Annotated in this window: 36 protein-coding genes; 22 read left to right on the forward strand and 14 right to left on the reverse strand. The window is 60.6% G+C overall.

Features of this window, described 5'->3' with window-relative positions:
- Nucleotides 1-289, forward strand: a 289-nt coding sequence (locus DBR18_RS15860) for a DUF6124 family protein (protein ID WP_108591021.1), incomplete at its 5' end; no start/stop codon positions are given.
- 85 nt (nt 290-374) lie between these two features.
- On the opposite strand, the gene DBR18_RS15865 is transcribed toward DBR18_RS15860, so the two are convergent.
- The 8 genes from DBR18_RS15865 to DBR18_RS15900 all read right to left on the reverse strand — a co-directional run bounded on the left by DBR18_RS15865 (nt 375) and on the right by DBR18_RS15900 (nt 15,153).
- Nucleotides 375-5,981 carry a membrane-targeted effector domain-containing toxin gene (locus DBR18_RS15865; RefSeq protein ID WP_256588732.1) on the reverse strand — a complete coding sequence of 1,869 codons (5,607 nt, stop codon included), beginning with the start codon at nt 5,979-5,981 and terminating at the stop codon, nt 375-377.
- Between the two features lie 344 nt (nt 5,982-6,325).
- Nucleotides 6,326-8,041: an N-acetylglucosamine-specific PTS transporter subunit IIBC gene (gene nagE / locus DBR18_RS15870; protein WP_108591023.1), complete on the reverse strand. Its 1,716-nt coding sequence runs from the start codon at nt 8,039-8,041 to the stop codon at nt 6,326-6,328.
- A gap of 35 nt (nt 8,042-8,076) precedes the next feature.
- On the reverse strand, nt 8,077-10,590 hold the full coding sequence (gene ptsP, locus DBR18_RS15875; protein WP_108591024.1) for a phosphoenolpyruvate--protein phosphotransferase: 2,514 nt from the start codon (nt 10,588-10,590) through the stop codon (nt 8,077-8,079).
- Nucleotides 10,591-10,848: 258 nt separating this feature from the next.
- A complete protein-coding gene (locus DBR18_RS15880) occupies nt 10,849-11,859 on the reverse strand; it encodes an SIS domain-containing protein (RefSeq protein ID WP_108591025.1) in 1,011 nt (336 codons plus the stop codon).
- Nucleotides 11,852-12,958, reverse strand: a complete 1,107-nt coding sequence (nagA, locus tag DBR18_RS15885; RefSeq protein ID WP_108591026.1) for an N-acetylglucosamine-6-phosphate deacetylase — start codon at nt 12,956-12,958, stop codon at nt 11,852-11,854. The genes DBR18_RS15880 and nagA overlap by 8 nt, the downstream gene beginning before the upstream one ends.
- Nucleotides 12,959-12,988: 30 nt before the next feature.
- Entirely contained in the window at nt 12,989-13,720 is a 732-nt protein-coding gene (locus tag DBR18_RS15890) for a GntR family transcriptional regulator (protein WP_007967809.1), read from the reverse strand.
- A gap of 282 nt (nt 13,721-14,002) precedes the next feature.
- Nucleotides 14,003-14,518, reverse strand: a complete 516-nt coding sequence (locus tag DBR18_RS15895) for a murein L,D-transpeptidase family protein (RefSeq protein WP_027610965.1) — start codon at nt 14,516-14,518, stop codon at nt 14,003-14,005.
- Between the two features lie 83 nt (nt 14,519-14,601).
- Nucleotides 14,602-15,153 carry an NUDIX hydrolase gene (locus DBR18_RS15900; protein WP_108591027.1) on the reverse strand — a complete coding sequence of 184 codons (552 nt, stop codon included), beginning with the start codon at nt 15,151-15,153 and terminating at the stop codon, nt 14,602-14,604.
- Between the two features lie 146 nt (nt 15,154-15,299).
- On the opposite strand from DBR18_RS15900, the gene DBR18_RS15905 reads away from it, so the two are divergent.
- From DBR18_RS15905 to purT, 5 genes are all read left to right on the forward strand, one after another.
- Complete coding sequence (locus tag DBR18_RS15905; protein ID WP_007967803.1) at nt 15,300-15,899, forward strand: CoA pyrophosphatase; 600 nt, start codon at nt 15,300-15,302, stop codon at nt 15,897-15,899.
- A 47-nt stretch (nt 15,900-15,946) separates the two neighbouring features.
- Nucleotides 15,947-16,471: a gamma carbonic anhydrase family protein gene (locus DBR18_RS15910; RefSeq protein ID WP_108591028.1), complete on the forward strand. Its 525-nt coding sequence runs from the start codon at nt 15,947-15,949 to the stop codon at nt 16,469-16,471.
- Nucleotides 16,468-16,683 (forward strand): DUF1289 domain-containing protein, encoded by a 216-nt coding sequence (locus DBR18_RS15915; protein WP_108591029.1) that lies wholly within the window; start codon nt 16,468-16,470, stop codon nt 16,681-16,683. The genes DBR18_RS15910 and DBR18_RS15915 overlap by 4 nt, the downstream gene beginning before the upstream one ends.
- A gap of 136 nt (nt 16,684-16,819) precedes the next feature.
- On the forward strand, nt 16,820-17,287 hold the full coding sequence (locus DBR18_RS15920; protein ID WP_007967799.1) for a VUT family protein: 468 nt from the start codon (nt 16,820-16,822) through the stop codon (nt 17,285-17,287).
- A 100-nt stretch (nt 17,288-17,387) separates the two neighbouring features.
- A complete protein-coding gene (gene purT / locus DBR18_RS15925; protein WP_003221968.1) occupies nt 17,388-18,569 on the forward strand; it encodes a formate-dependent phosphoribosylglycinamide formyltransferase in 1,182 nt (393 codons plus the stop codon).
- 114 nt (nt 18,570-18,683) lie between these two features.
- On the opposite strand, the gene DBR18_RS15930 is transcribed toward purT, so the two are convergent.
- The 3 genes from DBR18_RS15930 to DBR18_RS15940 all read right to left on the reverse strand — a co-directional run bounded on the left by DBR18_RS15930 (nt 18,684) and on the right by DBR18_RS15940 (nt 22,369).
- Nucleotides 18,684-20,000, reverse strand: coding sequence for an MFS transporter (locus tag DBR18_RS15930; protein WP_108591030.1), 1,317 nt, complete (start codon nt 19,998-20,000; stop codon nt 18,684-18,686).
- 302 nt (nt 20,001-20,302) lie between these two features.
- Nucleotides 20,303-21,544 carry an HlyC/CorC family transporter gene (locus DBR18_RS15935; RefSeq protein WP_108591031.1) on the reverse strand — a complete coding sequence of 414 codons (1,242 nt, stop codon included), beginning with the start codon at nt 21,542-21,544 and terminating at the stop codon, nt 20,303-20,305.
- 12 nt (nt 21,545-21,556) lie between these two features.
- A complete protein-coding gene (locus DBR18_RS15940; protein WP_108591032.1) occupies nt 21,557-22,369 on the reverse strand; it encodes an inner membrane protein YpjD in 813 nt (270 codons plus the stop codon).
- Between the two features lie 195 nt (nt 22,370-22,564).
- Here DBR18_RS15940 and ffh point away from each other — a divergent pair, with 195 nt between their 5' ends.
- The 6 genes from ffh (at nt 22,565) to DBR18_RS15970 (ending at nt 26,710) form a co-directional block, all read left to right on the forward strand.
- Entirely contained in the window at nt 22,565-23,941 is a 1,377-nt protein-coding gene (ffh, locus tag DBR18_RS15945; RefSeq protein WP_108591033.1) for a signal recognition particle protein, read from the forward strand.
- A 261-nt stretch (nt 23,942-24,202) separates the two neighbouring features.
- Nucleotides 24,203-24,454 (forward strand): 30S ribosomal protein S16, encoded by a 252-nt coding sequence (gene rpsP, locus DBR18_RS15950; RefSeq protein WP_003185073.1) that lies wholly within the window; start codon nt 24,203-24,205, stop codon nt 24,452-24,454.
- A gap of 5 nt (nt 24,455-24,459) precedes the next feature.
- Nucleotides 24,460-24,996 carry a ribosome maturation factor RimM gene (gene rimM, locus DBR18_RS15955; RefSeq protein ID WP_047292745.1) on the forward strand — a complete coding sequence of 179 codons (537 nt, stop codon included), beginning with the start codon at nt 24,460-24,462 and terminating at the stop codon, nt 24,994-24,996.
- Between the two features lie 3 nt (nt 24,997-24,999).
- The gene (gene trmD, locus DBR18_RS15960; RefSeq protein ID WP_108591034.1) at nt 25,000-25,752 is read left to right on the forward strand and encodes a tRNA (guanosine(37)-N1)-methyltransferase TrmD; all 753 of its coding nucleotides are present in this window, start codon (nt 25,000-25,002) and stop codon (nt 25,750-25,752) included.
- Nucleotides 25,753-25,797: 45 nt separating this feature from the next.
- Complete coding sequence (gene rplS, locus DBR18_RS15965; protein ID WP_003175895.1) at nt 25,798-26,148, forward strand: 50S ribosomal protein L19; 351 nt, start codon at nt 25,798-25,800, stop codon at nt 26,146-26,148.
- Between the two features lie 148 nt (nt 26,149-26,296).
- The gene (locus DBR18_RS15970; protein ID WP_108591035.1) at nt 26,297-26,710 is read left to right on the forward strand and encodes an acyl-CoA thioesterase; all 414 of its coding nucleotides are present in this window, start codon (nt 26,297-26,299) and stop codon (nt 26,708-26,710) included.
- A gap of 116 nt (nt 26,711-26,826) precedes the next feature.
- On the opposite strand, the gene DBR18_RS15975 is transcribed toward DBR18_RS15970, so the two are convergent.
- A complete protein-coding gene (locus DBR18_RS15975; RefSeq protein ID WP_108591036.1) occupies nt 26,827-28,635 on the reverse strand; it encodes a sodium:proton antiporter in 1,809 nt (602 codons plus the stop codon).
- A gap of 108 nt (nt 28,636-28,743) precedes the next feature.
- Between DBR18_RS15975 and xerD the strand changes: the two genes are divergently transcribed.
- The 7 genes from xerD to DBR18_RS16010 all read left to right on the forward strand — a co-directional run bounded on the left by xerD (nt 28,744) and on the right by DBR18_RS16010 (nt 35,984).
- A complete protein-coding gene (xerD, locus tag DBR18_RS15980) occupies nt 28,744-29,640 on the forward strand; it encodes a site-specific tyrosine recombinase XerD (protein WP_108591037.1) in 897 nt (298 codons plus the stop codon).
- 244 nt (nt 29,641-29,884) lie between these two features.
- Nucleotides 29,885-30,616: a bifunctional protein-disulfide isomerase/oxidoreductase DsbC gene (dsbC, locus tag DBR18_RS15985; protein ID WP_007967782.1), complete on the forward strand. Its 732-nt coding sequence runs from the start codon at nt 29,885-29,887 to the stop codon at nt 30,614-30,616.
- A 130-nt stretch (nt 30,617-30,746) separates the two neighbouring features.
- Nucleotides 30,747-32,051 (forward strand): homoserine dehydrogenase, encoded by a 1,305-nt coding sequence (locus tag DBR18_RS15990; protein ID WP_108591038.1) that lies wholly within the window; start codon nt 30,747-30,749, stop codon nt 32,049-32,051.
- 66 nt (nt 32,052-32,117) lie between these two features.
- Nucleotides 32,118-33,527, forward strand: a complete 1,410-nt coding sequence (thrC, locus tag DBR18_RS15995) for a threonine synthase (RefSeq protein ID WP_108591039.1) — start codon at nt 32,118-32,120, stop codon at nt 33,525-33,527.
- 119 nt (nt 33,528-33,646) lie between these two features.
- Nucleotides 33,647-35,014: a transporter substrate-binding domain-containing protein gene (locus DBR18_RS16000; protein WP_108591040.1), complete on the forward strand. Its 1,368-nt coding sequence runs from the start codon at nt 33,647-33,649 to the stop codon at nt 35,012-35,014.
- 117 nt (nt 35,015-35,131) lie between these two features.
- A complete protein-coding gene (locus DBR18_RS16005; protein WP_108591041.1) occupies nt 35,132-35,539 on the forward strand; it encodes a response regulator in 408 nt (135 codons plus the stop codon).
- Nucleotides 35,540-35,702: 163 nt separating this feature from the next.
- The gene (locus DBR18_RS16010; protein ID WP_108591042.1) at nt 35,703-35,984 is read left to right on the forward strand and encodes a DUF3509 domain-containing protein; all 282 of its coding nucleotides are present in this window, start codon (nt 35,703-35,705) and stop codon (nt 35,982-35,984) included.
- Nucleotides 35,985-36,159: 175 nt separating this feature from the next.
- On the opposite strand, the gene DBR18_RS16015 is transcribed toward DBR18_RS16010, so the two are convergent.
- Nucleotides 36,160-37,113, reverse strand: a complete 954-nt coding sequence (locus DBR18_RS16015) for a TIGR02285 family protein (RefSeq protein WP_108591043.1) — start codon at nt 37,111-37,113, stop codon at nt 36,160-36,162.
- On the reverse strand, nt 37,067-38,266 hold the full coding sequence (locus DBR18_RS16020; protein ID WP_108591044.1) for a CaiB/BaiF CoA-transferase family protein: 1,200 nt from the start codon (nt 38,264-38,266) through the stop codon (nt 37,067-37,069). Before DBR18_RS16020 ends, DBR18_RS16015 begins: the two co-directional genes overlap by 47 nt.
- Before the next feature lie 146 nt (nt 38,267-38,412).
- Between DBR18_RS16020 and DBR18_RS16025 the strand changes: the two genes are divergently transcribed.
- The 3 genes from DBR18_RS16025 to DBR18_RS16035 all read left to right on the forward strand — a co-directional run bounded on the left by DBR18_RS16025 (nt 38,413) and on the right by DBR18_RS16035 (nt 42,097).
- Complete coding sequence (locus tag DBR18_RS16025) at nt 38,413-38,955, forward strand: YaeQ family protein (protein WP_108591045.1); 543 nt, start codon at nt 38,413-38,415, stop codon at nt 38,953-38,955.
- Nucleotides 38,956-39,010: 55 nt separating this feature from the next.
- The gene (gene recJ, locus DBR18_RS16030; RefSeq protein ID WP_108591046.1) at nt 39,011-40,720 is read left to right on the forward strand and encodes a single-stranded-DNA-specific exonuclease RecJ; all 1,710 of its coding nucleotides are present in this window, start codon (nt 39,011-39,013) and stop codon (nt 40,718-40,720) included.
- Between the two features lie 270 nt (nt 40,721-40,990).
- Nucleotides 40,991-42,097 carry an NADH:flavin oxidoreductase/NADH oxidase gene (locus tag DBR18_RS16035; RefSeq protein WP_108591047.1) on the forward strand — a complete coding sequence of 369 codons (1,107 nt, stop codon included), beginning with the start codon at nt 40,991-40,993 and terminating at the stop codon, nt 42,095-42,097.
- Nucleotides 42,098-42,144 lie beyond the last annotated feature (47 nt).

Raw genomic sequence — 42,144 nt, forward strand, 5'->3', positions numbered from 1 at the left:
CGTGAAAAACCGCGAAGCGATCAAACGCGCCCTCGATTTTTACCTCAGCCCCGAACCACTGAAACCACGCCAGCCGAGCACGATGTTTTTGGTCAACCCCGGCGTCGACACCGAGTCGCTGCTCGCCCACGCTTACGAATCGTTGGCCTGCGCCAGTGCCATGGCCAGTAACTTCGCCGGTGAACTCGGCAGCCTGCAACGCAGTACCGCTTTGGCGATCCAGCAAATCATCATGCTCGCCGAACTGGCGGTGAACCGGGCGCTTGACCGGGTTGATCCGCAGTCCTGATTGCGCAGGCGATACGCAGTAAAAAACCGCCGGCCCGACAGGGCGGCGGTTTTTTTGTGGAGCGTTGTTAACGCAATGATCAGATTTACTTCACGGGAATCAGTCCGACGTCTCTCACCAGCATCTGGACAAGCTTTTCCATATGGGTGAAGCGTTGATCTTTTTTCTCCCAGCGATCTATGAAAAGCAGGCCAGTGTCATCCACCTGGATCGGTGTCCTGACAATGTCCCCGCTGCGGGAGCGATGCACCAGGCTGGGCAGCGCATTGTCAGTGTGTTCGATGAGGAACTGGCCATTCCCGGTCAGCCTGGCTCGATCAATGGGTACGACGGCTGCTGGTCTTGGGGTGTTCGGCATTTCGACGTCAAGCCTGAAGTCACCGCGTAGCGCGACGGTCTTGGTTTTCAGTCCTTCGCTTATAGGCTCCCAGCTCCCTGGATAAATGCCCCTGCCCAGGCCCGGGGCGACATCTCGCATGTGCAGGCTGACCGCTCCGAGCATCTCCGCCAGGCCTGGCACGCCATGGTTGTAGTTGGTGTGGGTGTTGCCCACGAAAGCGATCCATTTGTGTGGGCCTTCGGCCAATTGGTCGTTCTGGATGACCTTGCTGGCGTGGTAGCTGAACATCCTGAATCGCGATACTTCGTCATCCAGACCTCTGAGGTAATAACTGGCGGCGCAATCGAGCGCCCTGACACGCATGCCATATTTGGCTGCCGTTTGAATGACGGCAGTGTAGGTATTCGCGCCTTCGTAGTTGGGCATCTGACGCACGTCCTGCGTACGAAGGTAATCCCCGAGCCGGTCAGGCATCTGCTGCGTTCGCAGGAAGGTATCCAGTTGTGCCTGGTGCAAATCGGTCAGCAGGTGTTCAACGTACAGGGTCTTGATCCCTGCATTCTTGAAGGCTGCGATTTGATTGATCAGTTCAGCCTTGGCCGATTGCATATTGTGGCTTTCGCCGAACACCACGCCCGACAGTCGGCTATCGGCCGTGGTCTGCAGGAGGTCGTTTGTTGTGGCATTCGCGGGTAGAGTCGGCAGGGACGTGCGGGCCGGCGGTGTGTAATCGGCAAAAAAGGATTTGGCCTCACTGTCGAGGCGTCCGCGAGTTTCCAGGAAAGCTTTATAGGCCGGTTCCCCTGCAGGATTTCCCGGGGCGTAGGTACTGTGCAGGCCTTGAGGGTCTCTGGCCTGGCGAATGATCTCTTCATGCAGCGAGGGCTCAATGTCGAACTCGTTGAAGTGCTGCACGCTGGGGCCTGCCACGGGGGCAGGGTGGACGGTAACGCGAGGTGCCTCGTACGCCGTCGGTAGCGCCAGATAGTAGTCGCCCTTGGCCAATGGCGCGCCGGCAATGGTGCCGGGTGTATCAAGGCGCAGCGTGGCGGATTGTCCCAATGGCACGTCGTCGACACGCAGGGCGATGGCATTGTGCAGGTCGGCCAGTCCCGGGGTGTTGTCGACTGTAACCATGCGCGAGGGCGCAGCGAGCGCGATCCAGCGTTCGTCTGGCGCATCGTCGATATCGGCACTGATGACTTTGTGGGAGTAAAAGTTTCTTGCCTTGTCGGCCCGTGGCAGGGTTGGCGGGACGTCCGCCATGAGCAGCACATCGTCCAGCAGATAGCTGGTGGAGGCATCCAGCGCGCAGACTTTCATGCCCTTGTCCCGAGCGGTCTGCACCAGGTTCACATAAGAGAATTCGCTTTTTTTCCCGTAACCGAAGGCCCGATCAATTTCCTTCAGGTGTTTTTTGATATGGCGCCATGATTCGCCACGGTTGAATTTCGCCAGTTTGAGGTGAAAGACATCTCCGGGCAGGTATTCGATATAGAGGCGTTTGAAACCCTTTTCGACCAGCGCCTGCATGTTTTCGATCAGCACCTGTTTGCTGGCAATGGATGACGGGCGCGCACCGATGACCAGTGGCCTGCTGTCGGCGAGTGCATCACTGCCCAGCAATTTTGCAAATGACAGGTTGGGTTCAATGGCTGGGAGCACGGGCCGAACAGCCGAATGCGACAGCTCGTCGAAGAATGTTGTCGCGTCCTCGGTCAGGCGTCCGGCCAGCTCGAGATGGGTTCGGCGCACTGGTGCGAGGTCCACGATTGTATTGATGAGGGCCGTGTCGCCCCCCAACAGAAAGTCTCGCTCCACGATAACTCTTCGGAAGTCCGGATTCATTGCGGCTTCAAGCCTGTCGCGATACTCGGCGGGGTAACCATAGTCTTTCATCGGGCCGGGCGTTGGCGATACCGGTTCATACTTCGGGCCACCGCCAGTCATCCCGCTGCGAATCCATCCACGCCTGGCATCCCGGTTGACCAGACGGCCGGTGGACAGCAGTTTTCCGGTGTTCGGCTCGCGGCGATACAGCAAGTAACGACCCAGCGCATCCGGGCTGTTCGTCGTCCAGTAAAGCTGTCCCTGGAAACTTACCGCCTGCATGTCCACGGGTGCCGAAACTCGCGGTTCCAGCTGTTCGATCAGTGCCACGGCGCTTTTTTTCGCGGGCTCGGCAATGGCTTTGCGCGGCAGGGGTGGCAACAGTTTGAGTGAGCGCAGCGCCGGTCGAAGGTCGGTAATCAGTGCGCCAGCACTGTTGAACAGGTAACCGGCCAGATGTTCGAGCGCCGCTGCGTTATCGCCCTGACGGTAGGCATGCAGAGCGAGCATGGCATCCTTGAAAGCCAGTAACATGCCGCCCGCCAGGCTCCACACCGGAAACGGGATGGTGGCAATGGCAACCGCCCATTCGACGCAGCTCCAGAGCAGATTGCTGATCATCTGCGCCTGGCTGATGGTGGTGGCGTGGACGTCGTCGATCTTGCGTTGCAGTTTCATGTTGTACAGCGCATAGCGCATGTCAGTGACCACTGGCACCGAGCGAGTCGCGTCATACCGCGGGATGCTGAACGTGGTGCTGTCTATGCTGGCGGGCAACTGCGCGCGTGCGTCTTCCAGGAATCTGCGTATGCGGGTGCGTGACTGAACCGCTACACGGTCGGTGAAATAACCGATCATGCCGTCCTGTTTTTTCAGCAGATGGTTGAACAGTCTTGCTTCGCGAAAACTGACGCCGTCCGGGGCATCGGGGGTGTAGAGCAGAACCGGATTGTGTTTATGGCTGAACAGCCAGGTGTCGATGACCCATTCGCCGTCGATCATCAGGCGATGGATTCTGTAGGTATTACGGGTTGACCCGGAAGTGTCGCCCAGATTTTCCAGGCATTGATCCAGCCACTGCCGGTCAATGCTTGTGATGTGCCCGCGCAACTGGCATTCCAGGGCTGCGTTCTGCATCTGGCGCCGGGTGATGGCCAGCGTCATGTCACGTCGGTAGGTGTAGCCGGGGCTGGTCGCGCTTTGCAACTCGCTTCTGACCATCTCGGTGTAGCGTTCACCGATCCACACGCCGGTGACCGAGCGTGCGACGTTTTGCGCGGTCAGTACACTCACATCGACACCCGGAGGGCCTTCGAAGCGTGCCGAGGTCGAGAATTTTTCGTGGATGAGTCCGATGCCGTCTTCATAACCGTCACGGTACAGCTGTGTGTAGTTGATGGGCGGTGCGGTCCATGAACCGACGATATGGCGTGGCGGGAAGGCCCACACCGTGTCGGGATCGACGTCGTTGGCGGGACGCCCGAGCAGCCTGTTGAGGCTTTTTCGCGCTTGTTCATGCAGGAAGGCGTCGAAGGTCGGCAGACGCTTTTCCGACAATCGGTGGACTTGGTACGTCTGCAACAGGCCTTCGGCTTCTTCGCTCAGGGTTGAAAGCCGCCTGCGATCGGCGGCGCTGGCCGAGCGATACCACAGCGGCGTGCTGTAGTCGTAGTTGTCGACTTGTGTGGCCAGCAGATGCTCGGCCATTTTTTGCAGACAATTGCTGTAGGTGCCGAGGTTCTCGAAGGTGACTTTTTCGTGCTCGCGATCTGCGGGTTTGAAGCTCAGTCCAGAGAGCATTTGCTGCATGCTCTGGTGAAAACGCAGGGGCAGACGGTTGAAAAGATAGTCGCGCATGCCGGCGCCATTGTTGTGGTGCGCTGCGGCAAGAACGTAGGCCTGGCAGTCGGCATCGCTGTTGAAGGCCTGAAACTTTCGATCGCCCGGCGCATCCGGGAGGCAGAGCAGGAGGCGTTCGATGCCACCGGCCCCGTCGGTCTGGCGCAGTACCCACAGGTCCTTGAATTGTGCACCGTGCAGCGACAGGGTAGCGGCTTTGAGAGTCGCGCGGCTGGCAGGCTCGTCCGCTTGCAGTTTTTTGATCAGTTGCAGATCGCTGTCCAGCAAATGACCTTGCAGCTTCGCTGTGCAGGCCAGCAAAAGTATTCGCTGGTCGAACATGTGCTCGATGGCTCGTTTGACGGCGGGTTGCCCGTTCATCTGCTTTTGTACTTGAGCAAATTCAATACGCGGCTGTAAGGTCAGCGCCTGTTCTACCAGCCATGCAAGTGTCACTTCCGGGTGGGTGTCGGCCAGTGGCTTGCCCTGAGAACTGAGGGTGGTATTTTGCAGAAATGACGAGCCCGGTGATTCATCTCCGGTATGCAGGCCCTGCAAGGCCAGATCGATCAGGTTTCGTTCCTGTTCAAAACTGCCGAGGCCGCTGATGGTGAGGCGGGTTGTAAGCAGCACGTTTTGCGGTTCAAGGTCATCGATCTCCAGATCGTCATCAAGCCGATCGAGCCACTGCTGGCGGGCTAGCGTTTGTGGGCTGAGCGCCGGTCCCATGAGCGTCAGCACGTCTTGTTGCGCTTTGTTGTAGCTGTTCAACTGTCGGGCCAGCTCGTCCTGTTGGGGCTGGGTGGCGCTTGTGTACCAGTTTGGGGCGCTCAGGCGCAGAACACGTTCCAGCAGGGTTTGTGCGCGCAGCTCGAGGCGCGGGCTGAGGTCGGGCAGGGCCGCCGCTATGGCGAGGTCCAGGGCCTGGAGCAGTTTTGCGCTGTCTTTGTGCGGGTTGTCGTCGAAATTCAGGACTCGCCCGATATCCATGCTGCGCTTGTTGATCAGTGCATCGCAGGTGTGCTCGAACAGTGGCTTGTCGGCAATGGGCATCAGGTTCAATGGCCAGATTCCCGTCGTGCCGACGCCCTGATAACGCGTCGGCAGCATTTGCAGAAATTCATCGCGTGTAGGGGCGTGACCCATGCCCTGGCGTAGATGGGCATCGAGCGCAGCCAGAGAATCAAACGACTCGATGCCCCGGGATGGCGTGAACAGCAGAACCGATCCGACGCTTTGCCCCGCTTGCAGATCGCTGACCACCGGGCTGTTTTTTTCGGTGACGACAAACGCCCCGGCCAGTTCGACATCCTGCTCCTGATAGGTGAACTGCAAGGCATACAGGCCTGGGCGCAGTTCCGGCCCCAGGCCGATGTTGTCCAGCAATGCACCGTTTTGCGGGTGGAGCAGGCGGTCGCTGACAGCCTGCTGCGCTTCATGGGTAATGGCGAGCAGGCCGGCGTCGTTGATCATGAAGGAGCGGGCGGACTTTTTATCGATCAGTCCGCGATCATCCATGTCCCTCAGCTGTGAATCGAGCGAAACCTTGAGCGTTGCGATCAGGGTTTTGCCGGTATCGCTGTGCAGGTCGCTGTTTTCCAGGGCCTGATAGAGCGCGCGACTTTGCGTCAGATAGGCGTGGCGGTAATTTTTCAGCAGACCGTTCAGGCGATCCAGTTCCACCTGATGCGCTGACGGTTTTTGTTCAGGCACCAGCGGTTTATCGGCCTTGAACAGATGATGGCCGATCTGGTTGAGGTGGTTTTTGAACTCATCGGGTGAGTCAATTGCAGTGGGGTTGCTCATAGGCAGTGTCTCCATGCGGTGGGTATGAGCCTTCAGCATGGGGACAGAGACAAGAGCGATGGTGGTGCATAGTTATTGCGCACGCCCGAAGGTGAGAAATACACCGTTGCAGGGGGGACCTGCGGACTTGCTCGCGAAAGCGGGGGTGTCAGCCAACATTGATGTCACTGACCGAATGTTTTCGCGAGCAAGTCGAGGAGGCCCGTGCAGGCGCCGAAAATTCAAACCCTGGCGCCGACCTCTTTGCGATTGGCCAGCGCCTCGATCGCCCCGCTCAAACTCGCTGCCTTGTCGCCTACCAGCAAATGCCAGATGCCTCCTTCCAACGGGCTCACACCCTGGCAACCCAGCTCTTTCAACTGATGTTCCGAGATGGCTTTGCCGTCGGCCAGTTGCAGACGAATGCGTGTCAGGGCAATGCAGTCCAGTTGCAGCACATTGTCGCTACCGCCCAGTGCGGTCAGCCATTGCTGAGCTTCCGGTGGCGTGACGAGGACGGCTTTTGTGTCCTCGACCGCCGCAGCGGGCGCAGCCACCAGCGTTCGGCCCAACGCCGGCATCGCCAGGCGAATCTCATCAGCAATGCTGTCGGCCATCGGCCCTACGACAACCTGCAAACTGCCACCCTTGCCCGGGCGTACCACGGCCATCGCGCCCAGCGCTTTCAGATCCGCATCCGACGCCAGGCTGCGATCAACCATCTCCAGACGCAGACGCGTGGTACACGCACCGACCGTCAGCAGATTTTCCGCGCCACCGAGTGCCTTGATGTAAGCCGCAGCGCGCTCGTTCTCGGTGAGCACAGCCTTGTCAGCCGTAGCCACATCCTCACGCCCCGGCGTCTTCAGATTGAAGCGGCGAATGCAGAAATCAAACACCGCGTAATACACCACGGCATACGCCAGCCCGACCGGAATCACCAGCCAGCCATTGGTCGAACGCCCCCAACCCAGCACCATGTCGATGAAGCCGCCGGAGAAGGTGAAACCCAGATGAATGTTCAGCGCATTGGTGATCGCCATCGACAGGCCGGTCAGCAGCGCATGCAGCAGATACAACAACGGCGCCAAAAACATGAAGGCGAATTCAATCGGTTCAGTCACCCCGGTCAAAAACGACGTCAGCGCCATCGACAGGAAAATCCCGCCCATCACCTTGCGCCGCTCCGGCAACGCATTGCGGTACATCGCCAGGCACGCAGCAGGCAGGCCGAAGATCATCATCGGGAACATGCCGGTCATGAACTGGCCGCCCTTCGGATCGCCGGCGAAGTAGCGCGACAGGTCGCCGGTGACCAGCGCCCCGGTGGTCGGGTCGGTGAAGTTGCCGAACACGAACCACGCCATGTTGTTGAGGATGTGGTGCAGGCCGGTAACGATCAGCAGGCGGTTGAACACGCCGAACACGAACGCACCGATGCTGCCGCTTTCCATCATCAAGGCGCCGAAGCTGTTGATGCCGTGCTGGATCGGCGGCCAGATATAGCCGAACACCACGCCCAGCGCGACGGCGGCGAAACCGGTGACGATCGGCACGAAACGCCGGCCGCCAAAGAACGCCAGGTACTCCGGCAGCTTGATGTCCTTGAAGCGGTTATACAGTGCACCGGCCATCAGGCCGCTGACGATCCCGGCGAGCATGCCCATGTTGATGCTCGGGTCGAGCACCTTGAGCGTGGAGATCATCACCAGGTAGCCGATCACCCCGGCCAGGCCTGCGGTGCCGTTGTTGTCCTTGGCGAACCCGACGGCGATGCCGATGGCGAAGATCATCGCCAGGTTGGCGAAAATGACTTGGCCGGCATCGTGAATGATCGCGATGTTCAACAGGTCGGTGTCACCCAGACGCAGCAGCAGGCCGGCAATCGGCAGGATCGCGATCGGCAGCATCAGCGCACGGCCGAGGCGTTGCAGGCCTTCGATGAAAAGTTGATACATGGTGGTTCTCCCTGCTCTTTATACAGAGCTTGTTGTTAGTGCAGAGGCCAATGCTGGTGGCAGGCGTGACGTACCGCAGCGGCGCTGTTGAGTTTCAACAGGTCGAGGCTGAGGCGTTGGCATTCGGCCTCGTGCAACTGGCGCACGCGATCCTTGATTTCACCGATCTGTACCGGGCTGACCGACAACTCGGTCACGCCGAGGCCGATCAACACTGGGGTCGCCAGCGGATCGGAAGCGAGGGCACCGCACACGCCGACCCAGCGCTTGTGCACCGCCGCACCTGCGCAGGTCATGGCGATCAATCGCAGCAGCGCCGGGTGCAGGGCATCGACCCGGGCGGCGAGACCGGCGTGATCGCGGTCCATGGCCAGGGTGTATTGCGACAGGTCGTTGGTGCCGATCGACAGGAAGTCGGCGTGCTCGGCCAGTTGTTCGGCTTGCAGCGCGGCGGCGGGGACTTCGATCATCACGCCGATTTCCGGGCGCTGGCTGACGCCCAACTCCAGGCATAGCGCATCGACCCGTTGGCGAATGTGCAGCAGTTCGTCGACTTCAGTGACCATCGGCAGCAGGATCCGGCAACGGCGCAGCGGGCTGACTTGCAGCAGCGCGCGCAGTTGCTGATCGAGGATTTCCGGGCGCGCCTGGGCCAGACGAATGCCGCGCAGGCCCAGCACCGGGTTGGCTTCGGCGGGCAGCGGCAGGTAGTCGAGTTGTTTGTCGCCGCCGACGTCGATGGTGCGGATGATCACCGAGTGCTCGCCCATGGCATCGAGCACGGCTTGATAGGCGGCGCGCTGTTCTTCGATGTCCGGCGCGGTTTGCCGGTCGACGAACAGAAATTCGGTGCGCAGCAGGCCAACGCCATCGGCTCCGTTGGCAAAGGCATCTGCCGCTTCATGGCTGGAAGCGACATTGGCGACCACTTCGATGGCCACGCCATTGCGGGTTTCGGCGGGCAGATGGGCCTTGGCCTGTTGCGCATCGCGGCGTTGCTGACGGTCGATTTGCGCCTGCTGCACTTCGGCCAGGCGTTCGCTGTTCGGCGTCAGTTCGAGGCGGCCGCCATCAGCATCCAGCACCACCGATTGCCCTTGCGGCTGATCGAGCAGAGCGGCGCCCAACGCCACCAGGCACGGCAGGCCTTTGCCCCGCGCCAGAATCGCCACATGCGAGGTCGCGCCGCCTTCGGCCATGCACAACCCGGCGACACCCTGGGCGCTGAGTTGCAGCAGATCTGACGGCGTCAGTTCATGGGCCGCGACGATGGCGCCGGCCGGCACGTCGTAATGCCAGGCCTCGCCGAGCAAGGCGCGCAGCACCCGTTGCTTGAGGTCGCGCAGATCGTTGGCGCGCTCGGCCAACAGCGCGCTGCCGGTGTGTTGCAGCACTTCGCACTGCACATCGATCGACTGGCTCCAGGCGTGAGTCGCCGCTGTGCCTTGCTCGATGGATTGTTGCGCAGCGTCAAGCAGAGCCGGGTCTTCGAGCAGGGCCAGATGCGCAGCGAAGATTGCTTCTTCGTCGCTGTTCCTGTGCTTTTTCGCTTGGGCGAGGGTGGCGTTGATTTCGCCGCGAACCTGCTTCAGCGCCGACTCAAGCACCTGCTGTTGCGCCAGCGGATCATGATTGCCCGCATCTGCCGGCAGGCTGATCGCGTTCAGACGAAACAGCGGCCCGCCGACCAGTCCCGGTGCCGCGCACACACCCTGCAGCACGCCAGCTTCGGCCGGGCGTTTTTGCGGTGCGGCGCGGACCGGAGCAGCAGCGTGATGATCATCGGGAAGGGCGGTCGCCAACGCATTGAGCAACGCCTGAAGCGCGGCGTCGGCATCCGGGCCATGACAGCTGACCTGCACTTCATCCTGCTCGCCGATGGCCAGGCCCATCAGCCCGATCAGGCTGTTGCACGGCGCCGATTTGCCAGCGAAATGCAGCTGCGACTGGCTCTTGAAACCTTGTGCGGTCTGGCGGATCAGTGCGGCAGGGCGCGCATGCAAGCCGCCGCGATGGGCGACCAATACGTGACCCTGAACCTCTGGGCCGCCAACCGCTTCGGCAGTCGCCGCAGAGCTGTTGCGCGCGACGATGTGTAACAATGGCTCGCCGACTTTCACCGCTTTCAGGGTAATCGGGCGCACCTGGAAATCCTGGCTGTTGGTCAGGATCAACAGGCTGACCAGGCTTTTGCATTGCTGGCCGACCTTGTCCAGGTCGTAGCGCAACAAAGGCTGGCCCTTGTCGACCCGGGTGCCTTGCTTGACCAGCATCGAGAAGCCTTCCCCGTTCAGTTCAACGGTGTCCAGACCCAGATGCAGGAGGATTTCCGCGCCGTTGTCGGCGCGCACGGTCAGTGCGTGGCCGGTGCGGGCGACATGGATGATCTCCCCGGCGCAGGGCGAGTACAGAGTGTCGTTCAGCGGGTCGATGGCAATGCCGTCGCCCATGGCGCCGCTGGCGAACACCGCGTCCGGTACTTTGGCGAGCGTGAGCACCGGGCCGCTGAGCGGGGCGCTGAGGGTCAGCTCTTTATTGTTGTTGTGCATGGCTCGGTCTCATCAGTAATTTCGCTGTCCCCTGTACGGGCTGCCGCAGGCTGCGATCTTTTGATCCTGTTTTTTTCAACGTCAAAATCAAAAGATCGCAGCCTGCGGCAGCTCCTACAGAGGTTTGCATCAATCAACGGTTTTCGCGTCCGTCGACGGGGTTGTGTATCAATCAACGGTTTCGCGTCCGTCGACGGGGGTTTGCATCAATCAACGGTTTCGCGTCCGTCGACAGGGTTGTGCATCGTTCAGCTGTGGTCAGTGCGTACGTGTCACTTTGCTCAGGTGGCGCGGCTGATCCGGGTCCATGCCACGGGCAACGGCTAAACCTGCGGCCATCACGTAGAAACTCTGGATCGCCAGAATCGGATCGAGGGCCGGGTGTTCGGCGCGGCTCAGGGTCAGGTCGCGTTCGAGGACGTCGTCCGGCGCGGCCAGCAGCACGCGGGCGCCGCGTTGCCGCATCTCGGTCGCGAGGCTGATCAGACCCGCCTGTTCGGCACCGCGCGGGGCGAATACCAGCAGCGGGTAATGCTCGTCGATCAATGCCATCGGGCCATGGCGGACTTCGGCACTGCTGAAGGCTTCGGCCTGAATCGCCGAGGTTTCCTTGAATTTCAGCGCGGCTTCCTGAGCGATGGCGAAACCGGCGCCACGGCCGATGACCATCAGGCGTTCGCAATCACGCAAGGCGTCGATGGCCGCGCTCCAGTCCTGTTGCGCTGCTTCGCGCAGGCCTTCGGGCAGGGCGTTGTGCGCTTCCAGCAGTTCGCTGTCTTCTTTCCAGTGCGCGATCAATCGCGCGCTGGCGCTGAGGGTGGCGATGAAACTCTTGGTCGCGGCGACGCTGCTTTCGGTGCCGGCCAGCAGCGGCAGGCTGAATTCGCACGCCGCTTCAAGGGGGGAGTCGCTGGCGTTGACCATTGACACACTGAGGGCGCCACGCTTGCGCAGCAGACGCAGGCTGTTGACCAGATCCGGGCTCTGCCCCGATTGCGAAAACGCGAACGCCACCTGACCGCTGACCTTCAGCGGCGCCTGCTGCATGGTCACCACTGACATCGGCAACGACGCCACCGGCACGCCCAGTTGCTGCATGGTCAGGTAGGCGAAGTAGCTCGCTGCATGGTCGGAGCTGCCGCGCGCGACGGTCATCGCGACTTGCGGCGGCTGACGGCGCAAACGTCCGGCGATTTCGATCATTGCCGGGTCGAGCTGTTGCAATTGGGCTTGCACGGCCTCGAACGAGGACAGCGCCTCTTCAAGCATTTTTGAAGTCAATGTCTTCTCCTTCGACCATGACGGCGGTCAGTGTGAGTGAGCGATCCAGCCGCACGCAGTCGGCCCAGGCGCCCGGTGCGAGGCGCCCGCGTTCGGTGATGCCGAGGTAATCGGCGGGGAATTGCGAAAGACGCTGCGAGGCCTCGGCGATGGGCAAACCGATCTTCACCAGATTGCGCAGGGCCTGATCCATGGTCAGGGTGCTGCCGGCCAGCGTGCCGTCGGGCAGGCGTACACCGCCCAGGCATTTGGTCACGGTGTGGCTGCCGAGCTTGTATTCACCGTCGGGCATGCCGGCGGCGGCGGTCGAATCGGTGACGCAATACAGGCACGGGATCGAGCGCAGGGCCACGCGGATCGCGCCGGGGTGCACGTGCAGCAAGTCTGGAATCAGTTCGGCGAATTTGGCATGGGCCAGCGCGGCGCCGACGATCCCCGGTTCGCGGTGATGCAGCGGGCTCATGGCGTTGTACAAATGGGTGAAACTGGTGGCGCCGGCATCCAGGGCGGCAACGCCTTCCTCGTAACTGCCGAGGGTGTGGCCGATCTGCATGCGGATACCCCGGCGGCTCAGGTCACGAATCAAGCCGTCGTGGCCGGCGATTTCCGGTGCGATGGTGATCACCCGGATTGGCGCCAGCGCCAGGTATTCCTCGACTTCGGCCATCAACGCGGTGTGGGCGAAATTCGGTTGCGCGCCGAGTTTGCCGGGGTTGATGTACGGGCCTTCCAGATGCACACCGAGGACGCGGGCGGCGCCGTGCGGACGCTGTTCGCAGAACTCGCCGACCTCTTTCAGCACGCTGGAAATCTCCGCACTCGGCGCGGTCATGGTGGTGGCCAGCAGCGAAGTGGTGCCGAAGCGCACGTGGGTTTTGGTGATGGTTTCGAAGGCGCTGGCGCCTTCCATGATGTCTTTGCCGCCACCGCCGTGAACGTGCAGGTCGATGAAACCCGGCAGCAGATACGGCAGGTCATTGTCGGCCGGATCACAGGGCACGCCTTCGATCGACACGACTTTGCCGTGTTCGTGGATCAGCCGGCCGCGAACCCAGCCGCTGGCGGTGAGGATGTTGTCTTCGGACATTTCGCTTCTCTCGTTTGGCCTGGCTGCTGATCAGCGGCGAAGCTCTGCAACAAAGTCGTAGTAGTCGTTGCGGCAATAGGTGTCGGTGACTTCGATCGGCGTGTTGTCTTCCAGATAGCCGACCCGGGTCATCAGCAGCATGGCGGTGCCGGGGGCGATGCCGACCAGAGCGGCGAACTCGTCCGAGGCGTTGATCGCCTGAATGTGCTGCAGGGCGCGGACGATGGGTTTGCCGATGCCGTCGAGGTATTCGTAGAGCGAATCGCCGACCAGGTGCGGCTTGGGCATGATCGAGGCGGGCAGGGTGCTCATCTCGATGGCCATCACGGTGTCGTCGGCCTTGCGCAGGCGTTTCATGCGCGCCACCTTGTCGTTCGGCGACAGGCTCAGGCGGATCAGTTCTTCGTGAGTCGGCAGGGTGACTTCGCGCTCCAGCCACTTCGAGCTGGGCACGAAACCCTTGAGGCGGAGCATCTCGCTGAAGCCCGAGAGGCGTGACAACGGTTGTTCCAGACGGGGTGTGATGAAGGTGCCGGAACCTTGCAGGCGGCGGATCAAGCCTTGATCGAGCAGGACTTCCAGCGCCTTTCGCGCGGTAACCCGGGAGATGCCGAGTTGCTCGCTGAGGTTGCGTTCGGACGGCATCGCCTGTTCGGCCTTCCACTGCCCGGAGTGGATCGCCGATTCCAGATTGCGCGCCAGCTGCAGGTACAGCGGCGTTGGCTGGGAGTCGTCTGGGCGTAGGGCCTGGAGGTCGTTCATTCAGGTCATTTCCGGCGCGAGAATAGGATTGTTGTGGCTCGCTTGTGGGGCGGAAATTAATACCACTTGAATACCATGTCAACGTGGGGAATTGGCCTATGGCCCAATGAAATGGCGGGTTTCAAGTGTGATGTATTGAAGTGGTATTAGTGGTGGGCTGTAAAAAACAAAAGATCGCAGCCTGCGGCAGCTCCTACAGTGGGAAGTGGTATCAACCCTGTAGGAGCTGCCGCAGGCTGCGATCTTTTGATTTATTTTTTTCAGGTGACCAGCGGTCGCTGGTTAAGGACGGATCTCGATCATCGTCCCGTCAGGCACCAGCCCCCAGACTTCACGCATGTCCATGTTGCGCATGGCGATGCAGCCGTCGGTCCAGTCCAGGGTGTGGAACAGGTCTTCCGGGGTTTCTTCCGAATCCGGTGTGCCGTGGATCATGATCATCCCGCCAGGCTCGACGCCTTCGCGGCGGGCGCGGGCCGAATCACTGATGTTCGGGTAGGAGATGTGCATCGCCAGGTTGAATTTTTCACTGACCTTGCGCCAGTCGATCCAGTAGAAACCTTCCGGCGTGCGTTTGTCGCCTTCAATCAGTTTCGGCCCTTTTTTCGCACCCTTGCCCAGCGAGATGCGATAGGTCTTGATCGGTTTGCCGTCGGCAATCAGCTGCAATTGATGCGCCGATTTGAGCACCAGGATTTTTTCGATCATCGGAGTATTCGACGGCGTCACGGTAGTCACGAATGACGCTTGGGACACGGTGACAAACGACAGGCAAAACAGGGCAAGCAACCAGCGCATTGAAACGATTCCCCAAGAGTGACGCATTGTTAAGTGTAGGAGCTGCCGCAGGCTGCGATCTTTTGATCTTTGAATTTTTTGAGTCAGCTGATGGCAGGCTGGACCAACGGCGGAATCGATTCCGAACGAACCGGATACGCCTCGACCCGTCGATCCGCGAAGAAGCATTCTAAGGTACGCCCCACAGTGCGGAAAGCCAGCTCGTCCCACGGAATGTCGGCTTCGTCGAATAGCTGCACTTCAAGACTTTCGGGGCCGGCAGCAAAGTCCAGATCCGCCAGTTCTGCGCGAAAGAACACATGCACCTGACTGATGTGCGGCACATCGATCAGCGTATAGATGTTCAGGTTGCGCACTCGGGCGCAGGCTTCCTCGGCGGTTTCGCGGATCGCGGCCTGCTCGATGGTTTCGCCGTTTTCCATGAAACCGGCAGGCAGCGTCCAGTAACCGAGGCGTGGCTCGATGGCACGGCGGCAGAGCAACACTTTGCTGCCCCAGGTCGCGACACAACCGGCGACGATATTGGGGTTTTGATAGTGAATGGTCTGACAGCTGTCGCAGACAAATCGCAGCCGCGAGTCGCCTTCGGGAATGCGCTGGGTCACCGGGTTGCCGCACTGGCTGCAAAATTTCATGCTGGGATTCCTGAATGCTGCGCCTATCTTGGCGTGCAGCGGTGTCGGTCGGCAAGTTGTCGTTTCGCGACATGGCCCGGCGAGGGGGTTGGGCGGCTGCAATGATTGGTGCATGATGCAGGGTAAGGCACAGATCGAGAACACTCATGCTGGACGAGCTACTGCATAGGGTAAGCAACCACACACCGCGCACGCTGGAGACCGACAAACGTTTCCCCGAGGCCGCTGTTCTGGTGCCGATTACCCGCAGTGACGAACCCGAGCTGGTGCTGACCCTGCGCGCCAGCGGCCTCTCGACCCATGGCGGCGAAGTGGCTTTCCCCGGCGGACGCCGCGATCCGGAAGACCCCGACCTGATTTTCACCGCCCTGCGCGAAGCCGAGGAAGAAATCGGCCTGCCACCGGGGCTGGTCGAGGTCATCGGGCCGCTCAGCCCGCTGATCTCCCTGCATGGCATCAAGGTCACGCCATATGTCGGGGTGATCCCGGACTTTGTCGAGTACCAGGCCAACGATGCCGAGATCGCAGCGGTATTCAACGTGCCGCTGGAGTTCTTCCGCAAGGATCCGCGCGAACATACGCACCGCATCGACTACCAAGGCCGCAGTTGGTACGTGCCGAGTTATCGCTACGGTGAGTTCAAGATCTGGGGGTTGACCGCTATCATGATTGTCGAGCTGATCAACCTGCTCTATGACGAGCAGATCAGCCTGCACCATCCGCCCAAAAGCTATATCAATACCTGAAGCCATCGTTCGAATGGCCTGTCATCGTGAGCCCTGAGGAAAACAAGATGAAATACCGCCTGGGCGACGCCCGCGTCGAAACCCACCCACACAGCTGGGTTGCGCCCAATGCCGTGCTGGTGGGCAAGGTCAGACTCGAAGAGGGCGCCAACGTCTGGTTCAACGCCGTGCTGCGCGGCGACAACGAACTGATCCTGATCGGCAAGAACAGCAACGTCCAGGACGGCACGGTAATGCATACCGACATGGGCTACCCGTTGACCATCGGCACCGGTGTGACCATCGGCCACAACGCCATGCTCCACGGCTGCACGGTCGGCGACTACAGCCTGATCGGCATCAACGCGGTGATCCTCAACGGCGCGAAAATCGGCAAGAACTGCATCATCGGCGCCAATTCGCTGATCGGCGAAGGCAAGGAAATCCCTGACGGCTCGCTGGTGATGGGGTCGCCGGGCAAGGTCGTGCGTGAGCTGACCGAACCGCAGAAGAAGATGCTCGAAGCCAGCGCCGCGCACTATGTGCATAACTCGCAGCGTTACGCCCGTGATCTGGTTGAGCAGGAAGAATGAGCACGCCCGAGAGACCCGTTGCCTCACCGTGCGTGAATATCTGTGCACTGGATGAGGACGATATTTGTACCGGTTGCCAGCGCACGGTCGCGGAGATCACGCGCTGGGGTCGCATGACCAATGACGAGCGGCGGGTGGTGCTGGGGTTGTGTCATGAGCGGGCGAAGGCCAGCGGGTTGGTGTGGATGATCCCGGCGACCCCAAACAAGTAGCGAAGATCAAAAGATCGCAGCCTTCGGCAGCTCCTACAGGAAGATCGCATTCCCATGTAGGAACTGCCGCAGGCTGCGATCTTTTGCTTCTGCGTTGCCTGAAGTAACCTGTGCGCCAATTTCCCAGGTCGCCACCATGATTTTCCTCATCGCCTACATCAGCAGCGTCGTGCTGATCAACTTCGCTTTCTCCACTGCACCGCACCTGGACATCATCTGGTCGGCCTGGGGCGGGTTGGTGTTCGTGTTGCGCGACATGGTGCAAACCCGCTTCGGCCACGGTGCACTGGTGGCGATGCTGGCGGCGCTGGTGCTGTCTTACGTCACTTCCGATCCGTCCATCGCCCTGGCCAGCGCCACGGCGTTCGCGGTGTCGGAAATCATCGACTGGCTGGTGTTCAGCGTCACCAAACGGCCGTTGCGCGACCGCCTGTGGATCAGTTCGGCACTGAGCATTCCCCTCGATACTTTTATCTTTTTCGGCATGATCGACCTGATGACGCCACCGGTGATCATCACCGCGCTGGTCTCCAAGTTCGCCGGCGTCACTGCCGTTTGGCTGATCATGGCCTGGCGCGAGCGCAAACAGGCTGTCGCCAGCTGAAGCCAAACCCTCGGGTTCATGTAAAATGCCGCGCTTTCTCCCCATGGAAAGCGCGTCTGGCGTTGCTTTCCTCGATGATCCGCTTCTTTGAGGACCTGAGATGACCCGTATCGGAACTCCATTGTCGCCAACCGCGACCCGCGTATTGCTGTGTGGCTGTGGTGAGTTGGGCAAGGAAGTGGTGATCGAGCTGCAACGCCTGGGCGTTGAAGTGATTGCCGTCGACCGTTACGCCAACGCGCCGGCCATGCAGGTTGCGCACCGCAGCCACGTGATCAACATGCTCGACGGCGCCGCGCTGCGTGCGGTCATCGAAGCCGAGAAACCGCATTTCATCGTGCCGGAAATCGAAGCCATCGCCACCGCCACGCTGGTCGAGCTGGAAGCCGAAGGCTTCACCGTGATCCCGACCGCCCGCGCCGCGCAACTGACCATGAACCGCGAAGGCATCCGTCGTCTGGCCGCTGAAGAGCTGGACCTGCCAACCTCGCCGTACCACTTTGCCGACACCTTCGAGGATTACAGCAAAGCCGTTCAGGACCTGGGCTTCCCGTGCGTGGTCAAACCGGTCATGAGTTCGTCGGGCAAAGGCCAGAGCCTGCTGCGCAGCGCCGATGACGTGCAGAAAGCCTGGGATTACGCGCAAGAGGGCGGTCGCGCCGGCAAAGGTCGGGTGATCATCGAGGGCTTCATCGATTTCGACTACGAAATCACCCTGCTGACCGTGCGCCACATTGGCGGCACCACGTTCTGCGCACCGGTTGGTCACCGTCAGGAGAAGGGCGACTATCAGGAATCCTGGCAGCCGCAGGCCATGAGCCCGATTGCCCTGGCCGAATCCGAGCGCGTGGCCAAAGCCGTGACCGAAGCGCTGGGTGGTCGTGGTCTGTTCGGCGTCGAGCTGTTCATCAAGGGCGATCAGGTGTGGTTCAGCGAAGTTTCACCGCGCCCGCATGACACCGGTCTGGTGACCCTGATTTCCCAGGACCTGTCGCAGTTCGCCCTGCACGCCCGCGCCATTCTCGGCCTGCCGGTGCCGCTGATCCGTCAGTTCGGCCCGTCGGCTTCGGCGGTGATTCTGGTGGAAGGGCAGTCGACCCAGACCGCGTTCGCCAATCTGGGCGCTGCGCTGAGCGAGCCGGATACGGCACTGCGTCTGTTCGGTAAACCTGAAGTCAATGGTCAGCGCCGGATGGGCGTGGCGTTGGCGCGGGACGAGTCGATCGAGGCTGCGCGTGCCAAGGCGACCCGGGCGGCTCAGGCTGTTGTCGTAGAACTCTAAACCGAGTCGCGTCCATCGCGGGCAAGCCCGCTCCCACAGATTTTTTGGTTGTGCACAAAATTTGTGATCAACAGAGAACCCTGTGGGAGCGGGCTTGCCCGCGATAGCGATCTATCAGGCAACCTGATTCAGATCGTTATTGCGCGTTTCCTTCAGGCACAACACAGCAATCAGGCTAAGCACCGCTGCCGCCGACACATACCCGCCGACATAACTCAAACCACCCATCGCCACCAGTTTCTGCGCGAAGAACGGAGCCGCCGAGGCGCCGACAATGCCACCGAGGTTGTAGGCTGCCGAGGCGCCGGTATAGCGCACATGCGTTGGAAACAGTTCCGGCAGCAGCGCGCCCATCGGGGCAAACGTCACGCCCATCAAGAACAGCTCGATGCACAGAAACAGCGCCACGCCCCAGGTCGAACCCTGTGTCAGCAGCGGCTCCATCAGGAACCCGGACAGAATCGCCAGCACGCCACCGACGATCAGCACCGGTTTGCGCCCGTAACGGTCGCTCGCCCAGGCGGACAACGGCGTTGCAGCGGCCATGAACAGCACGGCAAAACACAGCAAGCCAAGGAACGTCTCACGGCTGTAGCCGAGGGTGGACACGCCGTAGCTCAGGGAAAACACCGTCGAGATGTAGAACAGCGCATAGCACACCACCATCGCCGCCGCGCCGAGCAGGGTTGGCGCCCAGTATTGGCTGAACAGCTCGACCAACGGCACTTTCACCCGCTCCTGACGGGCAATGGCGTTGGCGAACACCGGCGTTTCATGGAGCTTGAGGCGCACATACAGGCCGACCATCACCAGCGCCGCGCTGAGCAGAAACGGGATCCGCCAGCCCCAGCTGCGGAATTGCTCGTCATTGAGGGTCATGGCCAGGGTCAGGAACAGCCCGTTGGCCGCGAGAAAGCCGATCGAAGGCCCCAGTTGCGGGAACATGCCGAACCACGCCCGCTTGCCCTTGGGCGCGTTTTCCGTCGCCAGCAGCGCCGCGCCACCCCATTCGCCGCCCAGCCCCAACCCCTGACCGAAACGCAGCACGCACAGCAGAATCGGTGCCCAGGCGCCAATGCTGTCATAACCCGGCAGCACGCCGATCAGCGTGGTGCACACGCCCATCAGCAACAGCGAGGCCACCAGCGTCGATTTGCGCCCGATGCGGTCACCGAAGTGGCCGAACAATGCCGACCCCAGCGGTCGGGCGAGGAAGGCGATGCCGAAGGTGAGAAATGCCGAGAGCATCTGCGCCGTGCCAGAGGTCTGCGGAAAGAACACCGGCCCGATCACCAGTGCGGCGGCGGTGGCGTAGACATAGAAGTCGTAAAACTCGATGGCAGTGCCGATGAAACTCGCCGTCGCCACGCGGGTGGCGGAGTTGGTCGGCTGGGCAGGCGCGGTGGCGCTGTAAGCGGTACTGGTCGTCATGCGGTGATCCCTGACAGTCATGGCTCCGTTGGAGCGAATTATTATGGTCGAGCACCCAGGGATGTGGGATGAGGCGCGAGCGCTGTTTCGAGTAGGAACAGTCGTCGGGGTCGTGCGGAAAATGGCCGAAACCACTGGAGTGCGGGGTAAGCACAGGGTTCGGTGGCGCTTGGGTAAGCGTCTGGATTATAGGAAGGGGGCTAACGAATGAACAAGAGCAAAGATCGCAGCCTGCGGCAGCTCCTACAGGTGAACGCATTCCAAAATGTAGGAGCTGCCGCAGGCTGCGATCTTTTGATCTTCTATCTGGCCGGCACCAAAGCAGGCACCGAGCTCGTATGCCAGATCAACACCTTGCTCACCCGATTCTCCTCGGTTTCGAGAATTTCCAGCCGGTAACGCCCGATCTTCAGGCATACCGCGCTTTCCGGAATGCTCTCCAGCGCCTCGGTCACCAGGCCGTTGAGGGTTTTCGGCCCGTCGCTCGGCAAGTGCCAGCCCAGGCATTTGTTCAACTCACGAATCGACGCAGTACCGTCGATCACCATGCGCCCGTCGGCCTGCGGATGGATGTGCGGGTTGTCGAGGCTGTGCTCGCTTTCGAATTCGCCGACGATCTCTTCGAGAATGTCTTCCAGGGTGACGATGCCCAGCACCTCGCCGTACTCGTCCACCACCATGCCCAACCGGCGCTGCTGCTTGTGGAAGTTCAGCAGTTGCAGTTGCAGCGGCGTGCTTTCCGGCACGAAGTACGGTTCGTAGCTGGCCGCCAGCAGCGCTTCGCGGGTCAGTTGGCCGTCGTTGAGCAGATGGCGGATCTGTCGGGTGTTGAGCACCGCTTCGACCTGGTTGATGTCGCTGTGAAACACCGGCAGGCGCGTGCGCTTGTTGTGGCGCAGTTGTTCGATGATCTCCTCGATCGAGTCGTCGAGGTTGATGCCGTCCACATCGCTGCGCGGCACCAGAATGTCATTGACCGTGATGTTGTCCAGCGCGTGAATTCCCGAGACCGGGTGGGTGCGAGACGGATGCTCCGGGTCGTCGTTGCGCTCGGCAGGTTCCTCGTCTTCACTCTGCTGCACCACTTGCGGCTTGCGGGCGAAGGGGCGCAGCAACAGACCGCTGATGCGACTGAGCAGCCAGGCCAGCGGATAAAGGATCTTCAGGGGGACGGCCAGCAAGGTATTGCCAAACGACAGCACGGCATCGGGATAACGCTGGGCCACCGTGCGCGGAAAGTAATCGGCAAATACCAGCAACACGGCGCCAGCGCCGAGGCAGGCGGCCCACGGGCCGTTTTCTTCGCAAAGAAAGATCGCCAGCAGCGTGGCGATCACTACCGCGAGGGCGCGGCACAGGGTGTTGCACAAAATCAGGCTGTCGAGCGGGAAGCTCAGCTTCGCCAGCGGTTTATCGCTGGCGCGCGAGGCGGTGCGTTGCGCCAGCAGGTGCTGCTGCGCGATTTCGACGGCGGTAAACAACCCCGACCATAAAATCAGCAGGACAAATACCGCGAGCATCGGCCCTATGGGCAAACCGTCCATTTATGCCGCCCGTCAGATGTGCAGGATGTATTCACGAACCAGTTTGCTGCCGAAATACGCCAACATCAGCAGGCAGAAACCGGCGAGGGTCCAGCGAATCGCCTTGTGGCCGCGCCAGCCGAGGCGATTGCGGCCCCACAACAGCACGCTGAACACCACCCAGGCCAGGCACGCCAGCAGGGTCTTGTGCACCAGATGCTGGGCGAACAGGTTTTCAACGAACAGCCAGCCGGAAATCAGCGACAGCGACAGCAGCGTCCAGCCGGCCCAGAGGAAACCGAACAGCAGGCTTTCCATGGTTTGCAGCGGCGGGAAGTTCCTGATCAGACCCGAAGGGTGCTTGTGCTTGAGCTGGTGATCCTGCACCAGCAGCAACAGGGCCTGGAACACCGCGATGGTGAACATGCCGTAGGCCAGGATCGACAGCAGGATGTGCGCGAGGATGCCCGGTTCCTCGTCGATGATCTGCACCGTGCCGGTGGGTGCAAACTGCGCCAGCAGCACCGTGGCCGCGCCAAGCGGGAACAACAGCACCAGCAGGTTCTCCACCGGAATGCGCGAGCAGGCCAGCAGCGTCAGGGCGATGACGGCCGCGGCAATCAGGCTGGCGGCGCTGAAGAAGTCCAGGCCCAGGCCGATCGGGGTCAGCAGGTGAGTGAGCAGGCTGGCGCTGTGGGCGAGCACGGCGAGGATGCCGAGCGTAACCAGCAGGCGCTTGTTCGCCTTGGCGCCGGAGGCCAGGCGGGTGCCCTGATAAAGGGTCGCAGCGGCATAAAGAAGCGCGGCGGCGATGGTAGTCAGCAAACTGGGTGACAAGGGGAGCATAAATCCTGTTAGGCAAGCCCGAAAGGCGCTGAGTTTGGCATAGAACCGTCACACCACGAAAGTGCGAGGTGTCCGCCCGACGCAGTCTTCGCTATAATCCGCGACCTGCCCACGCCGCAGGCTCGCCGAGCACATGTTGAATCCGGTCTGGGCCGCCATTATCCCGGTCTACACAGGGCCTGAAAGGATCGCGCAATGTTTGAAAACTTAACCGACCGTCTCTCGCAGACGCTGCGCCATGTCACCGGCAAGGCCAAGCTGACTGAAGACAATATCAAAGACACCCTGCGCGAAGTGCGCATGGCGTTGCTCGAAGCCGACGTCGCCCTGCCGGTGGTCAAGGACTTCGTCAATTCGGTCAAGGAGCGCGCTGTCGGCACCGAGGTGTCGCGCAGCCTGACGCCGGGCCAGGCATTCGTGAAGATTGTCCAGGCCGAACTCGAAAGCCTGATGGGCGCGGCCAACGAAGACTTGAACCTGAGCGCCGTGCCGCCTGCCGTCATTCTGATGGCCGGTCTGCAGGGTGCCGGTAAAACCACCACCGCCGGCAAACTCGCGCGCTTCCTTAAAGAGCGCAAGAAGAAGTCGGTGATGGTCGTGTCGGCGGACATCTACCGTCCGGCTGCGATCAAACAGCTGGAAACCCTGGCCAACGACATCGGCGTGACGTTCTTCCCGTCCGACCTGAGCCAGAAGCCGGTCGACATCGCCAACGCGGCTATTAAAGAAGCAAAACTCAAATTCATCGACGTGGTCATCGTCGACACCGCCGGTCGTCTGCACATCGACGAAGAGATGATGGGCGAGATCAAGGCGCTGCACGCCGCGATCAACCCGGTCGAAACCCTGTTCGTGGTTGACGCCATGACCGGTCAGGACGCCGCCAACACGGCCAAGGCCTTCGGTGATGCGCTGCCGCTGACCGGTGTGATCCTGACCAAGGTCGACGGCGACGCCCGTGGCGGTTCCGCACTGTCGGTGCGTGCCATCACTGGCAAGCCGATCAAGTTCATCGGTATGGGCGAGAAGAGCGAAGCGCTCGATCCGTTCCACCCTGAGCGTATCGCTTCGCGAATCCTCGGCATGGGCGACGTGCTCAGCCTGATCGAACAGGCCGAAGCGACCCTCGACAAGGACAAGGCCGACAAACTGGCCAAGAAGCTGAAGAAGGGCAAGGGCTTCGACCTCGAAGACTTCCGCGATCAGCTGCAACAGATGAAGAACATGGGCGGCCTCGGCGGCCTCATGGACAAACTGCCGAGCATCGGCGGCGTCAACCTGTCGCAAATGGGCAATGCCCAGAACGCGGCAGAGAAGCAATTCAAGCAGATGGAAGCCATCATCAACTCCATGACCCCGGCCGAGCGCCGCGACCCTGAGCTGATCAGCGGTTCGCGCAAGCGCCGGATCGCCATGGGTTCCGGCACCCAGGTGCAGGACATCGGCCGCTTGATCAAGCAGCACAAGCAGATGCAGAAGATGATGAAGAAATTCTCCGCCAAGGGCGGTATGGCGAAAATGATGCGCGGCATGGGCGGTATGTTGCCCGGCGGCGGCATGCCGAAAATGTGATACAGGACACCAAGACTTCGCCGGTCGTCGCACCGGCGCAGACCCTGCAAGGACGCAGGATCAACAGCAAACCCGCACTCGGCGGGAGCTGACTGGCCGTTTTCATCGACGGCTCTATATGCAAATCCGCACGGCATGCCACGGGCGCCGGAAAAAGTCATTTGCAAAAGTCCGGATATTCCTTAGAATATGCAGCCTTTCGGGCACCCATGCCCGCTGTGCATTTAGATTTGCAGCACCGACTACAGGAACGATGTTCACATGCTAACAATCCGTCTTGCCCTTGGCGGCTCCAAAAAGCGCCCGTTTTACCACCTGACCGTAACCGACTCGCGTAACCCGCGTGACGGCTCCCACAAAGAACAGGTTGGCTTCTTCAACCCTGTTGCCCGTGGTCAGGAAATCCGTCTGTCCGTGAACCAAGAGCGCGTAGCCTACTGGCTGAGCGTTGGTGCACAGCCTTCTGAGCGTGTTGCTCAGTTGCTGAAGGAATCTGCCAAGGCTGCAGCCTGAGCAGTATGAGCGCGACGCCAGAAAAAGCTGATGACCTGATCGTTGTCGGCAAGATTTTTTCGGTTCACGGCGTTCGCGGCGAGGTGAAGGTCTTTTCCTTTACCGATCCGATTGAAAACCTGTTGGACTACCGCAACTGGACGCTTCGGCGCGAAGGCGTGGTGAAACAGGTCGAGCTGGTCAGCGGCCGATCCACTCAAAAGGATCTGGTTGCCAAGCTCAAAGGCCTCGACGATCGCGATGAAGCCCGTCTTCTGAGCGGTTACGAGATTTGCATCTCGCGAAGCCTTTTGCCCAACCTGACAGGCGACGAGTACTACTGGTACCAGTTGCAGGGTCTGAGCGTCATCAACCAGGACGAGCAATTGTTCGGCAAGGTTGATCACCTGTTGGAGACCGGCGCGAACGATGTATTGGTGGTCAAGCCCTGCGCGGGCAGCCTGGATGATCGTGAGCGGTTGTTGCCCTATACGGAGCAATGCGTGCTGACAATCGATCTGGATGCAGGCGTGATGCGGGTGGAATGGGACGCGGACTTCTAAGCAATGGCCAGCCTGCGCGTAGACGTCATAACGTTGTTCCCCGAGATGTTCTCGGCCATCAGTGAGTACGGCATTACCAGTCGTGCGGTCAAACAGGGGCTGTTGCAGCTGACCTGTTGGAATCCGCGGGATTACACGACGGATCGGCATCACACTGTGGACGATCGCCCGTTTGGCGGTGGTCCGGGCATGGTGATGAAGATCAAGCCCCTGGAAGATGCTCTGGTTCAGGCCAAGGCAGCAGCCGGGGAGGCGGCGAAGGTGATTTACCTGTCCCCCCAAGGCCGTCAACTGACTCAGTCGGCGGTACGCGAGTTGGCACAATCGGATGCATTGATCCTGATTGCCGGCCGCTATGAAGGCATTGACGAGCGCTTTATTGAGGCTCATGTCGATGAAGAGTGGTCGATTGGTGACTATGTACTGTCTGGCGGCGAGCTGCCGGCCATGGTCATGATCGATGCGGTTACACGACTGCTGCCCGGAGCTTTAGGGCATGCGGATTCCGCTGAGGAAGATTCCTTTACGGATGGTCTGCTGGATTGCCCGCACTACACCCGACCTGAGGTGTATGCGGATCAGCGTGTTCCCGACGTGTTGCTGAGTGGCAATCACGCGCATATCCGGCGTTGGCGTTTACAGCAGTCCCTTGGTAGGACCTATGAACGACGCGCCGATCTTCTGGAAAGCCGCTCGCTTTCTGGAGAAGAGAAGAAGCTGCTCGAGGAATACATCCGCGAGCGGGACGATAGTTAACAACGTATCGATGGTAGATCAGTTGATTTACCTTAGGAGCACAGCATGACCAACAAAATCATCCTTGCACTCGAAGCAGAGCAGATGACCAAAGAAATCCCTACCTTTGCCCCGGGCGACACCATTGTCGTTCAGGTGAAAGTGAAGGAAGGCGATCGTTCCCGTCTGCAAGCGTTCGAAGGCGTTGTAATCGCCAAGCGCAACCGCGGCGTGAATAGTGCGTTCACCGTTCGTAAAATCTCCAACGGTGTTGGCGTAGAACGTACTTTCCAGACCTACTCCCCGCAGATCGACAGCATGGCTGTCAAACGTCGCGGTGACGTACGTAAAGCCAAGCTGTACTACCTGCGCGACCTGTCGGGTAAAGCAGCTCGCATCAAGGAAAAACTGGCTTAAGTCCAGCTTCCGATGCAGAAAAAAGCAGCCTACGGGCTGCTTTTTTGTTGCCCGCAATTCCACCCGCCCCCCTGTAGGAGCTGCCGAAGGCTGCGATCTTTTGATCTTGCTTTCAATTCGGAAGCCCGCGATTTACGAGCAATAACCCATGACCACCCGCGACCAGGAAATCCAGCGCCGCACCGAACTCTCGGTAACCCGCGTAACCAAAGCCGTCTTCCCGCCGACCACCAACCACCACAACACCCTGTTCGGCGGCACCGCCCTGGCATGGATGGACGAAGTGTCGTTCATCACCGCCACGCGTTTCTGCCGCTTGCCGCTGGTAACGGTGTCCACTGATCGCATCGACTTCAATCACGCGATCCCGGCCGGTTCGATCGTCGAGCTGGTCGGCAAAGTGATCAAAGTCGGCAACACCAGCCTTAAGGTCGAGGTGGAAGTGTTCGTGGAAAGCATGAGCTGTGATGGGCGTGAGAAGGCGATTCATGGGCAGTTCAGCTTTGTCGCCATCGATGATGACAAGCGGCCGGTGCCGGTGCTGCCCGGATTTCCTGCCTGACCCGGAACCGAGTCGCGGCTATCGCGAGCAGGCTCGCTCCTACAGTGTCTGTGTCGTTCGCACCTTTATGTACGAAGCGGACACTGTAGGAGTGAGCCTGCTCGCGATTCGATTTATCAGGCGCCGCTGGCCTCCGGCTGAATCAACGCCAGCAACGTCCACCCGGATCCCGGTTTCAAAGCGGTCTCCGGCGTCACCACATGCACCCAGCCACTGTCATCGCGCATGAACAGCAAGGTCGCCCGATTACCATGCAATGCCTGGTAATCCTCCCAGCCGAACCCGTCTGTCAACGTTGTACTGTACAGCTCGGCGCCGCTGCTGATCAGGCTGGCGAGCTTGGCATAGGTCAGTGCCTCGCTCCCCAGCTGATTGCCACGATGCTCAAGACTCGCCCGGTGCTTGTCGCTGCGACGGCTTTCCTGACCGCTGGCCAGACCGAACAATCGCTGGTGACCAAAGTCGTGGCGAAAGCGCATGGCCGCCAAAGTGTTCAGCTCGCCTGAAGGCGACAGCGCCAGCAAGTGCCCCAAGCCCACCAGATCCAGATGTGCATCGGCATGCTGCGAAGCCGGATTGCCAAAATACGTCGGCAAACCTTCCATGCGCGCCGCACGAATGTTTTCCCAACTCGAATCGGTCAGCAGCACCCGGCTGCCCAGTTGCTGCAACGATTTGCCCAGCAGCCGCGCCGGGCCGTTGGCGCCGACAATCAGAAAGCCGCTCGGCGCCGGTTCGGCCACGTTCAGCAAACGCGCCAAGGGGCGGGCTGTTGCGCTTTGCAGCACCACGGTGCCGATGATCACGGCGAAGGTCAGTGGAACCAGCAGCAACGCGCCTTCGTGTCCGGCCTGATCCAGACGGATCGCGAAAATCGCCGAGACCGCCGCCGCCACGATCCCGCGCGGGGCGATCCAGCACAGCAGAGCACGTTCTCGCCAGCTCAAGCTGGAGCCGGCCGTGCTCAACAACACGTTCAGCGGGCGCGCGATCAACTGAATCACCAGCAACAGAATCAGCACCAACGGCCCGAGGCTGATCAAGGCATGCAGATCCAGCCGTGCCGCCAGCAGAATGAACAGCCCGGAAATCAGCAGCACGCTGAGGTTTTCCTTGAAGTGCAGAATGTGCCGCACATCCACGCCCTTCATGTTCGCCAGCCACATGCCCATCAGCGTCACCGCCAGCAGGCCGGACTCGTGCATCACCTGATTCGACGCAATGAATATCCCCAGCACGGCCGCCAGCGAGGCAAGGTTATGCAGGTATTCCGGCAGCCACTGACGCCGGATGACGGTGCCCAGCACCCAGCCGCCGACCACCCCGAATACGCTGCCGCAGACAATCACGCCGCCAAAGGTCAGCAAGCTCTGTTCGAGGCCGTTGCCCTCGGCGCGGGCAATGATGAGGCTGTAGACCACCACCGCGAGCAGGGCGCCGATCGGGTCGATGACGATGCCTTCCCAGCGCAGGATGTTCGCGATCGAGGCTTTCGGTCGCACCACCCGCAGCATCGGCACGATCACTGTTGGGCCGGTCACCAGCGTCAGGCTGCCGAACAGGATCGCCAGCAGCCAATCAAAGCCGAGCAGGAAGTGGGTTGCGACCGCGATCACTACCCATGTGGTGAGGGCACCGAGGGTCACCAGCCGGTGCACGACGCTGCCGATCTCGCGCCACTCGGACAGATGCAGGGTCAGACTGCCCTCAAACAGGATCAGCGCTACCGCCAGCGACACCAGCGGCATCAGCAGCGGGCCGAACATTTCCTGTGGATCGAGCCAGCCGAGTACCGGGCCGGCCAAAATCCCGGTCAGCAACAGAAACAGAATCGCTGGCAGCTTCAGACGCCACGCCAGCCACTGGCAACCCAGCGCAGCAGCGCCGATCCCGCCAAATGCCAAGAGAATTTGCTGCTCGTTCATTGAAGCTCCCTGTTCCTTGAAATAGCGGGCTATGAAAGACTAGCGGCCATTCCCACAGTTCACTCTACATTTGCGCACAGCCCCGGAGGTTGTGTGTCTTGAGCGCCCATGCCTGCCATCGACCATCCACTGATTGACCAATTCCTCGACGCCTTGTGGCTGGAGAAGGGCCTTTCCGACAATACCCGCGGTGCCTACCGCAGCGATCTGGCGCTGTTCAACGGCTGGCTGCAGGAGAAAAACCTCGAGCTGATCAATGCCGGTCGCGAGTTGATCCTCGATCATCTGGCCTGGCGCCTGGAGCAGAACTACAAGCCGCGTTCCACCGCCCGATTTCTTTCCGGTGTGCGTGGCTTTTATCGCTACCTGCTGCGGGAAAAGCTGATCAGCGTCGATCCGACCTTGCGCGTCGACATGCCGCAACTGGGTAGGCCGTTGCCCAAGTCGTTGTCGGAAGCTGACGTCGAAGCGCTGCTCAAGGCGCCGGATCTGAGCGAAGCCATCGGCCAGCGTGACCGCGCCATGCTTGAAGTCCTTTATGCCTGCGGCCTGCGGGTGACCGAACTGGTCAGCCTGACGCTGGAGCAGGTCAACCTGCGTCAGGGCGTGCTGCGGGTGATGGGCAAGGGCAGCAAGGAGCGGCTGGTGCCGATGGGCGAAGAGGCGATTGTCTGGGTCGAGCGTTACATGCGTGATGGCCGCAGCGAACTGTTGGGCGGGCGCCCCAGCGATGTGCTGTTCCCCAGCCAGCGCGGCGAGCAGATGACCCGCCAGACGTTCTGGCACCGGATCAAGCATTGGGCCAAGGTCGCCGGGATCGGCAAATCGCTGTCGCCACACACCTTGCGTCATGCGTTCGCCACGCACCTGCTCAACCATGGCGCCGATCTGCGGGTGGTGCAGATGCTGCTGGGGCACAGTGACCTGTCAACCACGCAGATTTACACCCATGTGGCCCGCGCCCGTCTGCAGGACCTGCACGCCAAACACCACCCAAGAGGCTGATGCCCCCTGTAGGAGCTGCCGAAGGCTGCGATCTTTTGATCTTGCTTGTGATTTCAAAAACAAAGTCAAAAGATCGCAGCCTTCGGCAGCTCCTACAGGGGCGGTGTGATGTGTGGCGACAGGCGCATTCGGCCATGCGAGCCTTATGTGTTAGGCTTTGCCGGTTTGCACGATGGACGGTTATGACCCGGTGCTCCGGCACGGGCGTTCTGACCGTTTCATTTGTCCGCCTTCAGGAGTTCTCATGCGTCTGACCCAGATTTTCGCCGCCGCAGCCATTGCGTTGGTCAGCACCTTTGCCGTCGCCGATGACGCGGCCGACAAAGCCATTCGTCAAAGCCTGGAAAAACTCGAACTCGAGGTTCCGGTAGAAAGCATCAGCGCCAGCCCGTTGCCGGGCATGTACGAAGTCAAGCTCAAGGGCAGCCGCGTGCTGTACGCCAGCGCCGACGGCCAGTACATCGTTCAGGGCTATCTGTTCCAGCTCAAGGACGGCAAACCGGTCAACCTGACCGAGAAAACCGAACGCCTGGGCATCTCCAAGCTGATCAACGCCATTCCGGTGGCCGAAACCGTGGTTTATCCGGCCGTGGGCGAGACCAAATCGCACATCACCGTGTTCACCGACACCACCTGCCCGTACTGCCACAAGCTGCACGCCGAAGTGCCTGAGCTGAACAAGCGCGGCATCGAAGTGCGTTACGTGGCGTTCCCGCGTCAGGGCCTCGGCTCGCCGGGTGATGAACAACTGCAAGCGGTGTGGTGCTCGACCGACAAGAAAGCCGCCATGGACAAAATGGTCGATGGCAAGGAAATCAAGGCCGCCAAGTGCGCGAACCCGGTTTCCAAGCAGTTCGCTCTGGGTCAGTCGATCGGCGTGAACGGCACACCGGCCATCGTTTTGGCTGACGGACAAGTCATTCCGGGCTACCAGCCGGCGCCACAAGTCGCCAAACTGGCGCTGGGCGCCAAGTAATTCGTATCGTCACGGTCAACCGTGGCGATCATGGGCCGGCAGCAGCATCGCCGGGCCATTAATAGAGAGCCGCGAGCACGCGGTTGTTTTCCGGCCGACCTTGCGTCGGCCGTTTCATGGGGAGTTCACAGTGAATCCGGTCAAAGTAGGCATCTGTGGGTTAGGGACCGTCGGTGGCGGTACCTTCAACGTACTTCAGCGCAACGCCGAGGAAATTGCTCGTCGTGCCGGGCGTGGGATCGAAGTGGCGCAAATTGCCACGCGCACGCCAAAGCCTCAGTTCCAGACGACCGGTATTGCGATTACCAACGATGTCTTCGAAGTGGCCACGAACCCTGAGATCGACATCGTCATAGAGCTGATGGGCGGCTACACCGTTGCCCGCGAGCTGGTACTCAAGGCCATCGAGAATGGCAAGCATGTGGTCACCGCGAACAAGGCACTGATTGCCGTTCACGGTAATGAGATTTTCGCCAAGGCACGCGAGAAAGGCGTGATCGTGGCGTTCGAAGCGGCCGTGGCCGGTGGTATTCCGGTGATCAAGGCGATCCGTGAAGGCCTGTCCGCCAACCGCATCAACTGGGTCGCCGGGATCATCAACGGCACCGGTAACTTCATCCTCACCGAAATGCGCGAGAAGGGTCGTACCTTCGAAGACGTGCTGGCCGAAGCGCAAGCGCTGGGCTACGCCGAAGCCGATCCGACCTTCGACGTCGAGGGCATCGACGCGGCGCACAAGCTGACGATTCTGGCGTCGATCGCGTTCGGCGTTCCGCTGCAGTTCGACAAGGCTTATACCGAAGGCATCACCAAGCTGACCACCGCTGACGTGAACTACGCCGAAGCGCTGGGCTACCGCATCAAGCACCTGGGCGTGGCGCGCAGCACCGCTGCCGGCATCGAGTTGCGTGTACACCCGACGCTGATCCCGGCTGATCGTCTGATCGCCAACGTCAACGGCGTGATGAACGCCGTGATGGTCAACGGTGACGCTGCCGGTTCGACCCTGTTCTACGGCGCCGGTGCCGGTATGGAGCCGACCGCTTCGTCGGTGATCGCCGACCTGGTGGACGTGGTTCGCGCCATGACCTCCGACCCGGAAAACCGCGTACCGCACCTGGCCTTCCAGCCCGACTCGCTGTCGGCGCACCCGATCCTGCCGATCGAAGCCTGCGAAAGCGCCTACTACCTGCGCATCCAGGCCAAGGATCATCCGGGCGTCCTGGCTCAGGTGGCGAGCATCCTCTCGGAGCGCGGCATCAACATCGAGTCGATCATGCAGAAGGAAGTCGAGGAACACGACGGTCTGGTGCCGATGATCCTGCTGACCCACCGCGTGCTGGAACAGCACATGAACGATGCGATTGCCGCTCTGGAAGCTTTGGCCGGCGTCAACGGTCCGGTTGTACGGATCCGCGTCGAACACCTGAACTAAGTCGCCATCGTTGCCCGGACCCGTGCGCGGGTCCGGCATTGCGAACACTGTCCATTGGAGTCAGTCATGCGTTACATCAGTACCCGCGGCCAGGCACCGGCCCTGAATTTCGAAGACGTCCTGCTGGCAGGTCTTGCCACCGACGGCGGTCTGTACGTCCCGGAAAACCTGCCACGTTTCACTCAGGAGGAAATCGCTTCCTGGGCCGGCCTGCCGTATCACGAGCTGGCTTTCCGGGTCATGCGCCCGTTTGTCACCGGCAGCATCCCGGACGCCGATTTCAAGAAGATCCTCGAAGAAACCTACGGTGTGTTCTCGCACAGCGCCGTTGCGCCGCTGCGTCAGCTCAATGGCAACGAATGGGTATTGGAGCTGTTCCACGGCCCGACCCTGGCGTTCAAGGACTTCGCCCTGCAACTGCTCGGTCGTCTGCTCGACTACGTGCTGGAAAAACGCGGCGAGCGCGTAGTGATCGTCGGCGCCACCTCCGGTGACACCGGTTCGGCCGCCATCGAAGGCTGCAAGCACTGCGAAAACGTCGACATCTTCATCCTGCACCCGCACAAGCGCGTGTCCGAAGTGCAGCGTCGGCAGATGACCACGATTGTCGGCGAGAACATCCACAACATCGCCATCGAAGGCAACTTCGATGACTGCCAGGAAATGGTCAAGAACAGTTTCGCCGACCAGAGCTTCCTCAAGGGCACGCGCCTGGTAGCGGTGAACTCGATCAACTGGGCGCGGATCATGGCCCAGATCGTCTACTACTTCCACGCGGCCTTGCAGTTGGGCGGCCCGGCGCGTTCGGTGGCGTTCTCGGTGCCGACCGGCAACTTCGGCGATATCTTTGCCGGTTACCTGGCACGCAACATGGGTCTGCCGATCAATCAGTTGATCGTCGCCACCAACCGCAACGACATCCTGCACCGCTTCATGAGCGGCAACCAGTACGTCAAGGAAACCCTGCACGCGACGTTGTCGCCGTCGATGGACATCATGGTTTCGTCGAACTTCGAACGCCTGCTGTTCGACCTTCACGGTCGCAATGGCGCGGCCATCGCCGGTTTGATGGATTCGTTCAGACAGGGCGGCGGTTTCAGCGTCGAGCAAGAGCGCTGGACCGAAGCCCGCAAACTGTTCGATTCGCTGGCCGTTGACGACGCGCAAACCTGCGAAACCATTGCTGAAGTTTACGAACAGTGCGGCGAAGTGCTGGATCCGCACACCGCCATCGGCGTCAAGGCCGCCCGCGAATGCCGTCGCAGCCTGGACATCCCGATGGTGATTCTGGGCACTGCACATCCGGTGAAATTCCCGGATGCGGTGGAGAAAGCCGGTGTAGGAAAAGCTCTCGAGCTACCTGCACATCTTTCTGATTTGTTTGAACGAAACGAGCGCTGCACCGTTCTGCCAAACGAACTGAAAGCCGTGCAAGCCTTTGTCAGCCAGCATGGCAACCGCGGCAAGCCGCTGTAAGCCGAAAATGCTGTCACATTTTGAAGCCCGTCTCCTGACGGGCTTTTTTGTTTCTGCTGCCACACTGCTCGGGTTTTCACCCATGAAATACGGGTGAGTCGATCACGAAGGAAGTGGCAATGCTGTTTGAAAAAGGAGTAAGGCCAGCTTTGGGCTGGCTGCTGTTGTTGTGCCTGTGTGTATTGGGTCGTGGGGGCATGGCGGCCCAGTTGGTACTGCATGAACAGGCGCAGAACGCCGAAAGGATCGCGCTGAATGAGCGGGAGCGACAGTGGATTCGCGACAATCCCCGCGTGACCGTGGCGTCGGTGCAATATCCCTTGTACCTGTTTCAGGACGAACACGGGCGCTGGAATGGTTTGAACAACGATGTACTCAATCGCATCACAGCCATGACTGGCTTGCAGTTTGTGCACGAAGAGTCCTTCTCCACCGATCAGATGCTTGAGCGACTGCAAAGCGGAGTGGCGGATGTGAGTACGACGCTGGCGATGAACGACAGGCGCAAGGCTTTTCTGGATTTCAGTCATGCATTCGGAGGCGCTGGCTGGGTATTCGTCGGGCGCAAGGACGAGCCGGCCATCCAGTCGCTGGACCAGTTGGTCAAGCGGGTACTGGTGTTGCCTGCAAGGCATGCGCTGGAAGACGTGATCCGTCGCGAGTATCCGTCAATCGAAATCCGTTCAGTCAAAACTTATGCCGAGGCGCGGGCACTGGTGGAAAGCGCAGAGGCTTACGCCACCATCGAAAACGAAATCGGTGCTCAGTTGTATCCCTCCGGCCTGCTCAAGGTCGGTGCTTTGGTGGAGGGGCGATGGGAGGCCGATCATCTGGCGGTGCGCAAAGGGTTGCCAGAGTTGCTGAGCATCCTCAACAAGGCCCTGGAAGCATTCCCGGCTGCGGAATTGCGCGCTATTCGCCTGAAATGGCTGGAAGGGGTTGCGCCGATAGCGGAGTCTTCGTGGCGTGAGCGATTGATCGACTGGGGCTGCTGGGCGATGGGAGTGTTCGGGGTCTTCGGGCTGCTGTCGCTGGTTTGGAACCGTCGCCTGTCTGCCGTGATCAGGCAGCGCAGCGAAGCGGAAAAGGGACTGGGCGATCAACTTGCGTTCCAGCACGCACTGATCGACGCGATGCCTGATCCGATATTCGTCCGGGATCTGCAAGGTCGCCTGATGATGTGCAATCGCAGCTATGAGGAGGCGCTTTCGGTGCGCATGGAACAGGTGCAGGGGCGGCTGCTGTTCGAAGTCGACGCGCTGCCTGAGGCATCAGCACGCATGCTGCACGATGAGTTCATGGTGCAACTGCATACGCGCAGGGCCCGGTTCAACAAACGCCAGTTGTTGTTCAAGGGGGGGTACAGGGACATCTACCAGTGGACTGTGCCGTTCTATGGTGCCGACGGAAAATTGCGCGGCCTGCTGGGAGGCTGGACCGACATCACTCGACGCCGGGCAGAAAACGGCTGCAAATGTTCGCAATGAAGATCGGAAATTTCCTATGTGAAGTAATTACTTTTCCGATGGGAGGCTGAGGACGACTGACCTAGAGTTAACGCCCACAGCGGCGAGAGTCCGCGAACGTCGTTTCTGAGGTCGCCCATGCGCTCGCTAAAGGTCCTGATTCTTGAACACAACCCGTTTCAACTGATGGCATTGCATCAGATGCTCAATGCCGTCGGGATCTACAACGTGCTGACGGCGCCATCGCTGTCCTCGGCCCTGGGGTCGCTGGGCCATCGTGGCGCCGTCGATATCGCTATCTGCAACCCGCAATTGAAGGGTGGAGACGGCTTGGCATTGATTCGTCATCTGGCGGTACAACGCGAAGCGCGTGCCCTTATTCTTCTGGGAGCAGTGGCGCATAGCGTGCAGACCGATCTTGACCTGTTGCTGCAGGCGCATGAGTTGAAACTGCTGGGGCGGTTGAATACGCCTGTCTCGGCAATACTGATGAGAGGTTTGCTGGACGGCTACCTGACAGCCGTCCAGCCGACTGTTTCCGGCTGAAGCAACCTGTTGCTTTTCTGTCATCTTCACCGTGCATGCTCTGAAAGACCGGTCACTGCTGGAGGATGAGCCCGGTATTCAGAACTTTCTTCTCGGGCCGGTGGTCATTTACTGTGGACACGCCCCAGGCACAATGTTTTCGGACTATTGAGTGGAGATCGAGATGGAAAGTATCAGTCTATTGCTCGGTGAGGCTCTGAGCCCGTATCAGGTGACGTTGACTCCGTGTGGTGCCCATGGCGAATGCCTGGTGACCTTGAAGAACGGCAACGGTGCCCTCGTGGTCGAGCGCGAATTCAATCAGGCGCAGTTGACCGACAAGCGCCTGCTGACAGATGTGGTCGATGGTTTGCACCGCGACGTCTTGATCGCCGAAGGGCGCCTGGAGCCGTGTGTGATCGCAGCTTTGCGCAATGCGGCGCTGGCCAGGCCCGCTGCACTGTAAAGATGAAATATTTTTTGTGGGAACCTTCCTGCATCCCCGTCAGTCAGACCCCATAACAGCAGGATCAAGCATTGTGCTCCGGTGCTTGTCGCTTGCTGCTACGGGTCTTTTTGTAGACCACGTTTAACCCCGAGTCGTCTCCCCACTTCTCGGGGTTTCTTTTTGCCCGCAGGTTTTACGGGGCGGCCTGCTGTTCGAAAAAAATCCGTGCCTGTTGCAGGTAATCCGTGCGCATTTCGGGATCCAGCCATTGGGCATATGACTGATCCAGTTGCTCATGGGGCAGGGTACGCAGCAGTTGGTTGATCTCACTGATCGCCTGACGTCCCTGAGGGGTATCGGAACATCCGACATATCCGGACAGATATTTGCCTGTGCCTCGAACCGTATAGAACACCAACTCATCGTCGGGAATCTGTGCCTGGCGTGCCTGATAACGGATTTCCGGCCAATAACCCAGCACCACTTGCAAGCGCCCCAGACGCTGCATTGACAGCAGGCTGCTCAGAGCATCATTGCCGTAATGCGGTGTCAGTACACCTTCGGGGGCTTGCTTCAGGAGATTGTCGAGAAACTCGCCGTAGCTTCGCTCTGCCACCACCCCGATCTTATTCCCACCCTTGGCCAGAAATGCCGTCAGATCGATTTCACCGTCGACCAGATAAGGCATCAGCACATCGCGATCTTTCTGACGCACCACCAGCCCATTGCTGACAGCGCGAAACGCCGGGACAGAGAAAGCGATCCATTGCGTACGTTCCTTGCTCCAGATCAGCGAAGGGTCGCAGGTGAAGGTCGGTTCGTGCAGCATCTGCATGCCCCGGGCGCGATTGACCCGCATCAGCGTGTGTTCGTATTGCGGCATGCCGGCGATCAGCATCGGCAGCAGTTGATCGATCACGCCCTGACCCTTTTTCGGGCCTTCGAAGATGGTTAGCGGCGGCAGGTCGCGCAGCAACCAGACCAGCGTTGGTTTCGCCTGAGCCCAAGCGGGCAGGGCCAGCAGAAACAACAGGCCGAACAGCCGCCACGTCCACCCGTGGTGGGCGTGGTTGGCGTCCGAAGTCTGCCAATGTTTCAGCTTAGATGGCTCCGTCTTCGCGCAAGCGAGCGATCTGCTGTTCGTCATAGCCAAGATCGTGGAGTACCTGCGCATTGTGTTCACCGAGCTGCGGCCCGACCCATTCGGAAGTGCCCGGTGTTTCAGAGAGTTTCGGCACGATGCCTGGCATCTTGAAAGGTCTGCCGTCCGGCAGTTTCGCCTGCAGGAACATTTCCCGGGCCAGGTACTGCGGGTCGCTGAACATGTCTTCGGCGCTGAAGATCCGGCTGGCCGGTACTTCCGCCTGATTGAGCAAATCGAGCACGCTTTGCAGCGGCAGCGAATTGACCCAACGGTCGATTACGCCATACAACTCGTCACGACGACTGTCGCGCCCGTCGTTGCTCGCCAGCGTCGGGTCGTTGGCCAGATCCTCGCGGCCGATGATCAGCATGAAGCGCTTGAAGATCGCGTCGCCATTGGCGCCGATCTGCACGTGTTTGCCGTCGGCGCTGGTGTGGATTGATGAAGGCGTGATGCCCGGCATGATGTTGCCGGTGCGCTCGCGGATGAAACCGAACACGTCGAACTCCGGCACCATGCTTTCCATCATGGCGAAAATCGCCTCGTATAGCGCGACATCGACCACCTGGCCGACACCGCCATTGACCTCGCGATGACGCAGCGCCATCAGCGCGCCAATCACGCCCCACAGTGCGGCAATCGAGTCACCGATGGAAATCCCGGTGCGCACCGGCGGCCGGTCATCGAAACCGGTGATGTAGCGCAAGCCGCCCATGGATTCGCCGACCGCACCGAAGCCCGGTTGATCCTTCATCGGCCCGGTCTGACCGAAGCCCGAGAGGCGCACCATCACCAGTTTCGGGTTCAGCGCGTGCAGGGTTTCCCAGCTCAGCCCGAGTTTTTCCAGTACACCGGGGCGAAAGTTCTCGATCAGGATGTCGGCCTCGCCCAGCAGCTTTTTCAGAATCGCCAGGCCATCGGGATGTTTGAGGTTCAGCGTCAGCGATTTTTTGTTGCGCGCTTGAACAAACCACCACAGCGAGGTGCCTTCATACAATTTGCGCCACTTGCGCAGCGGATCACCTCCGTCGGGCGATTCGATCTTGATCACTTCGGCACCGAACTCGCCGCAAATACGCGAGGCAAACGGCCCGGCAATCAACGTACCCAATTCAATGACTTTCACACCGCTGAGCGGTTTGTTGGCGAACGGCATACTGAATCCTGTAGGACAAGGCTGAGCGGATACAGCGTTTTAACATAGCCGGCTGTCAGACGCCGCAGGTTGATCGCCATCAATTCGATGATTGCCTACCGCATCGGTTAGACTTGCCGACTTTCCTCGTATCAAGAAGCCCGTTCATGGCCCAGCCGTCTACCACATACAAATTCGAACTGAACCTCACCGACCTCGACCGCAGCGTCTACGAGAGCGTCAAGCAGACCATCGCCCGTCACCCTTCGGAAACCGAAGAACGCATGACCATGCGGCTGCTGGCCTACGCCCTCTGGTACAACGAACTGCTGTCGTTTGGCCGTGGTCTGTCGGACGTGGATGAGCCTGCACTGTGGGAAAAGAGCCTGGATGACCGCGTTCTGCACTGGATCGAAGTCGGCCAGCCGGACGCCGATCGTCTGACCTGGTGCTCGCGTCGCACCGAGCGCACCAGCCTGCTGGCCTATGGCAGCCTGCGTGTATGGGAAGGCAAGGTCGTACCGGTGGCGAAGAACCTGAAAAACGTCAACATCGCCGCCGTGCCGCAGGAAGTGCTGGAAACCCTGGCCAAGGACATGCCGCGCGTCATCAAGTGGGACGTGATGATCAGCGAAGGCACCATTTTCGTCACCGACGACCGTGGTCAGCACGAAGTCCAACTGGAATGGCTGGCAGGCGAGCGCGGCTGATCCCGCGCCGCCCGCTGATTTATCCCACGTATTCAAGAGAAGTTTCCGTTACCCCATGCGTATTGATCCTCGACCGTTGCCTGCGACTCTGCCGTTTCTCGGCGACCTGCCACCGCTGTTGACCCGGTTGTACGCGGCGCGAGGCGTGCAGTCCGAAGCGGAGCTGGATAAAAGTCTGGCGCGGCTGATTCCGTTTCAGCAGCTCAAGGGCATCGAGGCGGCGGTGGATCTGCTGGTGACGGCACTGGAGCAGCGTCAACGGATTCTGATCGTCGGCGACTTCGACGCCGACGGCGCGACGGCCAGCACGGTCGGCGTGCTCGGCTTGCGTCTGCTGGGCGCGGCGCACGTCGATTATCTGGTGCCGAACCGCTTCGAATACGGCTATGGCCTGACCCCGGAAATCGTCGAAGTCGCCCTGACGCGCGAGCCGCAGTTGCTGATCACCGTCGACAACGGCATCTCAAGCGTCGAAGGCGTGGCCGCCGCCAAGCGCGCAGGACTGAAAGTCTTGATCACCGACCACCACTTGCCCGGCGATGAACTGCCGGCGGCCGATGCGCTGGTCAACCCGAACCAGCCCGGCTGCGAGTTTCCGAGCAAGGCGCTGGCCGGGGTCGGGGTGATTTTCTACGTGTTGATGGCCTTGCGTGCACGTCTGCGCAGCCTTGGCTGGTACGAGAGCAAACCGCAGCCGAACATCGGCGAACTGCTGGATCTGGTGGCGCTTGGCAGCGTTGCCGACGTGGTGCCGCTGGACGCCAACAACCGGATTCTGGTGCATCAGGGCCTCGAGCGGATTCGCGCCGGGCGCGCACGGCCGGGGATCAAGGCGATTCTCGAAGTCGCCAAGCGTGATGCGGCGCGGATTACCTCCACCGATCTGGGTTTTATCGTTGGCCCGCGCCTGAATGCGGCGGGGCGTCTGGACGACATGAGCCTGGGTATCGAATGCCTGCTCACCGCCGATGCCAATCTGGCGCGGGAAATGGCTGCGCAACTGGACGGCATGAATCAGGACCGCAAATCCATCGAGCAGGGCATGCAGCGCGAGGCGCTGGCCCAGCTCAAGGACTTGCCGGTGGAATCGATGCCGTTCGGTCTGTGCCTGTTCGATCCCGAGTGGCATCAGGGTGTGATCGGCATTCTTGCCTCGCGCATGAAAGAGCGTTATTTCCGCCCGACCATTGCCTTTGCCGACGCCGGTGACGGCCTGCTCAAGGGCTCGGGACGTTCGGTGCAGGGTTTCCATATTCGCGATGCGCTGAGTGTGGTGGCGGCGCAGCATCCGAACCTGATCGCCAAGTACGGTGGCCACGCGATGGCGGCCGGTCTGACCTTGCCGCAAGAGAATTTTCCGCTGTTCGCCGAGGCTTTCGATGCCGAAGTGCGTCGGCAACTTCGCGAAGAAGACCTGACCGGGCGCATGCTCTCGGATGGCACGTTGGCGGTCGAGGAATTCCATCTGGAACTGGCCCGCGCCCTGCGTCATGCAGGGCCTTGGGGCCAGCACTTTCCGGAGCCGCTGTTCCATGGCGTGTTCCAGTTGATCGAGCAGCGAGTGGTCGGTGAGCGGCACCTCAAAGTGGTGCTGAAAAGCGAGTGCGGCTCGGTGAAGCTCGATGGCATTGCCTTTGGTATCGACCGCGAGGTGTGGCCGAATCCGACTATTCAGTGGGTCGAACTGGCTTACAAGCTCGACGTTAACGAGTTTCGGGGTAACGAGACGGTGCAACTGATGATTGCCCACATCGAACCGCGCTGACGCCATTCGCGAGCAGGCTCGCTCCCACAGGGATATGCATTCCAAAATGTGGGAGCGAGCCTGCTCGCGAAAGCACCCGTTCACACACTGAATCACTCTGAACCCTCCTTCATTCCCGGTTGTCGACTAGGCTCTAAGCACTGCTTGATTGGCCTTGTGACGTCTTGTCGAATTTTCTACCCGCGGGGGCGGGTGCTGCACCTTTTCCTGTCACTCGTCGACTTTTCAAACAGAACCCTGGAGCCTGCCCACTGATTTGAGAGGTGCCCCATGAGTCTGCTGCTCGAACCCTTTACCCTTCGTCAACTGACCCTGCCCAACCGCATCGCCGTCTCGCCGATGTGCCAATACTCCAGCGTCGACGGTCTGGCCAACGACTGGCATCTGGTGCACTTGGGCAGCCGTGCTGTCGGCGGCGCCGGCCTGATTTTCACCGAGGCCACGGCAGTCACCGCTGACGGGCGCATCACCGCCGAAGACCTCGGTTTGTGGAACGACGAACAGATCGAACCGCTGCAACGCATCACTCGTTTCATTACCGCCCAGGGCGCTGTCGCCGGGATTCAACTGGCCCACGCCGGGCGCAAGGCCAGCACCCATCGCCCTTGGCTGGGCAAACATGGCAGTGTCAAACCGGAGGATGGCGGCTGGATCCCGGTTGGACCATCGCCAATTGCTTTCGACCCACAACACACGCAACCGAAACAGCTCGATGAAGGGCAAATCGCGGAAGTCATCCGGGCGTTCGTTGACGCCGCCAAACGTGCATTGACGGCGGGTTTCAGTGTGGTCGAGGTGCATGCCGCCCACGGTTATCTGCTGCATCAGTTCCTGTCGCCGTTGAGCAATCAACGCCGCGATCAATACGGTGGTTCGTTCGAAAACCGCATTCGCCTGGTGCTGCAAGTCACCGAAGCCGTGCGTGAGGTTTGGCCGCAAGAGCTGCCGGTGTTCGTCCGGGTGTCGGCCACCGATTGGGTCGAAGACGGCTGGAACCCGGATGAAACCGTGGAACTGGCGCGCCGTCTCAAGGCGCTGGGGGCGGATCTGATCGATGTGTCGTCCGGCGGCACGGCGGCCAACGCCGAGATTCCCGTGGGACCGGGTTATCAGACGCGCTTTGCCGAACGGGTACGCAAGGAGTCAGGCATCGCCACCGGCACCGTCGGCATGATTACCGAGCCGGCCCAGGCCGAGCACATTTTGCGCACTTGCCAGGCCGACATCATTTTCCTCGCCCGCGAATTGCTGCGTGACCCGTACTGGCCGCTGCACGCCGACGATGATCTGGGCGGGCGCAAAGCGGTGTGGCCGGCGCAGTATCAGCGCGCGACCCATCGTGATCAGCCGATTCACGAGTCGGATCTTCGCGATTGATTTCAAGTCTGCGTAACGTCTATAAAACCCGCCATTGAACCGGCGGG

Origin of the sequence: Pseudomonas sp. HMWF021, from assembly GCF_003061005.1 — a bacterium.
In the GTDB taxonomy this organism is placed as follows: Bacteria; Pseudomonadota; Gammaproteobacteria; order Pseudomonadales; family Pseudomonadaceae; genus Aquipseudomonas.

What these genes read in the sequence shown, in the direction of transcription:
- nagE (WP_108591023.1), bottom strand. Translation starts at nt 8,041, where the DNA reads ATGTATCAACTTTTCATCGAAGGCCTGCAACGCCTCGGCCGTGCGCTG.
- ptsP (WP_108591024.1), bottom strand. Translation starts at nt 10,590, where the DNA reads ATGCACAACAACAATAAAGAGCTGACCCTCAGCGCCCCGCTCAGCGGC.
- DBR18_RS15880 (WP_108591025.1), bottom strand. Translation starts at nt 11,859, where the DNA reads ATGCTTGAAGAGGCGCTGTCCTCGTTCGAGGCCGTGCAAGCCCAATTG.
- nagA (WP_108591026.1), bottom strand. Translation starts at nt 12,958, where the DNA reads ATGTCCGAAGACAACATCCTCACCGCCAGCGGCTGGGTTCGCGGCCGG.
- DBR18_RS15890 (WP_007967809.1), bottom strand. Translation starts at nt 13,720, where the DNA reads ATGAACGACCTCCAGGCCCTACGCCCAGACGACTCCCAGCCAACGCCG.
- DBR18_RS15895 (WP_027610965.1), bottom strand. Translation starts at nt 14,518, where the DNA reads ATGCGCTGGTTGCTTGCCCTGTTTTGCCTGTCGTTTGTCACCGTGTCC.
- DBR18_RS15900 (WP_108591027.1), bottom strand. Translation starts at nt 15,153, where the DNA reads ATGAAATTTTGCAGCCAGTGCGGCAACCCGGTGACCCAGCGCATTCCC.
- DBR18_RS15905 (WP_007967803.1), top strand. Translation starts at nt 15,300, where the DNA reads ATGCTGGACGAGCTACTGCATAGGGTAAGCAACCACACACCGCGCACG.
- DBR18_RS15910 (WP_108591028.1), top strand. Translation starts at nt 15,947, where the DNA reads ATGAAATACCGCCTGGGCGACGCCCGCGTCGAAACCCACCCACACAGC.
- DBR18_RS15915 (WP_108591029.1), top strand. Translation starts at nt 16,468, where the DNA reads ATGAGCACGCCCGAGAGACCCGTTGCCTCACCGTGCGTGAATATCTGT.
- DBR18_RS15920 (WP_007967799.1), top strand. Translation starts at nt 16,820, where the DNA reads ATGATTTTCCTCATCGCCTACATCAGCAGCGTCGTGCTGATCAACTTC.
- purT (WP_003221968.1), top strand. Translation starts at nt 17,388, where the DNA reads ATGACCCGTATCGGAACTCCATTGTCGCCAACCGCGACCCGCGTATTG.
- DBR18_RS15930 (WP_108591030.1), bottom strand. Translation starts at nt 20,000, where the DNA reads ATGACGACCAGTACCGCTTACAGCGCCACCGCGCCTGCCCAGCCGACC.
- DBR18_RS15935 (WP_108591031.1), bottom strand. Translation starts at nt 21,544, where the DNA reads ATGGACGGTTTGCCCATAGGGCCGATGCTCGCGGTATTTGTCCTGCTG.
- DBR18_RS15940 (WP_108591032.1), bottom strand. Translation starts at nt 22,369, where the DNA reads ATGCTCCCCTTGTCACCCAGTTTGCTGACTACCATCGCCGCCGCGCTT.
- ffh (WP_108591033.1), top strand. Translation starts at nt 22,565, where the DNA reads ATGTTTGAAAACTTAACCGACCGTCTCTCGCAGACGCTGCGCCATGTC.
- rpsP (WP_003185073.1), top strand. Translation starts at nt 24,203, where the DNA reads ATGCTAACAATCCGTCTTGCCCTTGGCGGCTCCAAAAAGCGCCCGTTT.
- rimM (WP_047292745.1), top strand. Translation starts at nt 24,460, where the DNA reads ATGAGCGCGACGCCAGAAAAAGCTGATGACCTGATCGTTGTCGGCAAG.
- trmD (WP_108591034.1), top strand. Translation starts at nt 25,000, where the DNA reads ATGGCCAGCCTGCGCGTAGACGTCATAACGTTGTTCCCCGAGATGTTC.
- rplS (WP_003175895.1), top strand. Translation starts at nt 25,798, where the DNA reads ATGACCAACAAAATCATCCTTGCACTCGAAGCAGAGCAGATGACCAAA.
- DBR18_RS15970 (WP_108591035.1), top strand. Translation starts at nt 26,297, where the DNA reads ATGACCACCCGCGACCAGGAAATCCAGCGCCGCACCGAACTCTCGGTA.
- DBR18_RS15975 (WP_108591036.1), bottom strand. Translation starts at nt 28,635, where the DNA reads ATGAACGAGCAGCAAATTCTCTTGGCATTTGGCGGGATCGGCGCTGCT.
- xerD (WP_108591037.1), top strand. Translation starts at nt 28,744, where the DNA reads ATGCCTGCCATCGACCATCCACTGATTGACCAATTCCTCGACGCCTTG.
- dsbC (WP_007967782.1), top strand. Translation starts at nt 29,885, where the DNA reads ATGCGTCTGACCCAGATTTTCGCCGCCGCAGCCATTGCGTTGGTCAGC.
- thrC (WP_108591039.1), top strand. Translation starts at nt 32,118, where the DNA reads ATGCGTTACATCAGTACCCGCGGCCAGGCACCGGCCCTGAATTTCGAA.
- DBR18_RS16000 (WP_108591040.1), top strand. Translation starts at nt 33,647, where the DNA reads ATGCTGTTTGAAAAAGGAGTAAGGCCAGCTTTGGGCTGGCTGCTGTTG.
- DBR18_RS16005 (WP_108591041.1), top strand. Translation starts at nt 35,132, where the DNA reads ATGCGCTCGCTAAAGGTCCTGATTCTTGAACACAACCCGTTTCAACTG.
- DBR18_RS16010 (WP_108591042.1), top strand. Translation starts at nt 35,703, where the DNA reads ATGGAAAGTATCAGTCTATTGCTCGGTGAGGCTCTGAGCCCGTATCAG.
- DBR18_RS16015 (WP_108591043.1), bottom strand. Translation starts at nt 37,113, where the DNA reads ATGACGAACAGCAGATCGCTCGCTTGCGCGAAGACGGAGCCATCTAAG.
- DBR18_RS16020 (WP_108591044.1), bottom strand. Translation starts at nt 38,266, where the DNA reads ATGCCGTTCGCCAACAAACCGCTCAGCGGTGTGAAAGTCATTGAATTG.
- DBR18_RS16025 (WP_108591045.1), top strand. Translation starts at nt 38,413, where the DNA reads ATGGCCCAGCCGTCTACCACATACAAATTCGAACTGAACCTCACCGAC.
- recJ (WP_108591046.1), top strand. Translation starts at nt 39,011, where the DNA reads ATGCGTATTGATCCTCGACCGTTGCCTGCGACTCTGCCGTTTCTCGGC.
- DBR18_RS16035 (WP_108591047.1), top strand. Translation starts at nt 40,991, where the DNA reads ATGAGTCTGCTGCTCGAACCCTTTACCCTTCGTCAACTGACCCTGCCC.